At 53.1% G+C, this 57,368-nt stretch carries 57 protein-coding genes and 1 pseudogene (2 of these 58 cut by a window edge); 27 read left to right on the forward strand and 31 right to left on the reverse strand.

Annotation, left to right across the window (positions count from 1 at the left end):
- From LC431_RS06695 to LC431_RS06730, 8 genes are all read right to left on the reverse strand, one after another.
- A protein-coding gene (locus LC431_RS06695; protein WP_013578084.1) for an efflux RND transporter periplasmic adaptor subunit crosses the window boundary here: on the reverse strand, positions 1-910 show its 5' portion. 230 nt of this gene lie to the left of the window's left edge; the window shows 910 of its 1,140 coding nt (coding positions 1-910); the start codon lies at positions 908-910; its stop codon lies off the left edge, out of view.
- Positions 911-1,036: 126 nt separating this feature from the next.
- Positions 1,037-1,528: a PadR family transcriptional regulator gene (locus LC431_RS06700; protein ID WP_013578085.1), complete on the reverse strand. Its 492-nt coding sequence runs from the start codon at positions 1,526-1,528 to the stop codon at positions 1,037-1,039.
- Positions 1,529-1,799: 271 nt separating this feature from the next.
- Positions 1,800-2,381, reverse strand: coding sequence for a membrane integrity-associated transporter subunit PqiC (locus tag LC431_RS06705; protein ID WP_223509526.1), 582 nt, complete (start codon positions 2,379-2,381; stop codon positions 1,800-1,802).
- Complete coding sequence (locus LC431_RS06710; RefSeq protein ID WP_112151446.1) at positions 2,378-3,973, reverse strand: intermembrane transport protein PqiB; 1,596 nt, start codon at positions 3,971-3,973, stop codon at positions 2,378-2,380. Before LC431_RS06710 ends, LC431_RS06705 begins: the two co-directional genes overlap by 4 nt.
- Positions 3,966-4,589 (reverse strand): paraquat-inducible protein A, encoded by a 624-nt coding sequence (locus tag LC431_RS06715; protein WP_013578088.1) that lies wholly within the window; start codon positions 4,587-4,589, stop codon positions 3,966-3,968. Before LC431_RS06715 ends, LC431_RS06710 begins: the two co-directional genes overlap by 8 nt.
- Positions 4,586-5,203, reverse strand: a complete 618-nt coding sequence (locus tag LC431_RS06720) for a paraquat-inducible protein A (RefSeq protein WP_119262336.1) — start codon at positions 5,201-5,203, stop codon at positions 4,586-4,588. Before LC431_RS06720 ends, LC431_RS06715 begins: the two co-directional genes overlap by 4 nt.
- 26 nt (positions 5,204-5,229) lie before the next feature.
- Positions 5,230-5,892 (reverse strand): DUF3313 domain-containing protein, encoded by a 663-nt coding sequence (locus tag LC431_RS06725; RefSeq protein ID WP_013578090.1) that lies wholly within the window; start codon positions 5,890-5,892, stop codon positions 5,230-5,232.
- A 207-nt stretch (positions 5,893-6,099) separates the two neighbouring features.
- Positions 6,100-8,472, reverse strand: coding sequence for a TonB-dependent receptor domain-containing protein (locus tag LC431_RS06730; RefSeq protein WP_370461751.1), 2,373 nt, complete (start codon positions 8,470-8,472; stop codon positions 6,100-6,102).
- 386 nt (positions 8,473-8,858) lie between these two features.
- Between LC431_RS06730 and LC431_RS06735 the strand changes: the two genes are divergently transcribed.
- The 3 genes from LC431_RS06735 (at position 8,859) to LC431_RS06745 (ending at position 10,906) form a co-directional block, all read left to right on the forward strand.
- Positions 8,859-9,470, forward strand: coding sequence for a TetR/AcrR family transcriptional regulator (locus LC431_RS06735; protein WP_013578092.1), 612 nt, complete (start codon positions 8,859-8,861; stop codon positions 9,468-9,470).
- Positions 9,471-9,608: 138 nt separating this feature from the next.
- Entirely contained in the window at positions 9,609-10,421 is an 813-nt protein-coding gene (locus LC431_RS06740) for a siderophore-interacting protein (RefSeq protein ID WP_131637434.1), read from the forward strand.
- 2 nt (positions 10,422-10,423) lie between these two features.
- Complete coding sequence (locus tag LC431_RS06745; protein ID WP_223509528.1) at positions 10,424-10,906, forward strand: PadR family transcriptional regulator; 483 nt, start codon at positions 10,424-10,426, stop codon at positions 10,904-10,906.
- Between the two features lie 55 nt (positions 10,907-10,961).
- Here LC431_RS06745 and map read toward each other — a convergent pair whose 3' ends face one another.
- Together map and LC431_RS06755 are read right to left on the reverse strand one after the other, a co-directional pair.
- Positions 10,962-11,762 carry a type I methionyl aminopeptidase gene (map, locus tag LC431_RS06750; protein ID WP_223509530.1) on the reverse strand — a complete coding sequence of 267 codons (801 nt, stop codon included), beginning with the start codon at positions 11,760-11,762 and terminating at the stop codon, positions 10,962-10,964.
- Entirely contained in the window at positions 11,755-12,009 is a 255-nt protein-coding gene (locus LC431_RS06755) for a ParD-like family protein (protein ID WP_013578096.1), read from the reverse strand. Before LC431_RS06755 ends, map begins: the two co-directional genes overlap by 8 nt.
- Before the next feature lie 159 nt (positions 12,010-12,168).
- Between LC431_RS06755 and LC431_RS06760 the strand changes: the two genes are divergently transcribed.
- A complete protein-coding gene (locus tag LC431_RS06760) occupies positions 12,169-12,558 on the forward strand; it encodes a hypothetical protein (protein WP_013578097.1) in 390 nt (129 codons plus the stop codon).
- A 101-nt stretch (positions 12,559-12,659) separates the two neighbouring features.
- On the opposite strand, the gene LC431_RS06765 is transcribed toward LC431_RS06760, so the two are convergent.
- The 3 genes from LC431_RS06765 to LC431_RS06775 are packed head-to-tail and all read right to left on the reverse strand — an operon-like array spanning position 12,660 to position 14,418.
- Complete coding sequence (locus LC431_RS06765) at positions 12,660-12,926, reverse strand: pentapeptide MXKDX repeat protein (protein WP_013578098.1); 267 nt, start codon at positions 12,924-12,926, stop codon at positions 12,660-12,662.
- A 51-nt stretch (positions 12,927-12,977) separates the two neighbouring features.
- On the reverse strand, positions 12,978-13,781 hold the full coding sequence (locus LC431_RS06770) for a molybdopterin-dependent oxidoreductase (RefSeq protein ID WP_013578099.1): 804 nt from the start codon (positions 13,779-13,781) through the stop codon (positions 12,978-12,980).
- A 10-nt stretch (positions 13,782-13,791) separates the two neighbouring features.
- Positions 13,792-14,418, reverse strand: coding sequence for a cytochrome b/b6 domain-containing protein (locus tag LC431_RS06775; protein ID WP_223509532.1), 627 nt, complete (start codon positions 14,416-14,418; stop codon positions 13,792-13,794).
- Between the two features lie 153 nt (positions 14,419-14,571).
- On the opposite strand from LC431_RS06775, the gene LC431_RS06780 reads away from it, so the two are divergent.
- From LC431_RS06780 to LC431_RS06810, 7 genes are all read left to right on the forward strand, one after another.
- Positions 14,572-15,294: a response regulator transcription factor gene (locus LC431_RS06780; RefSeq protein WP_013578101.1), complete on the forward strand. Its 723-nt coding sequence runs from the start codon at positions 14,572-14,574 to the stop codon at positions 15,292-15,294.
- A gap of 3 nt (positions 15,295-15,297) precedes the next feature.
- The gene (locus tag LC431_RS06785) at positions 15,298-16,764 is read left to right on the forward strand and encodes a HAMP domain-containing sensor histidine kinase (protein ID WP_119262331.1); all 1,467 of its coding nucleotides are present in this window, start codon (positions 15,298-15,300) and stop codon (positions 16,762-16,764) included.
- A 247-nt stretch (positions 16,765-17,011) separates the two neighbouring features.
- Positions 17,012-18,511, forward strand: coding sequence for a UbiD family decarboxylase (locus LC431_RS06790; protein ID WP_112197156.1), 1,500 nt, complete (start codon positions 17,012-17,014; stop codon positions 18,509-18,511).
- Between the two features lie 59 nt (positions 18,512-18,570).
- Positions 18,571-19,140: a UbiX family flavin prenyltransferase gene (locus tag LC431_RS06795; protein WP_121019887.1), complete on the forward strand. Its 570-nt coding sequence runs from the start codon at positions 18,571-18,573 to the stop codon at positions 19,138-19,140.
- Between the two features lie 39 nt (positions 19,141-19,179).
- On the forward strand, positions 19,180-19,893 hold the full coding sequence (locus LC431_RS06800; RefSeq protein ID WP_112151437.1) for a DUF554 domain-containing protein: 714 nt from the start codon (positions 19,180-19,182) through the stop codon (positions 19,891-19,893).
- A gap of 87 nt (positions 19,894-19,980) precedes the next feature.
- The gene (locus LC431_RS06805) at positions 19,981-20,835 is read left to right on the forward strand and encodes a LysR family transcriptional regulator (protein ID WP_013578104.1); all 855 of its coding nucleotides are present in this window, start codon (positions 19,981-19,983) and stop codon (positions 20,833-20,835) included.
- A 115-nt stretch (positions 20,836-20,950) separates the two neighbouring features.
- Positions 20,951-21,271 (forward strand): multidrug efflux SMR transporter, encoded by a 321-nt coding sequence (locus tag LC431_RS06810; RefSeq protein ID WP_013578105.1) that lies wholly within the window; start codon positions 20,951-20,953, stop codon positions 21,269-21,271.
- Between the two features lie 60 nt (positions 21,272-21,331).
- On the opposite strand, the gene LC431_RS06815 is transcribed toward LC431_RS06810, so the two are convergent.
- From LC431_RS06815 to LC431_RS06845, 7 genes are all read right to left on the reverse strand, one after another.
- On the reverse strand, positions 21,332-21,805 hold the full coding sequence (locus LC431_RS06815; RefSeq protein WP_013578106.1) for a helix-turn-helix transcriptional regulator: 474 nt from the start codon (positions 21,803-21,805) through the stop codon (positions 21,332-21,334).
- Positions 21,802-23,151, reverse strand: a complete 1,350-nt coding sequence (locus LC431_RS06820; protein ID WP_013578107.1) for a type II toxin-antitoxin system HipA family toxin — start codon at positions 23,149-23,151, stop codon at positions 21,802-21,804. The genes LC431_RS06815 and LC431_RS06820 overlap by 4 nt, the downstream gene beginning before the upstream one ends.
- A gap of 195 nt (positions 23,152-23,346) precedes the next feature.
- Positions 23,347-23,568 carry a YdgH/BhsA/McbA-like domain containing protein gene (locus tag LC431_RS06825; protein ID WP_014416648.1) on the reverse strand — a complete coding sequence of 74 codons (222 nt, stop codon included), beginning with the start codon at positions 23,566-23,568 and terminating at the stop codon, positions 23,347-23,349.
- A gap of 167 nt (positions 23,569-23,735) precedes the next feature.
- Positions 23,736-24,359 (reverse strand): NAD(P)H-binding protein, encoded by a 624-nt coding sequence (locus LC431_RS06830; protein WP_014416649.1) that lies wholly within the window; start codon positions 24,357-24,359, stop codon positions 23,736-23,738.
- Positions 24,356-24,868 (reverse strand): heme utilization cystosolic carrier protein HutX, encoded by a 513-nt coding sequence (hutX, locus tag LC431_RS06835; RefSeq protein ID WP_370633755.1) that lies wholly within the window; start codon positions 24,866-24,868, stop codon positions 24,356-24,358. Before hutX ends, LC431_RS06830 begins: the two co-directional genes overlap by 4 nt.
- Positions 24,855-26,180, reverse strand: a complete 1,326-nt coding sequence (hutW, locus tag LC431_RS06840) for a heme anaerobic degradation radical SAM methyltransferase ChuW/HutW (protein WP_223509536.1) — start codon at positions 26,178-26,180, stop codon at positions 24,855-24,857. Before hutW ends, hutX begins: the two co-directional genes overlap by 14 nt.
- A 112-nt stretch (positions 26,181-26,292) precedes the next feature.
- Complete coding sequence (locus tag LC431_RS06845) at positions 26,293-26,667, reverse strand: hypothetical protein (RefSeq protein WP_131637445.1); 375 nt, start codon at positions 26,665-26,667, stop codon at positions 26,293-26,295.
- 378 nt (positions 26,668-27,045) lie between these two features.
- Between LC431_RS06845 and LC431_RS06850 the strand changes: the two genes are divergently transcribed.
- Entirely contained in the window at positions 27,046-27,264 is a 219-nt protein-coding gene (locus LC431_RS06850) for a YgdI/YgdR family lipoprotein (RefSeq protein ID WP_013578112.1), read from the forward strand.
- A gap of 159 nt (positions 27,265-27,423) precedes the next feature.
- Positions 27,424-27,723 (forward strand): annotated as a pseudogene (locus LC431_RS06855) (iron dicitrate ABC transporter ATP-binding protein); the annotation flags it as partial.
- Positions 27,724-27,747: 24 nt separating this feature from the next.
- On the opposite strand, the gene LC431_RS06860 reads toward LC431_RS06855, so the two are convergent.
- Entirely contained in the window at positions 27,748-28,233 is a 486-nt protein-coding gene (locus tag LC431_RS06860; protein ID WP_131637449.1) for an Hcp family type VI secretion system effector, read from the reverse strand.
- 189 nt (positions 28,234-28,422) lie between these two features.
- On the opposite strand from LC431_RS06860, the gene LC431_RS06865 reads away from it, so the two are divergent.
- From LC431_RS06865 to lldD, 3 genes are all read left to right on the forward strand, one after another.
- Complete coding sequence (locus LC431_RS06865) at positions 28,423-28,950, forward strand: DUF2778 domain-containing protein (RefSeq protein WP_131637451.1); 528 nt, start codon at positions 28,423-28,425, stop codon at positions 28,948-28,950.
- A complete protein-coding gene (locus LC431_RS06870; RefSeq protein ID WP_121019889.1) occupies positions 28,919-29,185 on the forward strand; it encodes a hypothetical protein in 267 nt (88 codons plus the stop codon). Before LC431_RS06865 ends, LC431_RS06870 begins: the two co-directional genes overlap by 32 nt.
- Positions 29,186-29,387: 202 nt before the next feature.
- Positions 29,388-30,551, forward strand: a complete 1,164-nt coding sequence (gene lldD, locus LC431_RS06875) for an FMN-dependent L-lactate dehydrogenase LldD (protein ID WP_013578113.1) — start codon at positions 29,388-29,390, stop codon at positions 30,549-30,551.
- A gap of 44 nt (positions 30,552-30,595) precedes the next feature.
- On the opposite strand, the gene LC431_RS06880 is transcribed toward lldD, so the two are convergent.
- The 9 genes from LC431_RS06880 to fhuE form a co-directional block, all read right to left on the reverse strand.
- Positions 30,596-31,723, reverse strand: a complete 1,128-nt coding sequence (locus tag LC431_RS06880; RefSeq protein WP_153375230.1) for a GGDEF domain-containing protein — start codon at positions 31,721-31,723, stop codon at positions 30,596-30,598.
- A gap of 112 nt (positions 31,724-31,835) precedes the next feature.
- Entirely contained in the window at positions 31,836-34,028 is a 2,193-nt protein-coding gene (gene pqqF / locus LC431_RS06885) for a pyrroloquinoline quinone biosynthesis protein PqqF (protein WP_223509538.1), read from the reverse strand.
- A gap of 7 nt (positions 34,029-34,035) precedes the next feature.
- A complete protein-coding gene (gene pqqE, locus LC431_RS06890) occupies positions 34,036-35,169 on the reverse strand; it encodes a pyrroloquinoline quinone biosynthesis protein PqqE (protein ID WP_037032803.1) in 1,134 nt (377 codons plus the stop codon).
- Entirely contained in the window at positions 35,156-35,413 is a 258-nt protein-coding gene (gene pqqD / locus LC431_RS06895) for a pyrroloquinoline quinone biosynthesis peptide chaperone PqqD (protein WP_037033221.1), read from the reverse strand. The genes pqqE and pqqD overlap by 14 nt, the downstream gene beginning before the upstream one ends.
- A gap of 26 nt (positions 35,414-35,439) precedes the next feature.
- Positions 35,440-36,207, reverse strand: coding sequence for a pyrroloquinoline-quinone synthase PqqC (pqqC, locus tag LC431_RS06900; RefSeq protein ID WP_037032804.1), 768 nt, complete (start codon positions 36,205-36,207; stop codon positions 35,440-35,442).
- Between the two features lie 11 nt (positions 36,208-36,218).
- Entirely contained in the window at positions 36,219-37,130 is a 912-nt protein-coding gene (gene pqqB / locus LC431_RS06905; protein ID WP_013578119.1) for a pyrroloquinoline quinone biosynthesis protein PqqB, read from the reverse strand.
- A gap of 58 nt (positions 37,131-37,188) precedes the next feature.
- Positions 37,189-37,260 (reverse strand): pyrroloquinoline quinone precursor peptide PqqA, encoded by a 72-nt coding sequence (gene pqqA, locus LC431_RS06910; protein WP_013578120.1) that lies wholly within the window; start codon positions 37,258-37,260, stop codon positions 37,189-37,191.
- Positions 37,261-37,430: 170 nt separating this feature from the next.
- On the reverse strand, positions 37,431-38,468 hold the full coding sequence (locus tag LC431_RS06915) for a dipeptidase (RefSeq protein ID WP_014416661.1): 1,038 nt from the start codon (positions 38,466-38,468) through the stop codon (positions 37,431-37,433).
- A 336-nt stretch (positions 38,469-38,804) separates the two neighbouring features.
- Positions 38,805-41,027 carry a ferric-rhodotorulic acid/ferric-coprogen receptor FhuE gene (fhuE, locus tag LC431_RS06920; RefSeq protein ID WP_223509540.1) on the reverse strand — a complete coding sequence of 741 codons (2,223 nt, stop codon included), beginning with the start codon at positions 41,025-41,027 and terminating at the stop codon, positions 38,805-38,807.
- A gap of 793 nt (positions 41,028-41,820) precedes the next feature.
- On the opposite strand from fhuE, the gene LC431_RS06925 reads away from it, so the two are divergent.
- The 11 genes from LC431_RS06925 (at position 41,821) to LC431_RS06975 (ending at position 56,379) form a co-directional block, all read left to right on the forward strand.
- Positions 41,821-42,723 carry a homocysteine S-methyltransferase family protein gene (locus LC431_RS06925; RefSeq protein ID WP_014416664.1) on the forward strand — a complete coding sequence of 301 codons (903 nt, stop codon included), beginning with the start codon at positions 41,821-41,823 and terminating at the stop codon, positions 42,721-42,723.
- Between the two features lie 69 nt (positions 42,724-42,792).
- Positions 42,793-44,334 (forward strand): ABC transporter substrate-binding protein, encoded by a 1,542-nt coding sequence (locus LC431_RS06930; protein WP_187514645.1) that lies wholly within the window; start codon positions 42,793-42,795, stop codon positions 44,332-44,334.
- Positions 44,335-44,428: 94 nt separating this feature from the next.
- Positions 44,429-45,367, forward strand: coding sequence for an ABC transporter permease (locus LC431_RS06935; protein WP_051930984.1), 939 nt, complete (start codon positions 44,429-44,431; stop codon positions 45,365-45,367).
- 18 nt (positions 45,368-45,385) lie between these two features.
- Positions 45,386-46,201 carry an ABC transporter permease gene (locus LC431_RS06940; RefSeq protein WP_013578126.1) on the forward strand — a complete coding sequence of 272 codons (816 nt, stop codon included), beginning with the start codon at positions 45,386-45,388 and terminating at the stop codon, positions 46,199-46,201.
- Entirely contained in the window at positions 46,198-47,787 is a 1,590-nt protein-coding gene (locus tag LC431_RS06945) for an ABC transporter ATP-binding protein (protein WP_223509541.1), read from the forward strand. The genes LC431_RS06940 and LC431_RS06945 overlap by 4 nt, the downstream gene beginning before the upstream one ends.
- A gap of 236 nt (positions 47,788-48,023) precedes the next feature.
- The gene (locus LC431_RS06950; protein WP_223509543.1) at positions 48,024-49,688 is read left to right on the forward strand and encodes a methyl-accepting chemotaxis protein; all 1,665 of its coding nucleotides are present in this window, start codon (positions 48,024-48,026) and stop codon (positions 49,686-49,688) included.
- 125 nt (positions 49,689-49,813) lie between these two features.
- On the forward strand, positions 49,814-50,701 hold the full coding sequence (gene blaRAHN, locus LC431_RS06955; protein ID WP_223509545.1) for an RAHN family extended-spectrum class A beta-lactamase: 888 nt from the start codon (positions 49,814-49,816) through the stop codon (positions 50,699-50,701).
- A gap of 102 nt (positions 50,702-50,803) precedes the next feature.
- Entirely contained in the window at positions 50,804-51,217 is a 414-nt protein-coding gene (locus LC431_RS06960; RefSeq protein ID WP_041673406.1) for a hypothetical protein, read from the forward strand.
- 554 nt (positions 51,218-51,771) lie between these two features.
- Positions 51,772-53,157 carry a diaminobutyrate--2-oxoglutarate transaminase gene (locus LC431_RS06965; protein ID WP_014416667.1) on the forward strand — a complete coding sequence of 462 codons (1,386 nt, stop codon included), beginning with the start codon at positions 51,772-51,774 and terminating at the stop codon, positions 53,155-53,157.
- Positions 53,158-53,175: 18 nt separating this feature from the next.
- Entirely contained in the window at positions 53,176-54,648 is a 1,473-nt protein-coding gene (locus tag LC431_RS06970; RefSeq protein WP_223509546.1) for an aspartate aminotransferase family protein, read from the forward strand.
- A 654-nt stretch (positions 54,649-55,302) separates the two neighbouring features.
- The gene (locus tag LC431_RS06975; protein ID WP_013578133.1) at positions 55,303-56,379 is read left to right on the forward strand and encodes a mechanosensitive ion channel family protein; all 1,077 of its coding nucleotides are present in this window, start codon (positions 55,303-55,305) and stop codon (positions 56,377-56,379) included.
- Here LC431_RS06975 and treY read toward each other — a convergent pair.
- Positions 56,376-57,368, reverse strand: the 3' end of a protein-coding gene (gene treY / locus LC431_RS06980) for a malto-oligosyltrehalose synthase (protein WP_223509547.1). 1,518 nt of this gene lie beyond the right edge of the window; only the last 993 of its 2,511 coding nucleotides appear in the window; its start codon lies off the right edge, out of view — the gene reads right to left on this strand; it ends in the stop codon at positions 56,376-56,378. The genes LC431_RS06975 and treY overlap by 4 nt on opposite strands.

Consider the following 57,368-nt stretch of genomic DNA (forward strand, 5'->3'; position numbering starts at 1 on the left):
CCCGTGTCACACCTTGTTGCGGCGCGAGCACGGCATTTTCGACGACGCCTTCATCCACGTCAGCGCGGATAAACATCCCCGGCAGTAAAACGTGTTGCGGATTCGGGAACACGGCGCGCAGCGTGACCGAACCGGTGGCTTCATCGACCGCCACTTCGGTCAGTTCCAGACGACCTTTTTCGGGGTAGGTTGAACCGTCTTCAAGGGTGAGCGTGACACTTAAAGCATCGCTGTTCGCTGCCAGCGCGCGTTTACGCAGACTGAGCAAATCGGCGCTGGAACGGGTGAGATCCACGTACATTGAATCGAGATTTCGCACCGTCGCCAGCGCGGTGTCCTGCGCGGCAGAGACCAGTGCGCCCGGCGTAACGGAGGAAATGCCGATACGACCGGCAATCGGCGACGTGACCCGCGTCCAGTCGAGATTGATTTTGGCCGACTCCAGCGATGCGGCTTTTTCATCAACGCTGGCGCGGTCTTCTGCACAGGCCGATTGCGCATCTTCCGCATCCTGCTGCGACACGCCTTGCTCTTTCACCAGTACGGCATAACGGCGGGCTTTCTGGCAATCCGAGAGCACCAGCGCTTTGGCGCTTTTCAGTGCAGCGGCAGCCTGATCGTACGTCGCTTTATACGACGACGGATCAATCTGATACAGCGCCTGACCGGCTTTAACCCAGTCGCCTTCGGTGAATAAACGTTTTTGAATAATACCGCCGACCTGAGGCCGCACATCTGCCGTCAGTGTGGCGGTGGTCCGGCCGGTTAATTCGCTGACCAGATTGAACGATTGTGCTTTTAGCGTGACGACGCCCACTTCAGCGGGCGCGGCAGTGGGCTGAGCCGGTGGTGAATTATCGCAACCACTCAGCGCGATAAGTATCAATAAGCAGGAGAATCTTAAAGGCATTTTGGTGTCCGTAAATAATAAATAATATAATTAAAGGCAAAGGAGTCCCGGCTGTTTTATCGAAATAAAACAGTCAGGATCCCGTTAAAATTATTTAAAGATGTGCCGTTGTTTATAAATCAGGAATCATAAATCATGAATTTTCTTCGTGACCTCATTAATGTATTTAACCATCTGCTGATATATTTCCGGCGTGACCTCACCGTTATAGGCTTTCGTCCGTACGGTGATTTTTAAATTCTCAATGGCGTAAATTATTTCAGGTGCGGGCGGCGGGTTATTTTCAATCACGCGTTTTTTCATTTTTTCTTCTATGGCGCGGATTTCGTTTCTTCTTGCCGCCAGATATTCAGAACCGGCCGGTGTCATGGAAAACTGTTTTTTCCCGCCTTCTATTTCTGCGGCGGTGGCAAAGCCGTTGTCAACAATATGCGCCAGGATCGGGTAAATCACGCCGGGGCTGGGGATGTACACCCCCATAGAATAGCCTTCGATGGTTTTGATAATTTCGTAGCCATGCACCGGGTTTATCTGGATCAGATGCAACACAAACAGCGCCAGTTCCTGACGGGTGAACAGTTTGCTTTTACGCCGTACAGCAGGTTCGGTTTCGCTCATGATTTTTCTCCTTCGCTGATTGCCGACGACCTCAAGATATATCTTACAAGTTTGCAGGGCAAGACAGTGACGGAGCGGGAAACTAACGTAAGGATAGTGTTAATGCGTTGTTTTATAATGACTAAATCATGATGGTGCTCTCAGGTTCGCCCCTGTTGCTGACACTTCTTAACAGTTCAGAACAGGGGTAACTGATTGATCTTGAGATAAACGGCGGAAAGATGCCGTAAACCTATTTTTGCCGTGTAAGCATTGCGAAAAAGTCCGGTTTTCAGCGGCAGTGGCGGCTTTTTATGGCATCTGAAACATCGGCGGCCAGTGCCGCAATCAGTTTCTGTTGCGCGGTGATAAGTTCCGGCACGCCACCCGTCACGGCAATCTGATGCTGTGAGCGACAGGTCAGCATTTTTGCATCTGCGCCAAAACGCAGTTGCCAGCGGGCTGTCAGGCTGGCGTGACGTTGCGGCCAGGCATCCAGTTGCTGCACGGTTACGCGCAGGGTGATAACCGGTTTATCGGGCGGCGGTGTCAATTCGCGGATGTCTGTTGTATTCAGCGAGCGTTCAAGCTGCGCCGACAGCGCACTGCGTATTTCCTCCGGCAGCGGCGCGGCCCACAATGCGCTATCCGATATCACGATTTCGCCGTCACTTTTACGTATCACCAGTTGCGGCTGATTAAGCTGTTCAGGCACGGTCACCGGTTGTACGCGCAGCACAAATGCAGCCGGTGGTATCGCAGATGGCGCATTCTCCGCAGGTGTGATCAGGGTGTAATAATGAGGCGCAGGAGAGGCGCAACCGCTTAACCCCAGCAGGAGGCAAACCCCGGTTATCACGCGAAGGACATTCATGGTTGCTCCTTATTTTCACTGTTTCTTCCGGCGATCAGCGCCTGTGGCTGGCGCGTGAGCAGGCCGGTGAGGGTGCGCAGGGAATATAATGTCCGCTGGAATTCGGCCAGCGTTTGCAACAGCGGAGAGTCCGCTGCCAGCAGGGTTTGTGCGCTGCCCATCGTCTGATCGAACTGGCGCAGGGTTTGCGTGGTTTGTGGCAGAACCTGACGGTTCACCTGAATCAGCGTCTGATTGAGATTGCCCAGTGTGGCATTCAGATTGCTGCCAATCGACTCAATGGGCATTGTCGATAACTTGCCAATCAGTGTCGCGAGCTGTTCCTGCAGGTGATCAAAGCCGCCATTGAGTGTCGGGATCTGCAACGGTCGCACAGTCATATCAAAAGACACCGGCAGCGCCGAAGGCACAAAATCGAGCGAGATATACAACTGTCCGGTGAGCAGATTGCCGGTGCGCGCCTGCGCCCGCAGTCCGTGTTTCACCATGTCGCGCAGGAACGTGGCAGCCTGCTGCTGGCCGTCTTTTTCAGGTTTCGGCAGTTTCTCCTGCACATGTCCTAAGCGGTTCGGATACACCTCAATCGTCACCACCGAGATAAACCGTGAAGCGGCAGGGTCGTAATCGAGCTCAATCGCCGTGACTTTCCCGAGCTTCACGCTGGAAAACTCCACCGGCGCGCCGGTTTTCATGCCGCGCAGCGACTGCTGGAAGCGCAACTGCAACACCTGCGGCGTGCCGTCCGGCGGGGTCATTGCCGAGGCCTGATCGTCTGCCAGCGTATATACGCGGTGGCTGGCTGCCGGTTTTGCCGTGCTGTCGTCAGGTGGATTGGCAAACGCGATGCCACCGGCTATCACCGACGCCATGGTCTGCGTTTTGATCTGCAAACCTTCAGAATCGAGTGATAAATCCACGCCGCTGGCATTCCAGAAACGGGTGGCGGAAGTGACGAACCGGTCATACGGCGCATCGATAAATACGTTCAGGCTGACGCCTTTGCCGTCAGGGCGCAGCGCATAGGAAGAGACCCGCCCGACCGGCACGCGGCGGTAATACACCGCCGAACCGATATCCAGTGAACCCAGATCGTCGGCTACCACTTCAAACTGTTTGCCGGGCATCCCGTTGATCACCGCCGGGGGCGATTCCAGTCCCTGAAAGTCACTGCCGGATTTCTGCGATGTGCCGGTATCAAGGCTGATATACGCGCCGGAAAGCAGGGTATCGATACCCGATACGCCGCCCATGCCGATGCGCGGACGCACGACCCAAAAACGGGTGTCCTCCCTGGGCAGATTTTCGGCGTTTTTCATCAGTGAAACGGTGACCAGCACGCGCCGGCTGTCGGGGCTGAGCGAAATCGATTTCACCCGCCCGACCGTGACGTCTTTGTATTTCACTTCGGTTTTACCGGCTTCTAATCCGCTGGCGGTCTGAAAAGTAATGGAGATTTCCGGGCCGGTATCCGCCCAGACCTGTAACAGCAAAAACAAACCCACTGATGCCGCTATGGCGGGTACCAGCCAGATCAGCGAGGGGCGAAAACGGCGCGGGACAATGTCCGGCGGGGGTGAAGCGTGTTCAGTCATTATTCTGATTTTCCCAGAGCAAACGCGGGTCGAACTTCAGGGCAGCCAGCAGGGTGAAGATCACCACTGCGCCAAAAAAAACAATACCGATGCGCGGTTCGGCAGTGCTGAGGCCGGGGAACTGCACCAGCGCTGCGATCATCGCGACCACCATCACATCGAGCATCGACCAGTAACCGATATGTTCCGTCAGGCGGAACAGGCGCGAGCGACGAAGCTGACCGGAAGCGGGACGTCGTTGTACCGCGATCAGCAGCCCGCCGAGGATCAGGAACTTAGCACACGGCACGACAATGCTGGCGGTAAAAATGATTGCTGCGATGATGTAATCACCGGCATCCCAGAACCCGGCAATACCGCCCAGAATGGTGCTTTCACTGCCGCGACCGGCAAAACTGTTGTACATCACCGGCAGTAAATTGGCGGGCAGATACAGCAACAGCCCGGTGAGCAGCAATGCCCATGACTGGCTGAGGCTGTCCGGCAATCGCGGATGCAGCGGCGCATGGCAGCGCGGACACGGCAACGCCCGCACGCCAGGCACCTGTTCGCAGGCCAGTCCGCAGACATGACAGCGCACGATGCCCTGCGTTAATGCGTGCGGAACCGGCGTCATTCGCGCTGGCCTTTTAGCGTTTTGAGGCTCCACAGCGGGTGGAAATCCTGATGGTTGATCACCGGTAATAACAGGCACAACCCGAGCAGCGCCCATGTGCCGGGGCCGGGGGTGATTTGCACCAGTCCCGAGAGTTTGATGGCGGCGATAAGAATGCTCAGCAACGCCACTTCCGCCATGCTCCAGGGCGCCAGCCCGGCCAGCAAACGCATCGCAGAAGCGAGCCCCGGCGCGGCTTTTTTCCGGCAGGCGTGCCATAACACCCAACCCAATAAGACAATTTGCAGACACGGACAGACGATGATCAGCATGGCCAGCGGAATGGCCAGTGGCGATGCGTAGCTGTACGCCAGCGCCATCGCGGTTTGCCACAACGTTGCCGCCTGCACCTGACCATGAAACTGAATTTCCAGCACCGGAAAGGCATTGGCGATAATGAAAAACAGCGCGGCGGTGACCGTCAGCGCAAACCATTGTTCCAGACTCAGCCAGCTTCCCCGATACAGTACGGCACGGCAACGCTGGCAATGTGCGGCCTCGCCGGACCGCACAGGTTTTCGGGTATACAGACTGTCGCAATGTTTGCAAACGACCTGCTGCGGATAGATTTTCATGGTGATGTCCTGTGTCCTGCCGTCACTTATTTCAGTTGTGCCTGCAACTGTTCCGCGCCTTTATCCAGCCCGGTTTCGGCCGCACTCAGCGCACCCCAGGTCGCGCCAATGTTCAGCGAGTTCGGGTATTGCTTCGCGATATAAGCCTTCAGCAACTGATTGGAGGGGGCGTCATAAATTTCCACCGCATAACTCACGGAGCCGGTGAATGAACCCTGTTTGCCGCGCACTGACTGCACGATGTTGTACGGCCCGCCCATCAGATCAAAGCGGGTGAACGTGCCCAGAAACGCGGTGGTGGTTTGCGCGCCGGTGAGCGTCAGCCGGATACGTAAGGTGCCTGGGGTAATAGCGTTGGTCAGCGGGAAACGCCCGCCGACACTTTTGCCGAACTGCTGCTGCATGTACGCCGCCAGTTGCTGTTTTTGCTCCGCCGTGACGTCATCAAACTGGGCATCCTTGCCCTGATAAATCACCACCGGATCGAGGATCGCGCGGCTGTATTTATTCCAGTCCGTCGGGGTGTTGTAGCTGTATGCGATATGGCCTGAATCGTCCTGGGTATCAGGTTTCATTTGTGGAGAAGAGGTGACCCCGGTGTAGGGCACAGGCTGGGTACTCGCGCACCCGGTGAGAAAACCCAAAGAAATCAAAGCCGCCAGAGAATAGCCGTGAACGGATGCAGACATTTTTCCTACCTTTTTAAGAATCGTCGCGGGACGTCGGTTTCGGTTTATTTCAAAACCGTACGGTACGGTTCATTTATGGGGTAATAAAATTCCCATGTCAAGAAAATGTACAGGTGGGTTTAGTTTTGAGGAGAAGGTCACAAGGCGTAAAAAAGGCGTCATGTTTGCACATGACGCCTATGATGTTGTCCGTTCGGGCGTTATCGGTTAGAAATCGACGTTCACGCCCAACTGGAAGCTGCGACCCGGCATCACAGCCAGCGCTTTGTTGTACTCATCCTGATTGGTGGTTTCGGTCAGGGTGCGGCTGCTCAGATAATCCCAGTATTTGCGGTCGGTGATGTTATAAACGCCACCGCTGAGTTTCACGTTCTTCGCGACTTTCCAGTAGGCCGTTGCATCCACCATACCGTAGCCCGGCACATTCATGTATTCGGTGGTGGAACCCGTGATTGGCGTCCCGGCATTGGTGTAGCTCTGGCGGCTGGTCGCTTCGGCTTTTTTACCTTTCACGAAGGTGGCGGTCAGGGCGGTGCCGTAGATGCCGGATGGCGCATCCCATGCCACGCCAGCCACAAACTTCATTGGCGGCACGCTGTCGAGGTCAACATATTTGTCGCCATCGTAGCTGGATTTCGATTCACCCTTGGCATAACCCAGTGCGAAGGTGGTGCTCAGGCCATCAACGCTGCTGAACCAGGTACCGTAGTTAATTTTGGTACTCAGGTCGCCACCGTAGATAAAGGCTTCATCGCGGTTTTCTGCCTGATAAATCGTATAAATATTGGAGGGCACATTGGTGAACATACCCGGGCTGCCCGCGCGGGTGTAACGGGTGTTAGCAATGAAGTTTTTGTAGGTGTTATAGAAGAGAGAAGTCTTGAAGGTCACGCCTTCCGTGGCTTCGCCTTTCATGCCCCATTCAAAGTTATTGCTGGTTTCGGTTTTCAGATTAGTGTTACCGATCAGCGCGTACTGACCACGTCCTGCATAGTTAGAACCGAGGTTCCAGGAGCCGTAAAGCTGGCTGGCATCCGGGAACTGGGCACCGCGCTGGTACTGCAGGTAAGTCATCAGCTTAGGGGTGATGTCATAGGTGAAGGCCAGTGATGGCAGGGCCTGTGTATCGGAGTTGGCTTTACCGTACAGGGTGGAAACCTGATCTTCAGAAACAATGCTGTTGGACAAGTCTGACAGGTTTTCTGCCTTGGTATTCTGATACGCGACACGCACCGCAGGCACCACAGAGAAGTTATGGCCGTCGAGGTCAAACTTGATGGTGTCTTGCAGGAAGCCGCCGAGGATATACGTCCGGCTGTTAGCTTCCGGCTGCATGATAGTCGTGAAAGCACTTTGATCCGGGCTTTCGCGGAATGGACGTTCAGTGTTGGACACGCGGCCGTTGATACCGGCACTCAGCTCATGGCGACCCAGCGTTTTTAGCCAGCTGGTCTCCGCGCCGTAAGTGTTCACGTCATAGTTTGAGTAGACGTTCATCATCTGCTTACTTTCGTTTGGCAGATAGGTGTTGTCGTGTGCCTGAGTGTACTGGTAATACACTTTCGAGACGATGGCATCCACGTAATCGTTGAATGGCGTCCATTCATCTTTCAGGCTCGCGCCCCAGCGGCGGGTGTTACTTTGCTGTTGTGCGGTACCCAGAATCGCGCTGCCAGCATTGTTCCAGGTATCGTAATGGGTGTGGTTCACTTTCTCGTAGTAATCGAGGGTGCCGGTGATTTTATGCGCATCATTCGGCTGCCAGATGACCGACGTCATAATGGCGTCAGAGTGCCAGTTGGCCGGATACGCATCGAGCGTATCGCTGTTGTTGCTGGTTTCCTGGCCGTCGCGGCGGCTGATGGCGATCAGGCCCCGCAGGGTTTCGTCACCGGCGGCAGCGGTGATGCCGTTGTGCCAGGAACGATCCGAAGAATCATAATCAGACTGGTAACCGAAATAGACTTCCTTGCCCGGACGCAGGTAATCGTCGGCAGATTTTGGCAGGAAGGAAACGGCACCGCCGATGGAGGTGTTGGCGCGATCGGCTGATGTGGCGCCGGATTCAATATCCACCTGACCGTAAATATACGGGTCGATGTAATCGCGGCCAATACCAAAGGTATTCAGGCCCGCACGGCTGACGTAGCTGCGCCCGGTAGCGTTTGGCTGCGGAATACCGTCGACGTCAATACCGACGCGGTTGCTTTCCAGGCCACGGATGTTATAGCCGGTATAACCGCTGCGGTCGAAGCCGCTTTTGCCGTTGCCGGAGCCGCCACTCGCGCCGGTCGCGGTGATCAGCGGCTCATAACGCATGATAGTGCCGAAATCATTACCGCCTTTTCGCTGCATTTCTGCCGCCGTGATGGTGGTTTTCGAGCCTGGTTTTTTATCCGGCATCGTTTCGGTGACAGTCATGACTTCTTCATTGTTCTGCGCCAGATCCTGCGCGGTACGCACCGCCGGTTTTTTTTTGATGGCTTCAGAAGATTGCGTATTGCTTGCTGTGAGATCGGTATTGTCTTTAACGGCTTCCGCTGCATTTACGTTAAAGGTGGTGGTGAGAATCGTCCCCATGAAAATGACGTTTTTCACCAAACCCTGCTGTGTAAAGGATTTGAACATTTGTTATAAGTCCTGGACTAATTTTTTTAAGTTCTGCTCGCATTTACTGCCTTTCGACAAATCAGACGCGCTGGTCATCTGCATGCAATTCTTCCGTGAAAAGGCCATTATCCTTATAAAATATGGGTTTATTTAACATCCGCACCCATTTCGGCTTCGTGAGAATGATAATGATACTGATAATTGTTATCAACAAAATGATAAAAAAAATGTAGTTCTTAACGAAATCTTTGCAATTCGTCTTTCGAAACGGGCCAGGGGGCGCGGCTTTACAAGCCGGAAAGGCATGGTTAGAGTGGGTATAAATAGAAACTGTACCGTACAGTTAAGGAGTGAAAATGAAAGTACGTACCGAGGCCAGAAGGGATGCGATTGTGGATGCCGCGGCGGAATTATTTCAGGAGTGCGGCTACGAGCGTGCTTCGATGAATGAGCTTGCCCGGCGGCTTGGCGGATCAAAAGCCACACTTTACAATTACTTTCCCTCCAAAGAATCGCTGCTGGTGGCGGTGGTTAAAGCCTACGCCACCGGGCATCTTTCCGATGCCGTTGACGGGCTTTCCGCCCCCTTGCCTGATCTGCCGCTGGAAACGGTGCTGACCCGTTTTGGTGAAAGAATGTTGCTGGTGCTGACCAACGACGGTACCGCGCTGGCGGTATACCGGATGGTGATTGCCGAAGCCGGGCGTTCTGACATCGGTATGTTGTTTCACGATGCCGGTCCGGGTGAAGCCATCGAATCACTGGCGGCATTTTTAGCGCTGGCGATGCAAAAAGGGCAACTCGGCAATGCCGATGCCGATTTGCGCGCGCGCCAGTTTCTGGCGCTGGTGACGGCGCAAACCAATATGCGTTTGTACCAGAGCGACCCTGCACCACTGGACGTCATCGAGATCAAGCAACTGGTGAAAAACGCCGTCGAGATGTTCCTGTACGGCGCCGTGCGCTAGCCATTCTTCCTCCTGCCACTGCAATCCGAAGCCATCCACCGCGATGGCTTTTTTGTTTTTCCTTACACTTTCCGGGATTGCGGAAAACATGACTAAGATATATCTTTCAGCAAACCTTATCGCAAAAGAGAGAACGTGATGGCACAACATCGAACTGAAACCCCTGCCGCAAATCTGCCGGTTCGTGTCAAAAATGAACTGGTTTTCCGTCATATCACGGTAAAAAGCAGTGAAACGATTTCCGGCTGTTTTAAACGCATTGTATTAAACGGCGACGAGCTGAGCGGGTTTACGTCACGCGGCTTCGATGACCACATCAAACTGTTTTTCCCGGCGAATCCGGGGGATGTCATTACACCACCCACCGCCACCGAAGAAGGGATTGTGTGGGGCGAAGGGCCGCGTCCGCTGAACCGCGAATACACGCCGCTGCATTACGATGCACAGACCAACGAACTGACGCTGGATTTCTATATTCACGACGGGGGTGTCGCCAGCGAATGGGCGGCTGATGCGAAGCCGGGCGATAAACTGATCATCGGCGGGCCACGTGGTTCACTGATCATCCCGACCACCTATAAATGGCAGTTGTATGTCTGCGATGAAACCGGTCTTCCGGCGGTGAAACGCCGTCTGCGTGAGCTGAAACAGGCGGCGTCTGACGCCAAAATCACCGTGCTGGTGAAAGTGAAAGACGTGAGTTGCATCAGCTATTTAGATGATGAACAAGACTTCAACATCGAATGGATTGTCAGCGATGAGCACAACGGTTATCAGGAAGATGACGCGGCGGTTAAAAAACTGAAAAGCCTGCCGCTGCCGGAAAGCGATTACTACATCTGGGTCACCGGTGAAGGGAAATTCGCCAAAGGGCTGAATGATTATTTCGTGGAAACCCGTGGATTGGATGCGAACCTGGTGCGTTGTGTGGCCTATTGGCATAATAAATAACGATGATGAATCATAAACACCGCCGCGAAAGAATGTTCGAAACGGGGGATATCCGCCTGCTGATGCTGCATTTTTTGCAGCGGCGTCCCGCCCACGGTTATGAACTGATCAAGGCCATCGAAGAATTATCCAAAGGTGAATACACGCCGAGCGCCAGTATCATTTATCCGAACCTGACCTTTTTAGAAGAACAGGGGTTGATTTCGGCCAGCCAGGAAGAGGGCGGTAAGAAGCAATATGCGATTACACCGGAAGGTTCGCAATCGCTGGCTGAACAGGGAGAGCTGCTCGGCTCAGTGACGGAAAAACTGCATTCGCTGGCGATTTTATCCAACAATCGCAGCATTCCTGAAATGCAGCGCGCGATAAACAATATCCGCATGGCGCTTAACCTGCGGCTGGCGAAAGGCCCCATCGGACAGGAGACACTGTATAAAATCACCGATGCGTTAGACCGGGCGACAAAAGAAATCGAGCGCAGTTAGCCGTACCTCAGAAAGCAAAAAGCCTCCGGATGGAGGCTTTACTGTCCCAGTATTGTCACTTATCTTCCGGCCACGGGGTCAGTATTTCATAACCATCTTTCGTCACCGCAATCATATGTTCCCATTGTGCGGACAACGAATGATCTTTAGTCACCACGGTCCAGCCATCGGGCAGGACTTTGTTTTGTTTTTTACCGGTATTGAGCATCGGTTCGATGGTAAATAACATGCCTTCCTGCAATACCAGCCCGTGACCTTGCTCGCCATAATGCAGCACCTGCGGATCTTCGTGATAACCCATGCCGATGCCGTGGCCGCAATACTCTTCCACAATGGAAAACCCTTCGCGTTTCGCGACAGTGGCAATCGCATGGCCGACGTCGCCGAGCGTTGCGCCGGGACGTACCACTGCAATACCGGCCATCATTGCTTCATAGGTGGTATCCACCAGACGCCGCGCCATAATGCCGGGTTCACCGGCGTAATACATACGGCTGGTATCGCCGTACCAGCCGTCTTTGATCAGCGCCACGTCGATGTTAACAATGTCGCCTTTTTTTAGCGCCTTATCGGAAGGAATGCCGTGACAAATCACGTGGTTGACGGAGGTGCAGGTGGTTTTCTGATAGCCGTGATAACCGATATTGGCCGGTATCGCCTGCAATTCGTTGACGATAAAATCGTGGCAGATGCGGTCCAGTTCGTTGGTCGTAACGCCTGGCACTACGTACGGCGTGATCATATGCAACACGCGCGCCGCCAGTTTACCGGCGATACGGGCTTTATCGATGCCTTCCGGCGTTTTGACCATGCGGTTATTGTTGACGAAATACCTGCTGTCTAAACCATTATTCATTGCTTGCCTTCCTGTGTGTGCCACCCACGTTTAACAGCGTGCGGATACTTCCGGTGTTTTCTTCAGATTCCATGCTGCACTGCACCAGCAATTGCGAAATCTGGCTGTGCGTCATATCAGGATGGGTTTCCATCAGCATGCCAATCTTCATCCAGTGCTCGGCCTGTGCGTTCATCGAACGCGTATAAGCCATGCTGGCAATACGCAAATTCTCGTGCATCAGTTCTGAAATCTTAATGATACCCATGGGCTTGCCTCGGTAGTATACGAATCATATATGTTTTATATACTACGCAAAGCGAAAACGAAACTCAACCGGCGTGTTTCATGACACCTTTCGGGAAATGGCGTATATTGTGTTGATTTTTCAAGCTCTTATCCCAAATTTTAAATCCAAAAGGTTCACATGAAATCTACAAGTAAGTTACTTATCGGCCTTGTCTGTGTCATGGCGCTTTCTGGCTGCGCGCGTACCGAGCCGGTAACGACGCCGCATACCACGCTGGCAACCCATAATTCAGAAAGTCAGATCAGAACCGCTATTATCGACGCAGGGCAAAAACGTGGCTGGATAATGACGGATGGCGCACCGGGCGTGATTAACGGTCATCTGAATAACCGTGAACACAAAGCAGATATCCGTATTACCTATGACACCCGCGGCTACACCATTAATTATGTCGGCAGCACCAATCTGCTGGCCGGGAAAGGCGAGATTCACCGCAGTTACAACCATTGGGTGAATAATCTCGACAATGATATTCAGATTCGCCTGGCGTCCAGTGCCACAAAATAGTTAAGTGTTAAGGGGGCGTGGTATTGGCTCTTAACAGAAAGTAAAACGCCTCCGCTGAACAGACGGAGGCGTTTTCGCTATATGGCCGGGTTTAGTGGCGCTTACTGGCCCGAGGACTCTTTTTTCATCGCGTCTTTGGACATGGAATCTTTCGACATGCTGTCTTTCTTCATGTGATCTTTCGACATGCAGTCTTTGCCCATACTGTCTTTCGCCATAGTGTCTTTGCTCATGCTGTCTTTTTTCATGCAGTCTTTTGACATATGGCCCATGGTGTCTTTCTTCGCCATTGCGTCAGCGGCATAGGTGGTGCTCACTGCGCCCATCATCAGGCAAGCAGACATCATCATTATGGTTAACTTTTTCATGGTAAATCCTTCTCTATAGGTTTGATGTACAAAGGGTGTTGTGGAGAGTGTTCAGCTTCCGCCGAACCAGTTGTAGCCCTGATCTTCCCAGTAGCCACCGGTAAATTTATTGGTAATTTCAATCACTTCGATGTGTTTCGGATTCTTGTAGCCGAGTTTGGTCGGCATCCTCAGCTTCATCGGGAAGCCGTATTGTCGCGGCAAAATCTGGCCGTCATAGGTCAGCGCCAGCAGGGTTTGCGGATGCAGTGCCGTCGCCATATCGATACTGGTGTAATACGCGTCGGCGCATTTAAAACTGACATATTCCGCCGTGAGATCTGCCCCGATCAGGCGCAGAAAATCGCCGAACGGCACGCCGCCCCATTTACCAATCGCGCTCCAGCCTTCGACACAAATGTGTCGCGTCACCTGACTGACCTGCGCCATTTTGTACAGCGTCGGCAGTGACCATTCGCGTTTATCCAGTGCCAGACCGGCGATTTTCAGGCGGTAAGCGTTGCCGTCGACTTGTGGCGCGTCGTCTTCGGCGTAAAAAGCGTTAAACGGAAACGGACGGGTGATCATCGATTCGGCATACACCGGCGCGAGGCGTGTTGAACCGAACAGCCAGCCCTGCACGCGGTCATTGAAACCGGAGATTTTGCCCAGCGCATTTTCCACGCTGGCGTTATCGCTGATATCGCAACCGGTCAGCATCGCCACGCCGCCGAGTGTCAGTCCGCGTTGTAAAAACAGGCGGCGGGAGGGCGCATCCAGTTCGCGGATAATCTGTTTTTTCGCTTCCTGTAAAATCGCTTCGCTGTCGGAAGGACTGAAAATCTGGCTGAGGGTTCTTTTAACGATGTTTTTCATCATGTCTTCCTTAACGCCCGCGGATCATGGCAATCAGGGTTTTCGGCACCAGCGCCACCATCACGATATGCAACACCACAAATCCCACCAGTGAAGCCATCGCCAGAAAATGCACATAACGCGCGGTATCAAAGCCGCCCATCAGTTCGCGCAGCAGCGGGAATTGCACCGATTTCCACACCACCAGCCCGGAAAGCACCAGCACGATGCCGTCGAACATCACGAACACATACGCCGCACGTTGCACCATGTTGTAGTGCCGTAAATCGTCGTGTTTCAGCTTGCCACGCAGGGCAGCCCGCAAATCATTGAAGATGCCGCGTGGCGTCAGCGGCCAGAATTTCTGTTTCATCCGGCCGGTAAAAATGTTCATCAGCAGATAAAACAGGCCGTTAAAACCGAACAGCCACATACCGGCGAAATGCCACTGAATACCGCCGCCGAGCCAGCCACCCAGTGTCACCGCTGGCGGGAAATCAAAATCAAACAGGGGTGATGCGTTATAAATCTGCCAGCCGCTGGCCACCATAATCAGCACCGCCAGCGCATTCAGCCAGTGGGTCAGCCGCAGCCACAAAGGGTGCACCGTGGCCGGTTTGGATTTTGTCTGATGAGGTAATTCCGTGTGTATTGTCATAATGAAGTCCGGCTGTCCGCCCTGTGATGTAGCGAGTATTGAGCGGATTTGTTCCCCGAGACCTCACGCAAAGTTAAATAAAATGTGATAACTCGCAGACGGTTGCTTGTGTAGACTCAAACCATTAGGAAACGCCACGTTTTGGGATAACACATGGATAAGACGAAGAAGATCCTGATCGTTGAAGATGACGGGGATATCGCAGAACTGCTCAGCCTGCATCTGCGTGATGAAGGTTATGAGATTACCCACGCCGCCGACGGCAATCTGGGGGTGGCACATCTGGAGAAGGGCGGCTGGGACGCGCTGATCCTCGATCTGATGCTGCCGGGCGTCGATGGTCTGGAAATCTGCCGCCGTGCGCGCAATATGACGCGGTATACGCCGATCATTATTATCAGCGCGCGTTCCAGCGAAGTACATCGCGTGCTCGGGCTGGAACTGGGCGCGGACGATTATCTGGCGAAACCGTTCTCTATGCTGGAACTGGTGGCGCGGGTCAAGGCGCTGTTCCGGCGGCAGGAAGCGATGAGCCGTAATCTGAAAATGGATGCCGGAACGCTGAGCTTTTCCGGGCTGGTGATCGACCCGATTGCGCGTGACGTGATGCTCAATCATCAGTCTGTCGAGCTGACGCCCCGCGAGTTTGACCTGTTGTATTTCTTTGCCAAAAATCCCGGCAAAGTATTCTCGCGACTCAGCCTGTTAAATCAGGTCTGGGGCTATGAACACGAAGGGTATGAACATACGGTGAACACCCATATCAACCGGCTGCGCATCAAGATAGAAACCAATCCGGCCGAGCCGGAACGGATTCTGACCGTGTGGGGAAAAGGCTATAAATTCGTGTCCTCTTCTGAGGCGTCACAAGGGTAAATCATGAAAAATCTCACGCTGGCGCAAAGACTGACTCTGGTGTTTATGGTGCTGCTGATCGCCTGCTGCGCGCTTTCCGGCTATATGCAGGTGCGTTCCAGCAACCAGTACAGCCAGTCGGTGATCCAGCGTCTGTCGGCCAATCTGGCGACGCAGATCGCGGCGAATAATCCGCTGCTCAGTCAGGGCGACTGGGATCCCAAAGCGGTCCATACGCTGTTTGATCAGCTGATGGCGGTGAATCCGAGCGTTGAGGTGTATCTGCTCGACAAAGACGGCAATATCGTCGGCAATGCGGCGCCTCCGGGACGCTTGCAACAGCAGAAAATCGATTTAGCACCGGTGAATGCGCTGCTGCACGGCGCGAAAATGCCGGTATATGGCGACAATCCGCGTGACCCGCAAACCCCTCAGGTATTCAGCGCCGCGCCGTTGCAGGTAGACGGTGTGACCAAAGGCTATGTGTATATCGTGCTTCTCGGCGATGAATACACCGCACTGACCAGCGACGCGCAGTATCAGTCGGCGATTTCTCTGGCGCTGCGGTCTATGGGGCTGGTGGCGCTGTTTGGCCTGCTGGCGGGTGCGCTGGCGTTCCGTTGGGTGACGCGCCCGGTGCGTAAACTCACGGGGCAGATTGCACAACTCGATTCCGGCGGCATGGACGCAATTCAGGCGCTGGCGAAAACGGATACTCCGGCCGGTGCCGCCCGCGATGAAGTCACGCAGTTACAACAGGCGTTTGTCGCGCTGGCAAAACGTATCGACCAGCAATGGCAAAGTCTGATGGTGCAGGATCAGCAGCGGCGGGAATTTATCGCCAATATTTCTCATGACCTGCGCACGCCGCTGACCTCCCTGCATGGCTATCTGGAAACGTTGTCGGTGAAAGCTGAACATCTGACCAACGAAGACCGGCAGCGTTATCTGAATATTGCCCTGACGCAAAGTAAAAAAGTCGGGCGGCTGGCGCAGGAATTATTTGAACTGGCACGGCTGGAATATGGCGTGGTGAAACCGCAGAAAGAACCTTTCTCGCTGAGTGAACTGGTGCAGGATGTTTTCCAGAAATTTGAACTGGCGACTGAAACGCGCGGGCAAAAATTACTGGCGGATATCACGCCGGGTATTCCGCTGGTGAATGCCGATTTAGGCATGATTGAACGGGTGCTGACTAATCTGCTGGATAATGCGATTCGTTTTACACCGGAAGGCGGCGTAATCGAAATAAAACTGTGGAAACAGGAAGGGCAGGTGATGGTACAACTGAAAGACAGCGGACCAGGCATTGCGCCGGAGCTGAAAGACAGCCTGTTTGTGCGTCCGTCAATCCTCAGTACCAATAAACATCGTGCGGGCGGGCTGGGGCTGATGATCGTGCGCCGTATTCTGCAACTCCACGGCAGCGATATCCGGCTGATTGAACAACCGAAACACGGTGCCTGTTTTCAGTTTTCTGTACCTGTTTAAATTCCTGATTTTTAATTTCCGTCAGGGTATGAATGCCGTGGTGGAAATAACGTAATGTTTCGTCATTAAGTTATTGTGATGTATTCATTAGTGTTAAATAATTATTATTTTTTTTGATGTAAACCAAAAAGGTTTAGCGCGTGAATTTAAACGGTACTTTTTGATCTTCGGCAGTAAATATATATTCAATCCGGCGATGAAAATAATTTTCTCATTATGTGGAATATTTATTTACCTGGATAAAAATATGTCTAAGAAAGAAAGCCACCCTCAAAATAATAACGTGCACGACCTCAGGTCTGCGATTGCATTTTTAGAAAGCCTGCCAGGCGAAATGGTCAGTACCGATGTGGAAGTGGATCCGCATGCGGAACTCTCCGGCGTGTACCGCTATGTCGGTGCCGGGGGAACCTGTGAACGTCCGACCCGTAAAGGCCCGGCGATGATGTTTAACACCATCAAAGGTTTTCCGGGGGTGCGTGTGGTCACCGGTCTGATGTCTACCCGCGAACGTGTGGGCTATCTGCTGAACTGTGCGCCGGAAAAACTCGGTTTCCTGCTGAAAGATTCGGTGAAAAACGCCATCGCGCCCGTGGTTGTGGATCGCGGCACGGCACCCTGTCAGGAAGTGACGCACCTGGCGGATGATCCGAATTTTGACCTGCGCACCTTGCTGCCTGCACCGACCAATACCGAAGAAGATGCCGGTCCGTATTTCACCATGGGCATGTGCTATGCCTCTGATCCTGAAACCAAAGAATCCGACATTACCATTCACCGCCTGTGCATTCAGAGCCGCGACGAACTGTCGATGTGGCTGACCCCGGGTCGCCATATTGATGCTTTCCGCGAAAAAGCCGAGCGTGCGGGTAAACCGCTGCCGATTTCCATCAGCATCGGCGTTGATCCGGCGATTGAGATTGCCGCCTGCTTCGAGCCACCAACCACGCCGCTGGGCTTCAACGAACTGAGCATTGCCGGTGCATTGCGCGGGAAAGCGGTGGAACTGACGCACTGTGTTTCCATCGACGAAAAAGCCATTGCCCACGCCGAAATCGTGATTGAAGGCGAACTGCTGCCGGACGTGCGTGTCCGTGAAGATCAGAACACCAACACCGGCAAAGCGATGCCTGAATTCCCGGGCTATACCGGTGAAGCCAAAGCTGCGCTGCCGGTGATTAAGGTGAAAGCGGTGACGCATCGCCGCAATCCTATCCTGCAAACCACGCTTGGCCCGAGCGGTGAACACGTCAGCATGGCCGGTATTCCGACCGAAGCCAGTATTCTGGATATGATCGACCGCGCCATGCCGGGACGTGTGCTGAATGTGCATGCGCACACCTCCGGCGGCGGTAAATTACTGGCGGTGCTGCAATTTAAAAAATCCTCACCGGTGGATGAAGGCCGTCAGAGACAAGCCGCGCTGCTGGCGTTTGCAGCCTTTTCCGAGCTGAAACACGTGATTCTGGTGGATGAAGATGTGGATATTTTCGATACCGATGACATCCTGTGGGCGATGCAAACCCGCTATCAGGGCGACGTGGATACCGTCACTATTCCGGGTGTGCGCTGCCATCCGCTGGATCCTTCGCAACATCCAGCCTACAGCCCAGGTATTTTGCAGGAAGGTATGTCATGCAAAACTATTTTCGACTGCACAGTGCCGTTTCATCTGAAAGCCCATTTCGAACGTTCCAAATTTAAAGACGTCGATGTGAAGAAATTCCTGCCTGATTTTAAATATTAATATTATGTGCCCTTCATACTTCGCATTGCAGTGCGAAGTATGAAGGGCGGAGAGGTGAAATGAAGAGAAGGCGGATAATTGTCGGCATCAGCGGGGCTTCGGGATTTCAGTATGGAATGAAGGCACTGGAAATATTGCGCGATATCGATATCGACGTGCACCTGATTATCAGTAAAGGTGCCGAAGTGACACGTAGTCTCGAAACCGATATCGGGCGGCAGGATGTGATCCGGCTGGCCGATGACGTGCATTCCATTAATAATCTCGGGGCGTCGGTATCCAGTGGTTCTTTTAAAACCATCGGGATGATTATCGCGCCGTGTTCGATGAACACTCTGGGGTCTGTTGCTCACGGACTCACCAGTAACTTACTGACACGCGCCGCAGATGTCGTATTAAAAGAGCGGCGCAGGTTAGTATTAATGGTCAGAGAAACGCCGCTGAATCTGTCGCATCTGAAAAATATGCAGGCGGTGACGGAAATGGGCGGGATTATTTTCCCGCCGGTTCCCGCCCTGTACCATAAACCTGAAAGCGTGGATGATATTATTCACCACAGCGTGGCACGTGCTCTGGATTTATTTGACCTGGATGTTGGCAATATTAAGCGCTGGGGCGAAGACCGATAAACAGCACAGAGCGAAATACCTCAAATTTGTGGAGTTAACATGTTAATTGGACCTATTGTTAACAGCGGTGCCATTATTCTTGGCGGCCTGTTAGGGGGCTTTCTTGGCGTAAAAATGCCAGAGCGCTTGCGAACCTCGCTGCCCCAGACCTTCGGTTTGTGCTCGATGGCGCTTGGCGTCGTACTGCTGGTGAAAATGCACAGCATGCCGGTAGTGATTTTATCGGTGATCCTCGGTGCGGCTATCGGAGAACTGTTTTATCTCGAACGCTATATTGCCCGTCTTGGGAATATGGCACGCGGTATCGCTTCGAAATTTGCGCCGGATACCGGCATGGACCATAACGTTTTTACCGAGAAATTCGTGGCGATTATTGTGCTGTTTTGCGCCAGTGGCACCGGGATTATCGGGGCGATGACCGAAGGCATGACGCATGATCCGAACATCCTGTTCGTAAAAGCCATCATGGATTTATTCACAGCTGCGATTTTTGCTACGGTGCTGGGTTATGCCGTTGCACTGATTTTTATTCCGCAGTGGATTGTGCAGTTTCTTATCGCCTCGGCAGCGGTGTCTATTTTGCCGCTGACCAATGCTGAAATGATGGGTGATTTCACCGCAGCAGGCGGTTTTATTATGCTGGCGGCCGGTTTTCGCATCAGCGGAATTAAATCTATCGCAGTAGGAAATTTATTACCGGCGTTAATTCTGGTCATGCCCATTTCCCACTACTGGAGCCTGTTTATCCACTGACGGATGTCCGCACAAGCCACTTCCCCGTGAAGTGGCTTTTTGTATACTGGGCGTCACGCGGCCAGACTGACAGGAAGGGAAAGAAAGATGGATCTCAAAAGAATGCGCTATTTCTGTACTATCGCTGAGCAGGGCTCGATCAGCAAAGCGGCGAAAGTGCTGAATATCGCACAGCCTCCGCTCGGAAAACGCCTGCATGAGCTGGAAGAAGAAATCGGTTCGCCGCTGTTTATCCGCACCAGCAAACAAATGGTACTCACTGAAGCCGGACGCTTTCTGTATCGCAAAACCAGCGACATACTCAATCAGGTTAACAGCGTCACCAGACAAGCCATCGATATCGCCTCGCAAAAAAAACGCCCGGTGCGTATCGGCGTTTCTTACCTTTATCTGCGCTATTTCAACACCGTTTTTCTCGAGCTGTACCGCAAAAACCCGGACTGGGATCCGAACATTTTAGTGTCCGAATCGACCAGTCTGGAAGAGCTGGTGATGAACAAAACGCTGGATATGGCGATGATCCAGACGCCCGCCGACGTGCGTTCTTTCTACGTGCGTGAATTCGAGCCGATAAAACTGGTCGCGGTGGTGTCCGGCGAACTGGCGAACACGCTGCCGGAACGCACGCTTTCTTTCGCTGATCTCTCCGGTTTCCCGCTGGTGATGCTGCACCGCATGGGCGGCGAGGGGACGTATGAAGTGCTGCTCAACCGACTGTATGAAGAAGTGAAAGACGTGAATGTGATCATGAAAGTGTCCGAACCCCGGATGGTGATCGAGATGTTCCGCGACGGTCTGGTCGGTGCGGCGCTGATGCCGGGATCTGAAGTGGGTGAGAGCCGTCACTTCCGCAGCTTTGAAATCGAACAGAAGGGGAAACTTTTCCGTCCGGCCATTATTACCCTGCACACTGAAAAAGATTCTTTTTTGCCCGAGGCGTAGATTTTGTAAAGTCAGGAAAGAGTGAACTATAATCCCCACTCTTCATGCTGACTGGACGACCAGAGACTCAGCCATACTGATGCAGGGACGACCTTGCGTGTTTTAAGGACATTTTATGGCCTGGGTTTATCTGCTTTTCGCCGGTATTTTCGAAGTGGTCTGGTCGACCGCGATGAAAGAATCTCACGGTTTCACCCGTCTCATTCCCAGTATGCTTACGGTCTTCTTCATGATACTCAGCGTTGTTTTGCTGGCGATTTCCATGAAAACGCTGCCCCTCGGCACGTCTTACACCGTCTGGGTAGGCATCGGCGCCATCGGCGCTTTCATTCTCGGTGTTGTGATGTTTGGCGAAAGCCTTAATCCGCTGCGGGTCATCGCCGTCCTGCTGATTTTTTCAGGCGTAATTTTGCTGAAAGTAGCGACGAAAGGATAGAAGCGGCAACGCGGAACATGACAAAGCCGCTCTGTAAAAGGAGCGGCTTTTTTTTACATCTTACTCACTGCGCTCAAAGAGAGTCCTGAATATCTGCTGAGAAACCGGCACCAGCCCGACTTTCAGGCCAAATGGTCTAAACAGTTTGTTGATGATGTCAGGCGTGTAATTTCCCTTATCATTTTCCACTTCTGATAGCGTCTTACGTGACACTGTCACTAATTTCCCAAAGGCGTCTTGTTTTAACCCCAGCACCGTAATCCTCAGTGCTTTTAGTGCTTGTCCCTGCGTGATTTCACCCAAAAGTAACGCCCGCATGATGTCGAGCCGGGCTTGATTTCGGTCATTGGTGCTGACGGGTTTCGTCAGGTTCGACACTCTTCGCTGGGCTTGTTTTTTTCCCGTGGAAGATGTTTCTTCCTGAGCCAGCATTTGTCCGGCGTCACGCCGCACATGATTCGCCTCATTTTGTTTAGCCCGTATTTTATCAATGGTATTTCTCGCAGAGTTTGCGGCAATCTCTGGTTCTTTCATAACAACCCCCAGCGGCGTAACTTTTCAGGAATAAAACTGAAACTTATCGCGGGCATGTTCAAAATTTGCTGCGGTATGCCACGGGCTTCCAGCCGCTCTTTCAGTCCCGACAGTTGATGTGACGTGTTTTTAAGTGCCGAAAGTAATGTTTCTGCCGGGACAAGATCATCGAGTGATTGTGCAATGCCGGGATAATCGTATTCACCGCCGATTTCCAACGGAGCCTTCCATTTCGTCGTTCTGGCAATACCTTCCGGATCGGCTTTCATCGGCGCAAAATCGTAGATTGGTGCAAGCCGGATGCTGCGTTCATCTTTCAGGAAAGAGGTGTTACGCCCATGATTATCGCTGTTACCAAAAATAATATTGAGCAGATCTCGTCGTACCCATTCAGTCACAAACCCCGGGATATCAAAATCAAAACCTTGTTCTGTCACCATATGACTGTGTGAAATCTTATCGATCAGTGCACGGAGGGTTTCTTCATGATACAGCGTCACACCGGGCGCTTTGCGCAGGAGTGAATAGACTGATTCCATTCCGAAACGTCTGATAAGTCCTTCCTCTTCAAAAGAAATATCAAAACGCGGAAGCCAGAGTGACGGATAAGTCAGCCCTTCTTCCAGCCGCATGTTTTGCGTCGGGATCGTGTCAAACCCCATGGCTTCAAGCTCATGGTAGAAATAGAATTCTGCCCGAAGAATATTGCAGTCTACCTCTGTTCTTGCGCCACGGGGATATTTGACCAAATAGGGAATGTCCCGGTTGGCAGTGTCATTCTGGTAGGTATCAATCCAGATTTGCTGTTCCTGACTACAACGCAGCAACAGCTTTGGTGCTTCGCCCCCGGCGCCTGTCGCGCCACCGGCAGCCGCACCGCGTTGTTGTGCGTAGTCCAGAAAGTCACCCGCCCGGTTTTTAACATCTTCTATAGTGAAGAAAAGTTTTTCAGCCAGCGGATTATATTCCGGTAATGATTCTTTTATGCGCAGATTGCCAACAGGGGACAAGGTGCCATGTTTGAGCAAAATGAAATTTTGCTGATCGGCTGTCAGTCCTTCGAGATCGAGATAGTTTGCCCAATAGCGGCGACTTGAACCGCTGGGAATAATATCATCAAGAAACTTCAGCCAACCCCGCTCATCGTCACCATCAAAAAACAAAGAGACGGGGTGATTCAACGATGCGGCATGGTTATCGTCACGATCAAGGTTATCAATAGCGTAATCCGAATGATAATTCAGTTCGGTCAGACGATAGTTATTCTGCTCACTGCCGGGAAAAGTGATGTTAGCAATATCAACCCAGGTATTATTGAGGAAAGCTTGTAACGTTAAAAATTCCATATGGGCTCCCATTAGTGTATGAGTGGTATATTACTCATTATCCAATGAGAGTCCATTTAATGTTACCTAAATAACTCGTTAAAGGTTTTTTAAAGCAATAATGAGTGATATCCCACTCATTATGTTTTTTACCCCAATGACAAAGCCGCTCTGTAAAAGGAGCGGCTTTTGTTTTTATCTCAGGACTTCAGCAAATCATTTGTACAACACGGCAGTGCCGTGGAGACGGTTCTGACCACCGGCTTCGATGATTTTATAAGAGGTTGCACCGGCGGCAGCGGCTTTGGCTGCGAAGGTGGATTCCAGGCCCTCTAATGTATTGCCAGAAGCAGATACAGTGCCGATTTCAGCGGCGAAGCTACCGAAAGAAACCGTGGCGAGTGCAGCAGCAACAACGAAAGTTTTGATAGATTTCATGATGTCATTCCTTCTCAATGTTTGTTTGGGGAAGGCCATGTGCCTTCGATGAGAAGAAGAATAACGCCGTGGGATTAGAATGAATAGCGAAGTGATTTGCTGATATTGGTTAAAATTTCTGAATAACATGTCAGGGGGCGAAATACCCCGTTTCCGGGGCATTTAATTCAGAACCGTTCTCCCTCCAGCGTCGAATCACACAGCGCAAACACTTTGCCCCAGCCATCGCCTGAGGCCAGCAGTTGCTGGATGTGCAGGGCGACATCACTCCTGCGCACGCGGCCGTGAGCTTCGGTTTGGATCAGGTGCGCTTTGCCGGTCGCCTCACCGTTCATCAGGCCACCGGGACGAAGGATACATCCTTCGAGCGAGCTGGTTTGCAGCCAGCTTTCCGCCAGTGATTTCTCACGAACCGCCTGGCCGAACGCCTGTTTTGCCCGTGCGGATAACGTTGGCCAACTGTCGCCGCAACCGATAGACGTCACCAGCAACATCTGGCGGATGCCGGCTTGTTCTGCGGTATCAATGATCAGCCGGTTGGCAGTGTAATCGGCAAGTTTGCCACCCAGCGTTGACACGATTTGCGCGTCCGGACCGGCCATCTGGCAGGCCTGCAATACATCTGCGGAATTGAGTGCATCGCCTTCAATGACGGTCACGCCCTGTTCACGCAATACTGCGGCTTGTTCAGGGTTGCGGATCAGTGCCACTACCGGGCGATCCTGCGCCGTGAGCTTAACCAGTTCTGCGCCGACACCGCTGCCTGCGCCAAAAATCAGCAAAGTATTCAAGGTTGTTTCTCTCTCTCAGCCAGCATGGCGGGAAGGGCACGAAAAGCATTCAGCTGATCGGCAAGATGCTGGCGATGGCTGTCGCGCCCGACGAAAACCTTGAGCATGGCATAACCGCAAGCGTTTAAAAACCAGACACTTGCTGTGCTCATTCCCATAAATGGCCGTTCAACCAGGGCAATATGCTGGCAGTGTGTGGCACGGATATGGCCGCTCATTCCGTGTTTACCGCGCAAATTAAAGTAGCCGTGACGATGCGTGCCGGTCGGCAATTCGCCGTGGAATTCGAGGATCAGATCCTCGTTATTCACCAGCGTTGTGACCTCGCCCCATGCCGTGATGTTGTCCCAGACCGCATCAAAATGCGTGCCTGCAAACAGATAACTTCCCGGCAGATTGCGGATCACCTCCAGCGGCGTGATGGCATATTCCCGGGCGATATCTTCGACAGTGCCGTCGGGTTGCGTGGCTAAAAAGTCGATCAGGGACTGAAGATTATCCGTGTGCATGTGCGTCATTCCGTAAGGTCAGTTGAGGGATCAGTGTTTGTAAGGCCTGCAACATATTGCTGGCCCAGAACCGCCCGGCAGGCGTGAGATTAAAACGCGGGCCTTCGCTGTGCATCAGGCCGCACTGTTGCCATTGTTGCAACAGGGGTTCAAGCGGGAAGGGGTCTTCAACAATACGGCTGAGATCATAACGGCCCGCTTCGATGCCGCCCTGCAAATCCAGTCGCCAGCGGTGCTCGCGGGTGGTTGACGCTGTCATCATCATGATAGGTTTCAACCCGGCGTCCAGTTGCTGGTAATACGCTTCCAGACTGCGCGCCGTCATATACGACTGACCCTCCAGATTGCCGCCCGCCCCGCTGCCAAAGGCCAGACAATCCGCGCCTTTTTTGATCAGCAAATTGTAGAGATTGCGTTCGCGGGTGTTGCGCGCCCAGTGACTGTTGCTGATCTGATGCCAGCCATCACGCGCCAGAAACGCCTCGCCTTCGAGATAAAAATCGCGGCGCATGCTGGCATCCGGCAGCGTAGTGCGTTTATTCCCGACCGCTTTGCCCAGCGGCGTGGAAGGCAGCAGGTTCAGCGCATAAAGATCAACGCCATCCAGCGGCAGGTCGCGGATAATCTGCAAATCTTCCCGCCAGCTCTCAGGCGTCTGCTCCGGCAATCCGAACATCAGGTCGCAGACCACGGCAGCCCGGTCACGTTCGCCGAGTTTACGCAGGAAACTGATGGCTTCGTCACGGTCCGCGCGGCGCCCCATTCGCTGGCGGATGCGCGTGTCAAAGGTCTGAATACCGATGGAAAAGCGGTTCGCACCGGCATCCAGACAGGCATCAATCCGTTCATCATCAAAGTTAAGAATACGTCCTTCGACGGTGATTTCGCAGTCCGGCGCCAGGGGTAAACTGCGGCGCAGCGTGGTGATAATCCGGTGCAGTTGTTTCGCGCTGAGCGCGGTCGGCGTGCCGCCACCAAAGTACACGGCGTGGACAGGGGCGGACTGATGCAGTGGCGAACCGGCTTCCTGCTCAATTTCGCGGATCAGATAATCGCAGTATTGTTCTGTGGCTTGCGCTTCCAGCTTGTTCTGGTAGAACCCGCAGAATGTACAGTGCGTGGCACAAAAAGGGATATGCAGATAGACCAGGCGCTTATTGGCCGCAAGTGTGCGCATGCAGAGCGCCTGCCACTGTGCAGGGACATCCTGCGGGGCGACGGGCTGCTGAGGCCGCCATGGCATCACTGCCCGCCGGTCGGGAAATGGCAGTCCCTGATCAGCGGCATAAAAACGCGAGAGGTCTAAGCTCATAGGGTTCTTCTTCTCCTGAAGAATCAATCATTCCCGAGCATTAAACGATAATGATTATCATTCGATCAAACCTAACCCGCGTTTTAGATGATCTGTATCAAGTTAAAAAGGATTACTGATCCAGTTCTGACTTACATTGATGCAACACGGCATCCATATCCCGATACGCCCAGTCCTGAACGTTATGTGTACTTACTGAGCGGCCAATAGACCCCACAGTGGCTTTATCAATCCAGTAGATACCCGCTGTTTCTCCATTTTTACTTACGGTCATTTCTTTCATTATATTGGCTGCATCATTTTCGGGTGTTCCGGTTTGATAGCCTTTTTGATTCAGGTTCTGACGTAAACAATAAGCAATGTCCCAGGGATGATTATTAATATAATCCACTGAAAAATTCTTTTCACCCGCACATGCTGATATCAGAAATATCAGCGTGAGTAATATTGGTTTCCTGAGCATAGTTATTCTCATCTCATTTTGCATTAGAGCTATTCCGGTTATTGATTCTCTCTTTTACCGGGCATGATGATATTGCTGTGCATATACCTCTGCGGACGCCCGATAATGAATATTATCGCGTTCCGGTACGAACGCCAACAATTTAAAATTAGAAAATATGTGCATGGATTCAGCGTAATGTACGCATAAAAAATTCTTTATCCGGATGTTAAAATATTAACATCATCCTTATTTTTCAGCATCCCGTTGTCAAAGCGTTGAATTTAAGGACAGTATGAACCCATAACATGAGCCACCAGAATACGTTTATGTGAAAGCGGGTGGTTAGAAAATAATGATATATTTATTAGCCTGATAGCGTGTTTTTCGGATATTTAGCGTTAAAATTCAACAGGAGTTATGATGAAAAAAGTATTAAGCGTAGTGGCTGTTATGGGCATCATGTTTGCTGTCAGTGCCTGTTCCAGTGACTATGTCATTTCAACCAATGACGGGCATATGATTACAACACATGGCAAGCCGGTGAAAGACAAAGATACCGGTCTGATCTCTTATAAAGATACTGATGGCAGTGTTCACCAGGTTCATCAGGGTGACGTAAAAGAGATTGTCGAAAAATAAGCGCGCTGGCACAGGAACCGCCATTAATATCATTAATGGCGTCATCTGCAGGGTGAAAATATATATCTCTTTCTCAGAAAGTTATAGCCGATTGCCACCCCGAAACGTATAAATTTCCTTTTAGGGTCTGGTTTAAGGGGAAATAGAGCACGTTTGCTGACACCGCTGATGCTGCTCGACGAGCCGACCACCTATCTTGATATCAGCCATCAGGTTGAGCTGATGAACCTGCTGCGCAGTCAGAATCAGCAGGGGAAAACGCGGGTGGCGGTGCTGCACGATTTGAATCAGGCCAGCCGCTATTGTGATTATCTGGTGATGATGGCGGCGGGCAAAATTATCGCGCAGGGCACGCCGGAAGAGGTGATGACACCCGAATTGCTGGCGCAGGTTTTTGATATCGATGTGCAAATCTACCCTGAACCGGCGTCGGGCAGGCCGATGTGTATTGTGCGGTGAAATGGGGTGTTAACCCCATTTTTATCATGAACGGTCATTCCATTCATCGGTATATTTAATATTGCCGTCAACATAGTGCCAGGTGATTTTGTTGTACATCATTGACACGGATTCCGTGTGATTAATCTGCGAATTACCTGACATTTTAACGTTCGGCATCCCGGGATTTACGCCAGTAATCTTCACGCCCTCAATCGTCATAATAAAATAAACCTCTTCGCGTCCGGCATCGTTAATACGGTACCAGCGGATCTCAGCGGACTTTAGTGTTTGGCCTTTTGAAACCGCTTTATATAAATAAGGACTCGACGAATCGAATTCCTTTTCAAACATCATCGGTGAATGAGAGCGTGTCCCGGTAATGCTGCCACTGCGACTATCGACGGGAATATTCAGACCGTGGCTGAAACCGATGATCTCAATACTTCCCTCACGCCCTGCAACATCCACTGAACCTTTGATAGCGGAACCGCCATCATCATAAAGCCACATATAAGCGGGTATTGGCATTGCTGTAATTCCCTTTAATAAAATGAGACTTCACGTTATGCCCATACTGCTATCAGCGCAATTAGCGGATGTCGTAATGGACTGAATTTTCAGAATTTTATTATCAATTCAGGCAGTCCTGACGTCTGTTTTTTGCGGTGCGACTCCTGTAGTGTCTTCCCTTAAGCTAAATTTTCAAAAGGCGGTTTCATGGCTTTACAAGGAAAGTTTGTTATTAATGATGCGGATTACTGCCCTCTGATGATGTATGGGGTCGGTACTTACATGGCTTACTCTGGCAAAGATGCGTATCGCAACAGGGCAAGTTGTATTGGAATTCCAAATCTGGGGCCGATTCCCTATGGTCGCTATCATATTGTGAAACGAGTAACGGGTGGGGTGAAAGGTGTTGTCAGGGCCGATATCCGTGATTCCTATTCGTGGTTTACGCCTACCCCGGTGATTAAGGCGGAGTGGTTTGCTCTTTATCGGGACGATGGGTCCATAGATGACAAAACATGGATAGAAGGAGTGGAACGAGGCAATTTTCGCTTGCATCCTCCCGGCCCGCTGGGGATATCCTATGGATGTATCACCCTTCAGCATCGCAGTGATTTTATGGCTATTCGTCAGGCCTTGATGTCTACCCGGCAGACAGAATTACCCAATGGTTTAATGAGTTATGGAATGATAGAGGTGATCCTGAATGGGCAGGCGTCGTGTGACAACGGGATTTAGAATATTAATTGCAGTGGGCATTTACGTTCTGGTTTTTCTTATTCTGCGGCCTTCATCCCCGGTGACTAAAGAACAATATATCTTCTGGAATGACACAGCCGCGTTATTTGGAGAACCAGACGTTGAAGGCTTTATCGGATTGACGCTATTTATTATTTGTCCTGTTATCACAGTTATTTTGTATCAGGTGATCGTCAGGCTTTTACACTGGCATCTGAACAAACCCGATAAATGATGAATCCGCGGACATTATCAACGCGGCGAGATTAAACCTGCCGCGCATTTTCAAGATTTCTCCTTCTTTCTACTCCCATGCTCTGCCGCGTAAAAATATGGTTTTTCGTTGCCATTGTTTTCTCTCAGGTTGTGTTTATCAGCTACACTTTTGACACCCCTACAGCGCCAATCAAAAGAGCGCAAGATAACGAGAAAACATCATGATCATTTCTGCATCAACGGACTACCGCGCCGCGGCAAAAAGTAAACTGCCGCCATTCCTGTTTCATTACATCGACGGCGGCGCTTACAACGAGCATACACTCAGACGTAATACCGCCGATCTGGCCGACATCGCCTTGCGTCAGCGCATCCTCAAAAACATGTCCGATCTCAGTCTTGAGACACAACTGTTTGGCGAAAAACTGGCGATGCCCGTCGTGCTGGCACCGGTCGGTCTGACCGGTATGTACGCGCGACGCGGCGAAGTGCAGGCTGCACGCGCGGCGGCGAAAAAAGGCATTCCTTTCACGCTTTCCACCGTCTCTGTCTGTCCGATTGAAGAGGTTGCACCGGCCATCGACCGGCCGATGTGGTTCCAGCTTTATGTGTTGAAAGACCGGGGTTTCATGCGCAATGCGCTGGAACGCGCGCAGGCGGCGGGGGTTAAAACACTGGTGTTTACCGTGGATATGCCGACGCCCGGCGCACGTTATCGCGATGCGCATTCCGGCATGAGCGGTCCAAACGCCGCTGCACGCCGCATGTTGCAGGCGGTCATGCATCCGCAATGGGCCTGGGATGTGGGGCTGAATGGCAAACCGCATGATCTGGGTAATGTTTCCGCTTATCGCGGCAAACCCACCACGCTGGAGGATTATATCGGCTGGCTGGGCGCAAACTTCGACCCGTCGATTTCATGGAAAGATCTGGAATGGATCCGTGAGTTCTGGAAAGGCCCGATGATTATCAAAGGGATTCTGGATCCGGAAGATGCAAAAGACGCGGTGAAATTTGGTGCTGATGGCATTGTGGTCTCCAACCACGGCGGCCGTCAGCTTGACGGTGTGTTGTCCACCGCCCACGCACTGCCGGCTATTGCAGACGCGGTGAAAGGTGACATCACCATTCTCGCCGATTCCGGCATTCGCACCGGTCTGGACGTGGTCCGCATGATTGCGCTCGGTGCAGACAGCGTGCTGCTGGGCAGGGCGTTTGTGTATGCGCTGGCGGCGGCGGGCGAGGCCGGGGTCATTAATCTGCTGAACCTGATCGAAAAAGAAATGCGGGTAGCGATGACATTGACCGGGGCGAAATCCATTGCTGATATCAGTGGCGATTCGCTGGTTTACGGACGGAATCAGGTGCATCGCGCGACCTTGTAAAATGCAGAGGGCGCAACTTCCGTTTGAAGCCACGCCCTGTTTCATTACCCCACGCAATAGCCGTTTCTGCCCGCATGTTTGGCGTCATACAGCGCACCGTCGGCACGTTTGAGTAATTCCAGCGAAGTCATGCCCGGCGACCATTGCATAATGCCCTGGCTGACCGTCACCGTGTCTGCCACCTGTGATAAGGCGTGCGGGATAGTCGCCTGCGTTACGCTTTGCCTGATGCGTTCCGCGACGACCTCCGCATCGTCGGCGGTGGCGCTGTGCAGCAGGATCACAAACTCCTCACCGCCATAACGGGCCACCAGATCGGCCGGTTGTCTTACGACCTGTTTAAAACACTCCGCGATGCCCACCAGACAAGTATCTCCGGCCTGATGGCCGTAATGGTCGTTGTATTTTTTGAAATAATCCACGTCAATCATGATCAGGGAAAAGGTGCCGCCCTGACGTTCCGTTTGCGCAATCAGTTGTTCAAGCTGATTATCAAGCTGGCGGCGGTTCGCTACGCCCGTCAGCGGATCATAATGCGCCAGATTATCCAGCTTGCTGACCAGCAACTGGTTGTCGCATTCCCGCCTGACAGAAAGGACAAACCAGCGGCTGAGCATAATACGCGCGCTTTCAAACAGGGCGCTGACGACAATCATCGCAGCGATTTCCAGAATCGGAATATCCTCTTTCAGCAGTACCAGATGAAAAAATAATGAAAACCACAGCGGTAATGTGAAGCTGTAAAGGATCGGCATGGTCGGGTACAGCGCAATCAGCGCCGTAAAAATCAGCATACAGAACAGCGGGAAGACCAGTTGTTGCTGCGTGTCACTGGCCAGCATGAAATGAAACACCACGGCCCAGAATAAACCGACCAGAAACGCCAGTATCATCGCGGGCGTACGTGAGCGTATGAAGCGCAGCACGGGCAAAAGAATGATAAAAAATACCAGGAAAATCAGGGCTAAATTATCCAGCACCGGACCGGAAACCGCCACGTCGGCGTTCGGATCCAGTAATACCCTGAACTGATGACGTCCGAATAAAAAAAGCACAAAACCAAGATTGGCGAGCAGCAACCAGATAGCGCTGATGCGCAGTGAGGCTTTTTTATAGTGATCCAGCAGGGCGTTAAACGCTGTGTCTTGCAGCGTGTGGGTGGTTTTTTGCATGGTTTTCCTTAACGTCGTCTTCGTGGATAGTGTAGACGAAGAAGAGTTTTTACTCCTCCCCCTGCGGAGGCCGGGAGGGGTTTTAAGGACGAAACGATGGCCAAAGCAGACATCAACTTCTTGATTTTTTTGTAATACCCCAACCCTCACCTTCGCAGGGGAAGGCGTTGTCCGGTGTTCCCAGACAGGCAGCCAGTTGTTCCCCAGTTACGCCCGCGATGATCATCTCATTCACGGGGGGCGCAAAGGCAAACTCCCTTAACCATTGCTGCCTCGCCGCTTCCAGCCTGTCAGCGGGCCGCGCGCTAAGCGATTCCCGCAACACGCAGCGCTTTTCTTCCAGTGTCTCCGGGGTAATGCCGTCAATGATGGCCGGGATCTGCGCGATAAACGTATGGATAAACCCCAGCAGTGTTTCTGCGCTATACGTAGGCGATTGTAATGCAAACAAAATGCCGGACTGGCGGGCGGTCTGATGGAAACGGCAACTCACTACGTATCCGACATTTTTTTCGACGCGCAATTGCTGGAAGAATTTGGGTTCGAGGAACGACGCTAAAATCTGCGTGGCGGCCAGGCATTCAGCGGTGTTTTCCGCCAGCGGACAGAATAGCAATACCGCAGCATCGTCTCCGGCGGTCGTGAATTCATGCACTCCGCCTGACGAGCTGCTGACCACTTCCGGCAGTTTTGCCAGCAGGGTGCGTATCGCGATATCCGATGCCAGCTGATGCTGTTCCTGCTCAAACAGCCGTTTGCCTTGTGCCAGCGCGGCGGGAGAAGGCGCGCGCAGCAGTTCGAGCGCCGTGGCGAGCGTGCGCGTCGCCCATGCCTGAGAGCCGCTAAGTTGTAATAATCCGTTGCCCTGCGCACAGGTAAACACCAGAGAATGACCTGCATGGGCAGATTGCGCGCAAAGGGCGCGCAGGCTGGCGCGGGCGATACACGCCTGAAGTAAGGTCAGCGGGGCACCGGTGGTCAGGATGCTTTCCCCTGTTTTAAGCTTGATTCCGGCGGACGGGAGGTAAAACCTAAAAGGTGATTTCGTGACGTTGTCACATTGTGATTGCCATTCTTTAAAACTGACCGGCAGGGTGAAGCGTTTTACCGGGGTGTTTTGACCAGACACATCCGGCGCAATCCACAGCCGCGTCATGTTTTCCGGCTTTAACTCGCTGAGCAATATCTGCCAGCCGTTATGCGCGGCGGGCGGGAAATCCAGGGTGCGGGCGCGCAGTTGATCCAACGGCGTCAGGCGGCTGAAATCGCGATGCGCGAGGGCAATGTAATGTTGCAAATGCCCGGTGCGTAAAGCATGAATCTGTTGCAGCCAGTGGCAGAACAGTGTTTCCACACGTGCACATAAAACAGGCGTGGTATCGCAGACGAGAAATTCAATACTGAGAATAGCGTCACTGTCGGATGCGTACGGCAGCGAAACCTGCACGCTGTCTGCCAGCGCCTGGGTTCGAAGTTGATCCAGCAAACTGCCCGGTGCTTCATCCGCCAGGAGCTGACGCAATAACGTCAGCGCGGGCGAGGGCGTGACCGGGAACGAAAAACGCAGTCGTGGTGACCCGTCAAGACTCAATTGCAGATGGCGTTCGTCGCGCAATACCAGAGGCTGAGCAGGCGCTGGCTGAGAACCGTTGCAGGCAACAAAGGCATTGCCGTAACGCTCTGCCAGCGTGGTCAGTTCAACGACAGATTGCGGCCCCTGTAACCACAACGTGAGCTGCCCTGCGGTGAAGAATTGCTGATGATAGTCCGTCAGTGCCTGTTGCAGAGCGGAAATATCCTCACCGAAAGCGGTACGGTTACCGACGTGAAAATCATGCAGTTGTGCCGGAGCGGCAAAGGCCAGACTCAGCGCCGCATCACAAAGGGAATCCGCATGACCGGTCAGCATGCGGTATTCGGCGTCGATCACCGCCACTTCCTGCTGCACTGCCTCCGTTGCCAGCAAAGGTTGCGCCAGCATGTCCGTCAGACGCGCCAGACCGTCTGCAAACTTTGCCGGTGTCATATCGAAAAACCACGCCGTCGAGGTGGCGTGCGTGCTGGCGTTGAGTCGCGCCCCTTCGGACTGCGCCCACATCATCAGCCGGTTATCGCCCTTAAACTGACGGCTTCCGGCAAACACCACATGCTCAAACAGATGCGCCAGCCCGGGAAAGTGCTGCGGTTCGTGATGGCTTCCGGCATTGAGATGAATCAGCGCGGCGGCGCGGGAAGCCTGCGGGTCATGAAGAATATTGACCCGCAATCCGTTAGCCAGTGTCAGGGTGTGTACGGCTGGCAGCATCAGACCCTCAGCCTTTAAAAATCAACTGCGAGTTCGCGCGGTTGCGGAACTGCAACTGATTGATCTGAATGTTGGTGCAGTTGGCCTGTTCGCGAGCTGCCAGAATTTTGCCATGATGTTCGGATTTGGAGCACACCGGATCGGCGTTGTCGGCGTTGCCGGTGAGCATAAACGCCTGACAGCGGCAGCCGCCGAAGTCTTTCTCTTTTTCAGAACAGGAACGGCAGGGTTCCGGCATCCAGTCGAAGCCGCGGTATTTGTTAAAGCCGAACGAGTCGTACCAGATTTCCTGCAAGGTATTTTCCAGTACAGACGGGAATTCGACCGGCAACTGACGCGCGCTGTGGCACGGCAGCGCCATGCCTTCCGGCGTCACACTGAGGAATATCGCTCCCCAGCCGCCCATGCAGCCTTTCGGACGTTCTTCGTAATAATCGGGCGTCACAAACAGCAGGTTGGCCAGATTACCGGTGCCCGCCATTTTCTCGCGATACTGATGCACCACATTTTCGGCGCGGGCGATCTGCTCGCGGGTCGGCAATAGTCCTTCGCGGTTAAGCTGCGCCCAGCCGTAAAACTGACAGGTCGCCAGCTCAACGTCATCGGCTTCCAGCTCGATACTCAGGTCGATAATCTTGTCGATCTGGTCGATGTTATGGCGGTGCAGCACGAAGTTCAGCACCATCGGATAACCGTGGGCTTTCACCGCTTTTGCCATCTCCAGTTTTTGCCGGAAGGCTTTGGCGTTACCCGCCAGTGCGGCGTTCAGCGTTTCATCGCTGGCCTGAAAACTGATCTGGATATGATCCAGTCCGGCTTCGGCAAACGCATCGATTTTCTTCTCGGTCAGCCCGATACCGGACGTGATCAGGTTGGTGTAAAAACCGAGATCGCGGGCAGCACGGATAAGTTCAGGCAAATCTTTACGCACTAATGGCTCGCCGCCGGAGAAACCGATTTGCACTGCGCCCATTTCCCGCGCTTCTTCGAACACTTTGATCCACTGTGCGGTGGTCAGCTCTTTTTCCTGTTTGGCGAAATCAAGCGGGTTCGAGCAATACGGACATTGCAACGGGCAGCGGTAGGTCAGTTCGGCCAGCAGCCACAACGGTGGTTTGACCGCAGGTTTAAGCAGGTTCACGGAAGGTAATCCACTTTTGAGCATGGGCCTGAGCGAAGAAATCTTTGACGTCATCATTCACGCCACCGGCTTCCGGGAAGCGGGCATTCAGCTCATCAATGATATTGGCAATCGTCCGCTCGCCGTCGACCAGTTGCAAAATGAAGGTCGCGCTGTCGTTAAGTTTCGCCATCCCTTCCGGGTATAAAATCACGTGACAGTCCTGCGTTTTCTCAAACTGCATGCGGTAGCCGCGGCGAAACATCGGCGTGTAGTGTTCGGTAATGGTGATCACAGAAGTCGTCCTTTATGCCAGACCGCCTGTTGCGTCACGCTGTGGTATGGCGGGCGGTTCAGTTCGTAAGCCATGCTCATGGCATCGAGCATGCTCCACAGAATGTCGAGTTTGAATTGCAGGATTTCCAGCATGCGCTGCTGTTTTTCGACGGTATCGCAGTATTCCAGCGCCAGTTGCAGGCCGTGTTCCACGTCGCGATTCGCCTGACTCAGGCGGCTGCGGAAGTAACCGTAACCTTCTTCCTCAATCCATTTGTAATGCTGCGGCCAGGTATCGAGACGCGCCTGATGGATTTGCGGGGCGAACAGTTCAGTCAGCGAGCTGCATGCCGCTTCCTGCCAGACGGCGCGGCGGGCAAAGTTAACGTAAGCATCGACCGCAAAACGCACACCCGGTAACACCCTTTCTTCTGAAAGCAGCACATCACGATCCAGACCGACCGCTTCCCCCAGTCGCAGCCAGGCTTCGATACCGCCTTCACTGCCGCCGTATCCGTCGTGATCGAGAATACGCTGCACCCATTTGCGTCGGGTTTGCGCATCCGGGCAATTGGCCATAATGGCCGCGTCTTTCAGCGGAATGCTGGTCTGATAATAGAACCGGTTCGCTACCCAGCCCTGAATTTGCTCGCGCGTCGCCTGACCATTGTGCATCGCAATATGGTACGGATGATGGATGTGATAAAACGCGCCTTTGGCCCGCAGCGCCTGTTCAAAAGCTTCCGGCGTCATCGGTGACGTCCGGTTTGAAGATGTCGTCATAATCGTTTTACCTAAAGTTCGATGCGCATCCCGTCCCAGCTGACTTCGATGTTTTGCTGCGTCAGTGCCTGCCGCTCGGCAGAGGCTTCATTGAGGATCGGGTTGGTATTATTAATATGGATGAGAATTTTGCGTTCTGCCGGAAGGGAAGACAGCAGGGCAATCAGCCCTTGTTCTTCGGCAAGGGCCAGATGGCCCATGTCTTTGCCGGTATTGCGGCCGACGCCGGTGGTCGCCAGCTCGTTGTCCTGCCACAGCGTGCCGTCAATCAGCAGGCAATCGGCTTTATGCAGCCACTTCAGCAGTTCATCATCTGGCTCGCCCAGACCCGGTGCGTACAGCAGCGAGGTGCCGGTTTTCGTGTCTTCAATAAACAGCGCGATATTATGGCCGGGGAGCGGTTTGCCGCGGTATTTCGAATAAGGCGGCGCGTTACTCAGCAGCGGAATGGCCGTGAATTTCAGATTCGGGCACACCGCCACGGAGAAGCGCTTCTCCGGCCCGATAGCGTGGTGTTGCAGGCCGCCATTCCAGTGCGAAAGCATGGTGAAAATCGGGAAGCCGGTGGTGAGATCTTCATGCACTTCCGGCGTGCACCACACCTGATGCGGACAGCCTTCGCGTAAATTCAGCAGGCCGGTGCAGTGATCAATCTGGCTGTCGGTCAGGATGATGGAGCCGATGGCGGTGCCGCGTAAAACGTCGTGTTTTATCAGTTCCGGCGTGGCGGCAATCTGGTGGCAAATGTCCGGCGAGGCGTTACACAGCACCCAGTCGGTGCCATTGTCGCTGACGGCAATTGACGACTGGGTCCGCGGAGAGGTTTTCATGGTGCCGTTGCGAACGCCCTGACAGTTGCTGCAATTGCAGTTCCACTGAGGGAAGCCGCCGCCTGCCGCGGAACCAAGTACGATAATCTGCATGTGAGAACCAGGGGGAAAGGGAAGGAAGATGCCCACAGTTAACCGTGGGCACAAGGGCTTAGCGGTTAGAAATGTACAGCGTCACTTCTAAGCCTAAACGCAGGTCTTCGAAAGAAGGTTTAGTCCACATAATTACGTCCTCTTGGTGATTACAGTTTTAAGTTCACTGCCGCTTTAATTGCGGCAGGTGATCGGCTTATTGTCAAATATCGCTGGTTTGGCTAAGAAAATGTTGCGATGAGCTCAAACCGATATTGCCCTGTAAGCCACAGGGATTAGCGCAAAATGCCGGATGAAAAACTATTCACCCCACGTTTGCTTTAATACTTTCAGCCAGTTACGGCAGGCGATTTTTTCGATCAATACGTCGCCGTAACCCGCATCAGACATGGCCTGAATCAGTAACGGCAATCCGGCGACATCGCCGAGGACATCCGGCACATTGATGCCGTCGAAATCCGAACCAAAACCGACATTTTCTTCGCCCAGTTTACCAAGAAGGTTATCAAGATGTTTAACAATTTCGGTGATTGGGGTGTCACCGTTACGTTTTCCATCCGCCCGCAGAAACGCTGTGCCGAAATTAACGCCAACAAAGCCGTCGCTTTCCGCAATGGCAGCCAGTTGTTTATCGGTCAGGTTGCGCGGTTGCGGGCATAGCGCATGCACATTGGAATGGGTGGCAACCAGCGGTGCATCGCTGAATTTTGCCGTCTGCCAGAAGGCCCTTTCGTTCATGTGCGAGACATCGAACAAGATCCTTTTCCGGTTACACTCACGCAGCAATCCAAGCCCGGCGGGCGTCAGGCCCTCACCGGTATCCGGCGAACCCGGAAAATCGCCTTTCACGCCGGTCCCAAACTGATTGGGTAAATTCCACAGTGGGCCGATGCTGCGCAGCCCTTTTTCATACCAGAGTTCCAGCCGCGAGAAGTCATCTCCCAGCGCTTCCGCGCCTTCAATATGCATCACCATTGCCAGCACGTCGTGAGCGATACACTGCTCAATTTCGGCAACCGTCCGGCAGATTTTTGCCCGCCCGGATGACTGTGTTTCGATACGTTCCAGCAGTGAAATCTGTGCCTGTGTGATGGCTAACGCGTCATGAGGCACAGCCGGAGAATTTGGCTTCAGTTGTGGCATATACGAAGCAGGTGGTACGAAAATGGCAAATAAGCCACCCGCGAAGCCACCGAGGCGACAACGCCTGAGATCGAGATGTCCTTCCAGTGAGCCATCAAGAAACAGGGCAGCAGGATCTGCTGCATCATGCAGCCACAGGCGCAGTAACAGGTCGTTATGACCGTCGAAGACAGGGGGATGTGGAATGGTGTTCATGATGTTAATGGTACTTTATAAAAGCACGAAAATGTATGCGGAATATGTAATGGTTTGTTTGGGTGATGTTAAGTGATTTGACTGACTTGTTTTCATGTGGAGGTGAAAGAAAAATACGGCTTTGACCTTTTGTCTGCTGGTCAGGCAAATCTCAGTCAGCTCCCTCCCCTGCGAAGGGGAGGGTTGGGGTGGGGTATTAAGGTCAAAATCCAATAGTTAAAGTGTGCTTTTACAAAGAATTAGCCATTAAAACCCCCTCCCAACCTCCCCCTTCGCAGGGGGAGGAGCAAACAGAAAAACATTCTGCATTTGAATTATTGCTGCGGCCTCAGCAAATCAGAAACTATAGCTCGCCGTCACCGACACATTCCTTGGTTCGCCGTAGACCACATACTGGTTCACGCTGGTGTCATATTCCTTGTCAAACAGGTTATTGACGTTGGCCTGCACCGCCAGTTGTCTGGTGACCTGATAACGACTGAACAGGTTAACCAGCGCGTAGCTGCCTTGTTCCGCATAACGGGTGCCGTTGCCGCTTGGGCCCGGAACGGTATCCCAGACGTGGGTCTGCCAGTTCACGCCACCGCCGACGGTCAGATCCTGCAACATCGGCAGACGGTAGCTGGAGAACAGTTTTAGCTGGGTGCGCGGCAGTTGCGGATTAACTGCATCGCCATTTTCATCTTCCGCAATGTAACGGGTACCGCCGAACGTCATCTGCCAGTTATCGGTCAGCGCGCCGTTCACTTCAAATTCCACGCCGCGGCTGACGGTGCCGTTTTTGCCTTCATAGGCGGTATCGGTTGTGCCAGGAATAATGCGGCCGGTGCTTTGTGCCACGTTATCCAGCTCCGCGCGGAAGAGAGAAACCGACGCGGTCAGACGGCTGTTAAACCAGTCAGATTTTACGCCCGCTTCGTAGTTTTTGCCGATGACCGGTGAAAGGTAGCCGCCGTTGATATCGCGGTAAGTTTGCGGCTGGAACACTGAGGTATAGCTCGCGTAGGTCGACCAGGTATCGTTGATGTCGAACACCAGACCGGCGTACGGCGTGATGTTGTTCTTCTCGATCTGGTCGGTGAGCGTGTGAGAATTCCAGTTGGTGTAGCGTGCGCCAACGATCAGGTGCAGCGGATCCGCCAGTGAAAGACGCGTAGCCACGTAAGCCGATTTCTGACGGATAACATTTTCTTCCGCCAGCGCGCGCGGACCCCAGTCAGTTTCAGGGAACTGACCGTTGAAATCGTTAAAATTGCCCAGTTCTTCGGTTGAGATATTGGCAAAGGAGCTGTAATAGGTGTTCTGCTGTTTGCTGTAACTCACGCCGGTCATCAGCTCATGCTGACGGCCAAACAGTTCATACGGGCCGCTGGCAAAGGCATCTACACCATCGACTTTACGTTTACCGGTGTTATAACCGGTTCCCGCCACCACCGGATAACCGGCATAAGCGGATTCGCCGACGCCGGTAGTTTTATCGAATGTCCCGTCGATATACATCATCTTACTGTCGATATGGGATTCGGTATGGGTGCCGTTCAGTGTGGCCTGCCAGCCATTATCGAACGATTGCTTCAGGGTGGTGAACAGCTTAGTCGTTTCTTTATCGCTGTACGCCCAGTCCGGTGCGGAGTTAAAGCCGCGACGATAATCGGTTTTGCTGCCGTCCAGATACCAGCGCGGCATACCGCCCCAGGTCGGGCTGTCGGTGTTGGTTTGCTGGAATTCGTAGCCTGCGGAAAGCAGGGTGGAATCGGTGAGGTCGGCATCCACGGTGGCATAGACGAATTTTTTGGTGGCGCCGTAGCGTTCAACGTAGCTGTTTTTGTCCTGATAACCGGTGATCAGGCGGCCACGTACGCTGCCGGATTCGTTCAGCGGTGTGGATAAATCTGCCACGTAACGTTGTTTATTCCAGCTACCGTAAGTAGCAGAAACATTGCCGGTGAATTCTTTGCTGTCGGCGTGTTTACGCACCTGATTGACGGATGCTGACGGGTTGCCGGGGCCGGTCATCAGACCGGTTGCACCGCGCACCACTTCGATACGTTCATAAATCGCCGTGTCAGACTGGGAATCACCCAGATCCCAGCGCGGGTCGAAGGTGGTCGGAATGTTATCGACCATGTAGTTGTCGATCAGAAAGCCACGCGCGTAATAAGTACGGCGGTCGAGATCCGAGACGCTTTCCTGAATACCGGTGGTGTTTCTCAGCACATCACCCAGAGATTGCAGTTGCTGATCCTGCATACGTTGCTTGCTGATGATACTGACGGATTGCGGAATATCGCGCGCCGTCAGGGCCATTTTTGTGCCCGCAGTGGTGACCGGAACACTGTAATCGGTGGCTGAGGTATCTGCCGCGCTGGTGTCGTTCTGACCGGTGACGACAACCGTGTCTTCAGCGGTTTTTTTTGCGCTGGCTTCTGCTGCATAAGCACTATGCAATGAAGATGAAACAAGCAGGGCAATGATGGAAAGTGAAAGTTTCTTTCCTGAATTATTTTGAGGATTTTCCTTAACACTCCTGACGGCGTAATTCCCTGTAAAATTAGACATAAGTATTCTCCACACGGTTATTTTCTTATTTTTTAAGCCACTGCATTTTTTTATGAATACGGCTTTATCAGCATGAGCAAACCCCGCCAGGATCCCCCGTAACAAGGGCTGGAGAAGATAAAATGAGCATGGTTAATAAAGCGAATGAGAATAATACGCATTGGGTTTACTGCTGTAAATAAATATTACAGGCGGGGGGCTACACCGATAGCCGCAATGCTCCCTCCCCTGCGAAGGGGAGGGTTGGGGTGGGGTATTAAAGACAAATTAAGAAGCAGGAGTTTGCTCTGACCAGAACAGTGTTTGCCCTTAAAACCCCCTCCCAACCTCCCCCTTCGCAGGGGGAGGAGCAAAGATGAAAACAGTGTGCCGTTGAATTTAAGATCGTGCGGGCGATTCAGAAATCTTGCTGAACGGAGCGGCCTGAAGACCTCAGGCTTCAGGACCGAGAGAAGGCACCGCGCAGCGGCAAGATTTCCAGCCTGTCATTGCGGTTGCTGAAACATAGCCAGCGAGCGGTAGCGCTGGTTGTAAAAGCGGGGAGAGATCCAAGAGAGGGAAAGCACTTCCCTCTCTTGGGCGGTTTCGGCACGAAAGGCTACGTGATAACCGTTGTTAAGAAACCGAAATATTCTCGATCCAGCCTTCACGGCGAGTGAGACCACTTTGCCATTAAAAACCCACCTTTTAGCCATTAAGAAATCTAGACATCTAAACGTTCGTTTTGTAGAGTGTCACCACCTGCCGGATTAACGTTTGATTCGGCTAAGAAAAATACAACGGCGGTGACACAATGTTCAGTAACGTTAAAATCCTCGACGGCGGCATGGGGCGCGAACTGGCCCGGATGGGCGCTCCTTTTCGTCAGCCTGAATGGTCTGCGCTGGCACTGATGGAGGCTCCGGAATTTGTGCGAGCCGCTCACGATGCTTTTATTGCTGCCGGTTCTCAGGTCATCACCACCAACAGTTACGCCGTGGTGCCGTTCCATATTAGTGAAGATGTTTTTGTGGAGCAGGGCGCGGCGCTGATTGCGCTTTCCGGCAAGCTGGCGCGGGAAGCAGCGGATGCTGCACCGGCTGATGTGCTGGTCGCGGGTTCACTTCCTCCGGTTCTCGGGTCTTATCGTCCGGATCTGTTCGAACCGGTGGCAGCCAAAAAATTACTGCAAGTGCTGGTGAATAATCTGACGGACAGCGTCGATGTCTGGCTGGCCGAAACGCAAAGCTCTGTGGCGGAAGTCGAAGCCGTGCGTGAGGTGCTCGGCGATGACCCGCGTCCGCTGTGGCTGTCTTTTACCTTGCAGGACAATCTTGATGAAAATGGCAATGCGCTGCTGCGCTCCGGCGAATCAGTTGATGATGCCGTAAACGGCGCATTACGGATTTCTGCCGGTGCGGTGCTGTTCAATTGCAGCCGGCCTGAAGTGATGGCCACGGCGGTGAAAACCGCGCGTGCCGCACTGACGGCGCAGGGATCTGCGCTTGATATCGGCGTGTATGCCAATGCCTTCGAACCTTCCGATAATCAGCGCGGTGCCAATGAAGGGCTGAGCAAAATGCGTCAGGACACCGATCCTGCCGGATACCTGGATTTCGCGAAAGACTGGGTGGCGCAGGGTGCCACCATGGTCGGGGGATGTTGCGGGATCGGGCCGGAACACATCGCCGCGCTTAAGCAGGCCTTTGCTAAATAACATCCATAAAAAGAATAAAACGCACATTAATTCTGAAGATGCATTCTTCGCAGACAGGGGAAAAACATGATTGATCGTCGTTCGTTTATCAAAAGTGCGGGGGCACTTTCCGTTGCTGCGGCTACCCACTCTTTGTGGCTGGGCAATGCCTTTGCTGCGGAGGCAGAAAAGCCGAAAAAAGGCGGGCATCTGGTTGTCGGTGTGGATAACGCTTCCAGCACTGACCGTCTGGATCCGGCATTCTGGTTCGAAACTTACATGTATTTCGTCGGTTCTCAGATGTTTAACAATCTGGTGGAAATCGACGAAAACGCCAGACTGGCCCCCTCGCTGGCTGAAGCCTGGGCCTCAACCGACGGCAGCAAAACCTGGGTGCTGAAAATTCGCCAGGGCGTGCAGTTCCACGATGGCCGCTCGCTGGGCGCGAAAGATGTGGTGTACTCCCTGAATCACCATCGTGGTGAGAAATCCACCTCGCCGGTGAAAGGTTATCTCGATACCGTCAGTGCAATTGAAGCCACCGGCGACCATGAAGTCACGATTAAACTGACCGCGCCGGACGTTGAATTCGTCTGGCTGCTGAGCGCCGTGCATTTCGCCATTACCGCTGAAAATGAAAACTTTGACAAAGGCATCGGTACCGGCGCATTTATCCTTGAGAAATTCCAGCCGGGCGTCTCTACGCTGACTAAACGCAATCCGAACTACTGGAACAGCGAACGCGGGCATGTCGATTCTGTCGAAACGCTGGCGATGAATGATTCAACGGCCCGTGTGGCGGCACTGGTCAGTGGTTCGGCACAATTGATTAACCGTGTGAATCCGCGCATCGTCAGCCGCATCGAACGTATGCCGAACCTGAAACTGGTGCGCGCCAAAGACAGTATGATTTATACCTTCCCGGGGCTGTCGAATCTGGCGCCGTTCGATAATGTTGATGGCCGTCTGGCGCTGAAATACGCCATCGATCGTCAGAAAATTATCGATACCGTGCTCGGCGGCTACGCCAGCGTCGCGAACGATAACCCGATTTTCCCGTCGAACCGTTACTTCGCGAAAGACATTCCGCAGCGTCCGTACGACCCTGAAAAAGCCCAGTTCCACTGGAAGAAATCCGGGTTCAGCGGCCCGCTGACCCTGAACGTTGCCGATGCCGGTTTCCCTGGTGCGGTTGATGCCGGTCAGCTTTATCAGCAATCCGCCGCCAAAGCTGGCATTAATCTGAATGTGGTGCGCGTGCCGGACGATGCGTTCTGGAATGATATCTGGCAGAAGAAAGCCTTCGTGTCGTCGAACTGGGCGAACCGTCCGACCGCCGATGCGCTGCTCTCGCTGGTGTTCACCAGCCAGTCTTCATGGAACGAATCCGCGTGGCACGTACCGGCTTTCGATGCGATGGTCAAAGCCGCGCGCGGTGAAGCGGACGAAGCGCGCCGCAAACAGATTTACCATGACATTCAGGTGATGCTGGTTGATCAGGGCAGCGAGATCATTCCGCTGTATGCCGATGCACTCGACGGTTGTTCCGCCAAAATCAAAGGGTTCACGTCCGTTCCGGGGATGCCGCTGAGCGGTAACCGTGCGGCAGAGAAAGTCTGGATCGAAGGCTGAACCGGGTAAAAATATGTCTGACTTATCTGCACAACAGAAAGCGACTCAACGGCCTGCGGGCCGTTTTTCGCAACCTCATTCCAGCTTGCTGAGCATGGTGCTGATACGCCTGTTTTATGGCGTGCTGGTGGTGCTGGCAGTTTCCGTGCTGATTTTTGCCGGTGTGCAACTGCTGCCGGGCAATGCTGCGACGGCGATCCTCGGCCAGAGCGCCACGCCGGATGCCATCCGCGAACTGAACTTGCAACTGGGGCTGGATAAACCGGCAGTCAGCCGTTATCTGAGCTGGTTGGCCGGTGTGTTGCACGGCGATTTTGGCACCAGTTTCTCCACCCGTGAAGCCATCAGCGGCCCGCTGTTTACCCGCCTGGGCAACACGTTGTTTCTGGCCGGATGTACCGCCGCGATTGCGGTTCCGCTGGCGCTGCTGATCGGATTTATTTCCGTTCGTTATCAGGGCAGCGTAATTGATACGCTGCTCAACGCCATCACCCGCGCAACCGTCGCGCTGCCGGAATTTTTCTCCGGCTATCTGCTGATCCTGATTTTTGCCATCACGCTGGCATGGGCGCCGAGCAACAGCAGTATTACGGCGGATATGCCGCTGGCAGCTAAACTCTCCGCCATTTCCCTGCCGTGTGCCACGCTGGTGCTGGCGATCCTTGGCCATATGAGCAACATGACCCGCGCCGCGCTGATTGCCGCGCAAAGTTCGGCGTATGTCGATACTGCGTTGCTCAAAGGGCTGTCGCCGTCGCGCATTTTGTGGCGTCACGTATTGCCCAATGCCGTGGGGCCGATCATCAACGTCGTGGCGATCAATCTGGCGTATCTGATGGTCGGTGTGGTGATTGTTGAGAACGTATTTGTTTATCCGGGACTCGGGCAGTACATGGTCGACAGCATCAGCAAACGTGATATTCCGGTGATGCAGGATTGCGCGTTGCTGCTGGCTGGCATTTATATCCTGCTGAATTTGCTGGCGGATGTGATGGCACTGGTCGCCAATCCGCGTTTACGCCACAACCGCTGAATCTTAGGAATTGCTGTAATGCCTGCATTAAAACCTGCTTCGATACTTGGCCTGCTGGTGCTGAGTCTGTTTATTCTGATCGCCATTTTTGCGCCGTGGCTGGCGCCTCACGCGCCGGATCAAACGCTCGGGATGTCCTGGGATTTACCAGGACCGGATTCCATTCTCGGCACGGATAATCTCGGCCGTGATTTGCTCTCCCGTCTGATCTGGGGCACCCGCGTTTCCCTTGGGGTGACTGCGCTGGCGGCGCTGGTGGCGTTTATCGTCGGTTGTACGTTCGGGTTTATTGCCGGACTGCGTGGCGGCTGGTTAGATCAGGTGATTTCCCGCTGCAACGATATCGTCATGGCTATCCCGACGCTGATCCTGGCGCTGATTGTGCTGGCCGTCTTGCCAAAAACCATTCTGGTGCTGACGCTGGTGCTCGGCTTGCTGGAATCGACCCGTGTGCTGCGCGTGGCACGATCCCTCGCGGTGGATATCGGCGTGATGGAATTTGTTGATGTGGCGCGGCTGCGCGGCGAAAGCCTCGGCTGGATCCTCTGGCATGTGATCTTACCCAATGCGCTTCAGACGCTGATTGCCGAATTCGGCCTGCGTTTTATTTTTATTCTGCTGTTTCTTTCTGCGCTGTCATTCCTCGGGCTGGGTATTCAGCCACCCACCGCCGACTGGGGCGGACTGGCGCGCGATAACAAAGACGGTATTTTGTTTGGCGTCTGGGCGGCGCTGGTGCCGGGCGGCGCCATCGCGGTACTGGCACTGGCGGTCAACGCCGTGGCGGACTGGCTGATGAGCGGTGAGCGTCGTGTGTGGGGGAAAAAAGCATGAATGAGCACTTACTGCATGTCGAAAACCTGCACGTGGTGTCGCAGGGTAAAAATCCGCGCACGCTGGTGGATGACGTCTCTTTCACGGTGAAGCAAGGCGAAGTGCTGGGGCTGATCGGCGAATCAGGCGCAGGTAAATCCACCATCGGACTGGCCATTCTCGGGCACTGTCGTCAGGGGATGTGCATTCAGTCCGGCAGAATGACATTCAGCGGGCAGGAACTGACACAACTTTCTGACCGCCAGTTGCGGCAGGTGCGCGGCAGGCAGATTGCTTATGTCGCGCAGTCTGCCGGAGCAGCGTTTAACCCGGCGATCACGCTCGGTGAGCAGGTCATTGAGGCGGCGCTGAAACATAAAATTTATCCCCGCCAGCAAGCGCAGGCCAAAGCCATTGCGCTGTTTGAACAACTCGGCCTGCCGGATCCACAGGCATTTTATCAGCGTTATCCGCATCAGGTTTCCGGCGGTCAGTTACAGCGCGCGATGATTGCGATGGCACTGTGCGCCGGTCCTGAGTTGTTGATTTTCGATGAGCCGACCACCGCGCTGGATGTCACCACACAGCTCGGTGTGCTGAAAGCTATCAGTGATGTGATCCGCTTTTCCGGCGTCGCGGCGATTTACATCAGCCATGATCTGGCGGTCGTTGCGCAGATAAGCGATCACATCATGGTATTGCAGCACGGTAAAACGGTTGAACAGGCGGAAACGGCGCAACTGCTGAGCCAGCCGCAACAGGATTACACCCGCCGTTTGCTGCATGCGCAGGGCGGGAGCAAAACGCCGCAAACCGGCGATGCGCCGGTGGCGCTGGATCTCCGCAACATCAGTGCGCGCTATCATGCGCAGCCGGTGCTGCAAAACATTTCACTGAGCTTGCCGCGCGGGCGCACGCTGGCGGTGATCGGCGAATCCGGCTCGGGGAAATCTACGCTCGGCAAAGTGATTTGCGGACTGCTCACGCCGCAAACCGGTGAAGTCAGTCTGAATCAGCAAGTATTACCTGCCAGTTTGCGCCAGCGCAGCCGCGTTCAGTTGCGCGATGTGCAACTCATTCATCAGATCCCCGACACGGCGCTGAATCCTAAAGAGCGTATTGGCAGCCAGATTTCCCGTGTGCTGGCCTGCTTTACGTCGCTGAACCGCAGCCAGCGTGAGGCGCGGGTCAGTGAATTGCTGGCGCAGGTCGGATTACACGCTGAACTTGCGATGCGTTTCCCTGCCGCACTTTCCGGCGGGCAGAAACAGCGTGTGTGTATTGCGCGGGCGCTGGCGGCTGAGCCAAAAATTATCGTTTGTGACGAGCCAACGTCGGCACTCGATCCGTTAGTCGCCCGCGATGTCCTGGCGTTACTGCGCCAGATCCAGCAGGAAACCGGCATTGCTTACCTGTTTATCACCCACGATTTACAGGTGGTACGTGAAGTGGCGGACGAAGTCGCGGTGCTCAGACAAGGCGTGATTGTGCGCCACGGCCCGGTGGCATCTGCACTCGCCGAACCTCTGGACGATTACACCCGCGAGTTACTGCGTTCGGTGCCTGAAATGCGGGTGGGCTGGCTGGAGGAAATGTTTGCTAATTAATACTTGTCCTCCTGCCCGGCGCTTTTGTTGTGCTCCTCCCCTTCGCAGGGGAGGAAGCAAAATGGTCATCCTTATTTACACTTTCGCAATATTAACGTCACTAAAGATTCCCTTATTTATACCGATAACCCTTTTGAATTAAATAAATCATTAGAAAGTCGTTCCGCTATGTAACCAATATTTTGAATTTTTTTTCATGGTATTTGTTTTATTGGCCAGGAAATAAGGGAAATAAAATGTTTAAACTGATCAACAATATGCGTGTCGGCGCCCGTTTAGGGGCCGCATTCAGCCTTGTCATTTTGCTTTTAGTCATTGTCAGCGGGATTGCAATCACCAAAATAAGCAGCATTAACACCAGTATTGAACAAATAATCAGCGACCGGTACGTGAAAGTCCGGCTGGCATTTGATGTTCGCGACGGCGTAAACGACCAGATTAAATATCTGCGGGGTATCGTTATCGATACTAAAAATCCTGAACAGAATAAAAAGCGTTATTTACAACTGGATGACACGGTCAAAAAAACCAATTTAGCGATGGATAAAATCGCCGCGATCCAATCCACCGTGACGGGCAAGCAGAAAATTAAAACGTTGCAGGAAGCGGGTGAAACCTTCGAAACGGCGAAAGAGCAACTGATTGCCTTAGCCCGTGCCGGTGACATGGACGGCGCGACCGAATTTGTTCTGCGCAAACTCACCACCTCGCAAAATGCGTATCTGGATCTGGCAACCGCATTTGCCAACTCTCAGGATCAGCAGTTGCAGGCTGAAGGTAAAACAGCGATAGCAGATGGCGCCACCGCCATTCAGCTGACGCTGATTTTCTCCGCGCTGGCGATTTTAATGGCGGCGGCGCTGGGCTATTTCCTGACGCGTTCGATCACCCGTCCATTGCATACCGCAGTAAAAGTGGCAGAAAACGTGGCGGCAGGGGATCTGACCACACAAATCCAGGTGATGTCGCAGGATGAAACCGGGCAGCTCATGCAGGGGCTGAAAAACATGAATGAAAACCTGCTGAAAATTGTGACCGAAGTGCGTGCCGGCACCAATGCCATCACCAGCGCGTCCAGCGAAATTGCTGCCGGAAACCTCGATTTGTCTTCCCGCACTGAACAGCAGGCCAGTTCGCTGGAAGAAACTGCGTCGGCGATGGAGCAGATGACCGCCACCGTGAAGCAGAACGCTGATAACGCGCGTCAGGCTAATCTGCTTGCCGCGCAGGCTTCCCGCGTGGCGGTGCAGGGTGGCGAAGTGGTGGGCGAAGTGGTGAATACAATGGAAGGTATCAACACTTCCTCGCGTAAAATCGTCGATATCATTGCAGTGATTGACGGCATTGCTTTCCAGACCAACATTCTGGCGCTGAACGCTGCCGTTGAAGCAGCGCGTGCCGGTGAGCAGGGCCGTGGATTTGCTGTCGTGGCTTCCGAAGTGCGCAATCTGGCGCAACGTTCTGCCAGTGCCGCGAAAGAGATCAAAGTGCTGATCGACGATTCGGTGGCGAAAGTGGATAACGGCACGCAACTGGTTGCCAAAGCCGGGGCTACCATGGCGGAAGTGGTGTCCAGCGTAAAAAATGTGACTGACATCGTGGGCGAAATTGCGATTGCCAGTAACGAACAAAGCAGCGGCATTGAAGAGATCAACAAAGCCATCACTCAGATGGATGAAGTCACCCAGCAGAACGCCGCATTAGTGCAGGAAGCTTCGTCGGCGGCATATTCGCTCAATGAGCAGGCTGAGCGTTTATCTCAGGCGATCAGTATCTTTAAAGTCAGCGCCGGTTCGGCAACGGCGGCGGTGCGTAAAGCCGGGCAGACAAAATCTCCCGCCTTGCTGTCAAACCGTCAGCCGGTTCCGGCCGCTGATCAGGGCAACTGGGAAACGTTCTAAATCTCCTGTTAGTTTCTCAAAGTTTTCCGTTTCATGTTTAAAACCTGACAATTTCTGTCGGGTTTTTTACTTTCTGCCTCAGCTTTTGCCATAATCCCTTCGCCAATATAAAGGAGAAGGCTTTGATGATGAAAAATACCCTGCGTAAAACTGTGCTGATGGCGGCGGCTGTAGTGCCAATGCTCGCATTCAGTGCGGTGTCATGGGCGCAAACGGCGACAAAAATGACGTCTGTGCAGCAGCAGCTTGCGGCGCTGGAAAAAGACAGCGGCGGTCGTCTTGGTGTGATGCTGATTAATACTGAAGACAATTCCCAGATTGCTTACCGCGCCGATGAACGTTTTGCCATGTGCAGCACCAGCAAGTTCATGGCCGCGTCAGCCATTCTTAAACAGAGCGAAACGCAAACGGAGTTGCTGAACCGCCGCGTCAGCCTCACCAGATCTGATCTGGTAAATTATAACCCGATCACCGAAAAGCATCTCGATACCGGCATGACGGTAGGCGAACTGGCCGCCGCCGCCTTGCAGTACAGCGATAATACCGCCATGAATAAACTGATTGAGCAGCTTGGTGGCCCGCAGAAAGTCACGGAATACGCCCGTACGCTCGGCGATAAAACGTTCCGTCTGGACCGCACTGAACCAACGCTGAACACCGCCATTCCGGGGGATGACCGCGACACCACTTCACCGCGTGCGATGGCTCTGAGTCTGCAACACGTCACGCTGGGCAGCGCGCTGGCTGAACCGCAACGCGCGCAACTGGTGGAATGGATGAAAGGCAACACGACCGGCGCGATGAGTATCCGTGCGGGGCTGCCTGCGACCTGGGTGGTCGGCGATAAAACCGGCAGCGGCGATTACGGCACAACCAATGATATTGCGGTGATCTGGCCGGATAATAAGGCACCGCTGATCCTGATTACCTATTTCACCCAGCCGCAGAAAGACGCGAAATCCCGCCGCGATGTGCTGGCTTCTGCCGCGAAGATTGTGACGCAGGGTTATTGATTTACGTTGAAAAGGACAAAGAAAAGGGCCCGCAAGAGCCCTTTTTGATTGCCGCGTAACGGGCAGATATGGGTTATTTTAGAAACAAGAGAAGGGAATAGAATGTCCAGGCCGTTTTCAGGATCTGCGCAGGCGCTCATGATGTCATTGCTGACGGGACAGGCTACGCACTGGCAGCGCGCGTGGGTTCCGCTACCGTTGACCTCTTCGGTCTGGCAATCAGTCAGCGGCGTTTTATTTTCCAAAATACTGCAACCGGTCTGGTGGTGCTGCCGTTGCCCTGAGCCTGTGGTGACGGTGAAGAAAAACACGGTGTACTGGCTGGCTCATCTGGTTCAGGAACCGGGTCCGGCGGCTGATAAACTGTGGATTGATGCGGTGCGAACGCGCTATCAGATGCAGACCAACAGCATCCTTCCGCCGGAAACCGATGCGATTTTGTCGCAGGTGTTCCAGGATTACGTCACCTTATATGAGTTCTACCGCAAAGGTCGGGTTAATGAGCTGAATAATTAGGGAAATATCCGAAGGGATTGTTTATATACGCGGCGGACATTATTCTCTGTATTATTTCTGTAATAACCGCACCGATGTCGCGGTGTAATATATTTCAAAATTTATATCTGACGGCTATTCAGCCAGTTACTGCACCGTACTTTAATATCATCGCCCATATAACGGCCGCAGGCTATAATTAAACAACTTTCCTGAAAGACTGTTCACCGGGCATCAACCTCCGGTGCGACGTCGTAGCCGCAGGGGTATTGATGCCTGACAACGGTGTGATTTTAAGCCTGATATGTCGCGTGTTGACCCGTCGTTCTGCAAGACGGATGTGCTTTTTAGTGCTTTATTAATGACCGTGTAACGGAGTTAAGTCAGCACGATCGTTCATTAAATCATCAACATATTGATTCCTATAGGAAAGAATAAACAAATCTATACAAAATAAATTATTGAGGTGGGGGCAAAAAAGCCATATATTGGCCGCGTTTTTCATACGCTTGTAATTTTCTTAATCAAATTTATTCAATTGTGGCGTTCTAATAACACACGGTTGTAGGAGAGATATGATGACGGATAAAGTCCGTATTGACAGTTTTGGTGCGAATTCATTAAACGGAAACAATGAAACCTATTTGGCAAGACAAGCTGAATTTGAATCGAATGTTCGGAGCTATCCACGTAAGTTGCCTCTGGCAATTGCGAAGGCCAATGGCGTTTGGATCACGGATGTTGAGAATAATCAATATCTTGATTGCCTGGCCGGTGCGGGTACGCTTGCTCTTGGACATAATCATCCTGACGTGCTGCAAAGCATCCAAAATGTCATTACCAGCGGCTTGCCGTTACATACACTGGATCTGACTACACCGTTGAAAGATCAGTTCTCTGAATATCTGCTTTCTTTATTGCCACAACAGGGCAAAGAGTATTGCCTGCAGTTCACCGGTCCGTCGGGTGCTGACGCTGTTGAAGCTGCCATGAAACTGGCTAAAAAAGTCACCGGCCGTAGCGGTATCATCAGCTTCTCGGGTGGGTACCACGGTATGACGCACGCCACACTGGCGGTGACCGGTAACCTGTCTCCGAAAGAAGCTGTTAATGGCATGATGCCGGAAGTGCAGTTTATGCCTTACCCACACCAGTACCGCTGCCCGCTGGGCATTGGCGGTGACGCTGGCGTTAAAGCATTAACCTATTACTTCGAAAACCTGATCAACGACGTTGAGAGCGGCGTTCGCAAACCTGCGGCTGTCATTCTGGAAGCGGTTCAGGGCGAAGGCGGCGTGAACCCGGCTCCGGCTGAGTGGTTGCAGCGCATCCGTAAAGTGACTCAGGAACACGGCATTCTGTTGATCCTCGACGAAGTGCAGGCGGGTTTCTGCCGTACCGGCAAACAGTTTGCCTTCGAACACGCGGGCATTGAGCCGGATATTATCGTGATGTCCAAAGCGGTCGGCGGCGGTCTGCCACTGGCGGTTCTGGGTATTAAGAAAGAGTTCGATGCCTGGGCTCCGGGTCACCATACCGGTACCTTCCGCGGTAACCAACTGGCGATGGCCACCGGCCTGACCACGCTGAAAATCCTGAAAGAAGAAAAAATCGCCGAGAAAGTGGCAGCGCAGGGTGAATGGCTGAAAGCCAAACTGGCTGACATGCAGAAACGCTATCCGGTTATCGGTCACGTGCGTGGTCTGGGCCTGATGATCGGTATTGAGATCGTCAAACCCGACGAAGCGCAGGATCACATGGGTTGCTATCCGGCTGACGGTGAATTGTCTGCATTGCTGCAGAAAAAATGCTTCCAGGCTGGCCTGATCCTCGAACGCGGTGGCCGTAATGGTTGTGTGCTGCGCCTGTTGCCTTCCCTGCTGATCACCAACGATGAGCTGGGTATTTTCCTCGATAAGTTTGAGCAGGCGCTGTTAGCGGCTGGCATCAAACCTGTCTGAGCGGAGTAAGAGATTCTGATGTCCGAGTTAAATCCGATTCTGGCAGGCTCAGCGCAAAGCACTGAAGCCTACCAGCAGGCCATTGCGCAGAGCAGTGAAGCTGTTGTGCAGTGGCTGAAACAACCTGAGATGTATCAGGGCAAAACCGTTGCTGAGCTGCGTGAACGTATCAGGCTGGACTTCAATCCAAACGGTCTGGGTAACCAGGCCGCGATTGAACGTGCGATTGAGTACTTTTTAAAAGACAGCCTGTCTGTGCATCACCCGCAATGTGTGGCGCATTTGCATTGCCCGAGTCTGGTGGTCAGCCAGGCGGCGGAAGTGCTGATCAACGCCACGAACCAGAGTATGGACTCCTGGGATCAAAGCCCGTCAGCAACCATCATTGAGATGAAGCTGATCGAATGGCTGCGTACTCAGGTGGGCTACCAGGCTGGCGACGCAGGCGTGTTCACCAGCGGCGGCACCCAGAGCAATCTGATGGGGCTGATGCTGGCACGCGATGCCTTCTTCGCGCGTCAGGGGCATTCCATTCAGCAGGATGGGCTGGTCGGCAATTTGCGCAAAATTAAAGTGTTATGTTCTGAAAACGCGCATTTCTCTGTGCAGAAGAACATGGCGCTGCTCGGTCTGGGCTATCAGTGTGTCACGCTGGTGAAAACCGATGAGTTTGCCCGTATGGATCTCAACGATTTGCGCGAGAAAGTGGCACAGGCGCAAGCCAGTGGCGATCAGATCCTGGCCATTGTGGCGACAGCCGGTACCACCGATGCGGGGGCTATCGACCCGCTGCGTGCTATTGCTGAACTGGCGGCAGAGCATCAGATTTGGGTGCATGTGGATGCGGCATGGGGCGGTGCATTATTGCTGTCCGAAAAATACCGCAATTATCTGGACGGCATCGAGTTAGTGGATTCCATCACGCTGGACTTCCACAAACAGTTCTTCCAGACCATCAGCTGCGGCGCATTCCTGCTCAAAGAAGAGCGTCATTACGAGCTGATGCGTTATCAGGCGGCTTACCTGAACTCTGAGTTCGACGAAGCGGCTGGCGTACCGAATCTGGTGTCCAAATCCCTGCAAACCACCCGTCGTTTCGATGCACTGAAACTGTGGATGGGGCTTGAAGCATTAGGGCAGAAACAATACGCCGCGATCATCGATCACGGTGTGACGCTGGCTCAGGAAGTCGCGCAATATGTGACTTCTGAAGCCGCGCTGGAACTGGTGATGAAGCCGCAACTGGCGAGTGTTCTGTTCCGTTATCGTCCTGAGCAACTGGCGGGCAGCAGCGATGCGGCTATTGCACTGCTGAACCAGAAAATCGGTGATGCGCTGCTGGAGTCTGGCCGTGCTAACGTCGGTGTGACCGAGCATAATGGCGTCACCTGTCTGAAGCTGACCTTGCTGAACCCGACAGTAACGCTGGAAGACGTGAAAGTCCTGCTGGCGCTGGTTGAGAAAACCGCACAGCAATTGCTGAACGAATAAGTCATTACTGAAGCATAAGTTTCGTTCTGCGTTAACCCGCAGCAAAAAGCCGGTGATACAAAAGTATCACCGGCTTTTTTACGTCTGAATGACTTTCTGACCAGGATAATTCTTAATGCTGAGCGACAGGCAAAAAAGAACCCACCTCATGGGTGGGCTATTTAAGGGTATGGTGCTTACGATCCGCTGCTCTTGCGTCAGCTGATCTAAGAGTAATCCCAGACCCCTGTCCTGTTCAAGTCATTGACAAAAAAGTGCCACAAAGAGCGCATATTTTTGGGTGGCAGAACGCTTTTCGCATCATGCCCCGCACTCACCCAGACGTTATCACTCACCTTACCGGGCCTTTGTTATCCGTTTCGGGCACCGATTATCAGCGCGGCGACCAATGCAATTGAAACGAACGACATATAACCAATCACTAAAGCTCTTTTCATATCAAGCACCTCAGTTGAACGTTTTTCAGAACATCGGGCTCACGCCAGAAATCATAGTAAACCGGACAGAACGTAATATAAATACCGATGACGTTAAGACGTCTGCAAAGTTTTACCTCTGCGGCAATGCCGGTTGTCTACCGACCTTTCCTATTCCTGACCCCTGCGCTGACCTGTTTCCTATACTGGAGGTTTGTGATTAATTCCGGGAGGGAAGATGAATTTTCTATCACGCTTTGATTTTATCGCGCTGGTGATGGCGCCGGTGTTCTGGATAGGTGTCGCGACGATGTGTGTCGTCACGCTTGTCACATACTGGCTGCTGAGCTGGCTGGTCTCGTTTTTGCGCAAGGGCGTAAAACGCTGGGGGGAGGTTAATGAGGCCAGCCACCGGATTCGTTTTATTCTGGGCGAGATCCTCAACCGGACGAGTAATTTGCTCATTTTCATTGCGGCTTTTTTGTTCAGCCTGCGGTTCGTTAATCTGCCCGATAATCTCTACAACACCATCAGTCACGCGTGGTTTCTGGTGCTGGCGTTCCAGATGGCATTGTGGCTGGATCAGGCGGTGGTCTCGTGGTTACGTCATATTATGCGTCAGCCCGGTATGAACAAAAATCCGGTAACGCTGGTGATCACCGGGCTGATTTTCCGGGCGGTAGTGTGGTCGGTGATGCTGCTGTCGATACTGGCGAATGTGGGCGTAAACATTACCGCGCTGGTCGCCAGTCTGGGCGTGGGCGGTATCGCTATCGCGCTGGCGATCCAGACCATTCTCAGCGATGTGTTCGCGTCATTATCTATCGGTTTTGATAAGCCTTTCGAAATTGGCGATTTCGTCGTTTTCAATGATGTTGCCGGTACTGTCGAACATATTGGCCTGAAGACGACCCGGATACGCAGCCTGAGCGGGGAACAAATTGTTTGCGGTAATGCCATCCTGCTCCAGCAAACGCTGCATAACTACAAACGCATGCAAACCCGCCGCATTGTTTTCAATTTTGGTGTCGCGATTAATACGCCGCCGGAAAAGCTGCGCAATATCGGTGACATGGTAAAGGAAATTATTATTGATGTCGGCGAAACGAAATTCGACCGCGCACATTTGCTGGGTTTTGGTACCGATCGCCTGAATATCGAAGTGGTCCACATCGTCAATACTGCCGATTACAATAAATACATGGATATTCAGCAGGAAATTAATATTCGTATTATTGAAAAGCTGATCGAGCAGGGGATCGAAATGGCATTGCCGAATATGATTGTTAAAACCCAGGCAGAACGCGACCGTTAAGATGGCGAGGACGCTATCAGGATGACCGGGGAGAAGCCCGGCCAGACAGCCATGTCTAGCTGGTCGCTCAGCGTAATTTCTTTATCGCTGAACAGATCCCGGTAGTGCCGGTAAGCAAGGTGGGGCGGCAGTACAATTTCCGCCTGCGGGAACCCCCGGGCTGGCAAACCCAGCACCAGACGCGGTGCCGCAACAATCACCGCATCGTCATTGTGCACCCGTGCAAACGCGATGATGTTTTCGGCGTGCTGGCCGGTCACACTGAGCGGAACATAGTCCCCCTGCTGAAACAGCGCAGGTTTTTGCTGGCGAAGCCCGGCGAGCGTCGCCACGAGGTATTGTTTCAGCTGGCCGTTCAGCTTTCTTTCTGCCTGGCCCCGGCCCGTTTTATCATCCTGTCGTAACAACCGCGCCAGCCCGGTGAAATCCGGCAGACGACGGTTATCCGGATCAACAAGGCTGAAATTCAGCGCCTCGCTGCCCTGATAGATATCCGGTACGCCCGGCGCCATCAGTTTGATTACCGTCTGGGTCAGGCTGTTCACCAGTCCGGCATGGATAAATGGCTGGATCGACGCGTGGAAATCTTGCAGGAATAGCCGGTTTTCCGCTGAAAGCAGATGATGCGCGTAATCCAGCACGGCCTTTTCATAGTCTTCGTTGTTGTTATCCCAGTTGGTGCGCAGCTTGGCTTCCCGCAGCGCTTTTTCGACGAAACTCTGAAATCTTTCGTCGAGTTCCTGCAAACCCTGTTCATCTTCAGGCGTCAGCGTGACCGGCCACGCGCCCGCCAGCGCCTGATACAGCATCCATGTCAGCGCAGGGCGCGGTGCCGGGCCATCGGGAAGCATAATCACCTTTGACTCGTTCATCCGGTGCCAGCGTTTTACACAGGCGGCCCAGTCTTGTGGCGCTTCGGTCAGCGTAAACAGTCTGGCGCGGGCATCTTCCCCCCGTTTGGTGTCATGCGTGGATGTCGCGGAAAGCGC

It is taken from the genome of Rahnella sp. GSA61A, from assembly GCF_019969905.1.
Taxonomy (GTDB): Bacteria; Pseudomonadota; Gammaproteobacteria; order Enterobacterales; family Enterobacteriaceae; genus Rahnella; species Rahnella aceris.

Bases quoted from the DNA above. Each gene is read 5' to 3' on its own strand.
- LC431_RS06935 (WP_051930984.1), top strand. From the start codon at position 44,429: ATGGTGCTGATACGCCTGTTTTATGGCGTGCTGGTGGTGCTGGCAGTT.
- LC431_RS06700 (WP_013578085.1), bottom strand. From the start codon at position 1,528: ATGAGCGAAACCGAACCTGCTGTACGGCGTAAAAGCAAACTGTTCACC.
- LC431_RS06800 (WP_112151437.1), top strand. From the start codon at position 19,180: ATGTTAATTGGACCTATTGTTAACAGCGGTGCCATTATTCTTGGCGGC.
- LC431_RS06740 (WP_131637434.1), top strand. From the start codon at position 9,609: ATGGCACAACATCGAACTGAAACCCCTGCCGCAAATCTGCCGGTTCGT.
- LC431_RS06795 (WP_121019887.1), top strand. From the start codon at position 18,571: ATGAAGAGAAGGCGGATAATTGTCGGCATCAGCGGGGCTTCGGGATTT.
- LC431_RS06725 (WP_013578090.1), bottom strand. From the start codon at position 5,892: ATGTCTGCATCCGTTCACGGCTATTCTCTGGCGGCTTTGATTTCTTTG.
- map (WP_223509530.1), bottom strand. From the start codon at position 11,762: ATGAATAATGGTTTAGACAGCAGGTATTTCGTCAACAATAACCGCATG.
- LC431_RS06815 (WP_013578106.1), bottom strand. From the start codon at position 21,805: ATGAAAGAACCAGAGATTGCCGCAAACTCTGCGAGAAATACCATTGAT.
- hutW (WP_223509536.1), bottom strand. From the start codon at position 26,180: ATGAGCTTAGACCTCTCGCGTTTTTATGCCGCTGATCAGGGACTGCCA.
- lldD (WP_013578113.1), top strand. From the start codon at position 29,388: ATGATCATTTCTGCATCAACGGACTACCGCGCCGCGGCAAAAAGTAAA.
- LC431_RS06775 (WP_223509532.1), bottom strand. From the start codon at position 14,418: ATGACAATACACACGGAATTACCTCATCAGACAAAATCCAAACCGGCC.
- LC431_RS06950 (WP_223509543.1), top strand. From the start codon at position 48,024: ATGTTTAAACTGATCAACAATATGCGTGTCGGCGCCCGTTTAGGGGCC.
- LC431_RS06880 (WP_153375230.1), bottom strand. From the start codon at position 31,723: ATGCAAAAAACCACCCACACGCTGCAAGACACAGCGTTTAACGCCCTG.
- LC431_RS06755 (WP_013578096.1), bottom strand. From the start codon at position 12,009: ATGGGTATCATTAAGATTTCAGAACTGATGCACGAGAATTTGCGTATT.
- LC431_RS06770 (WP_013578099.1), bottom strand. From the start codon at position 13,781: ATGAAAAACATCGTTAAAAGAACCCTCAGCCAGATTTTCAGTCCTTCC.
- hutX (WP_370633755.1), bottom strand. From the start codon at position 24,868: ATGCACACGGATAATCTTCAGTCCCTGATCGACTTTTTAGCCACGCAA.
- LC431_RS06975 (WP_013578133.1), top strand. From the start codon at position 55,303: ATGAATTTTCTATCACGCTTTGATTTTATCGCGCTGGTGATGGCGCCG.
- pqqB (WP_013578119.1), bottom strand. From the start codon at position 37,130: ATGCAGATTATCGTACTTGGTTCCGCGGCAGGCGGCGGCTTCCCTCAG.
- LC431_RS06860 (WP_131637449.1), bottom strand. From the start codon at position 28,233: ATGCCAATACCCGCTTATATGTGGCTTTATGATGATGGCGGTTCCGCT.
- LC431_RS06965 (WP_014416667.1), top strand. From the start codon at position 51,772: ATGATGACGGATAAAGTCCGTATTGACAGTTTTGGTGCGAATTCATTA.
- LC431_RS06915 (WP_014416661.1), bottom strand. From the start codon at position 38,468: ATGAACACCATTCCACATCCCCCTGTCTTCGACGGTCATAACGACCTG.
- LC431_RS06790 (WP_112197156.1), top strand. From the start codon at position 17,012: ATGTCTAAGAAAGAAAGCCACCCTCAAAATAATAACGTGCACGACCTC.
- LC431_RS06720 (WP_119262336.1), bottom strand. From the start codon at position 5,203: ATGAAAATCTATCCGCAGCAGGTCGTTTGCAAACATTGCGACAGTCTG.
- LC431_RS06845 (WP_131637445.1), bottom strand. From the start codon at position 26,667: ATGCAAAATGAGATGAGAATAACTATGCTCAGGAAACCAATATTACTC.
- LC431_RS06945 (WP_223509541.1), top strand. From the start codon at position 46,198: ATGAATGAGCACTTACTGCATGTCGAAAACCTGCACGTGGTGTCGCAG.
- LC431_RS06705 (WP_223509526.1), bottom strand. From the start codon at position 2,381: ATGAATGTCCTTCGCGTGATAACCGGGGTTTGCCTCCTGCTGGGGTTA.
- LC431_RS06970 (WP_223509546.1), top strand. From the start codon at position 53,176: ATGTCCGAGTTAAATCCGATTCTGGCAGGCTCAGCGCAAAGCACTGAA.
- LC431_RS06780 (WP_013578101.1), top strand. From the start codon at position 14,572: ATGGATAAGACGAAGAAGATCCTGATCGTTGAAGATGACGGGGATATC.
- LC431_RS06730 (WP_370461751.1), bottom strand. From the start codon at position 8,472: ATGGGGACGATTCTCACCACCACCTTTAACGTAAATGCAGCGGAAGCC.
- LC431_RS06870 (WP_121019889.1), top strand. From the start codon at position 28,919: ATGGGCAGGCGTCGTGTGACAACGGGATTTAGAATATTAATTGCAGTG.
- LC431_RS06735 (WP_013578092.1), top strand. From the start codon at position 8,859: ATGAAAGTACGTACCGAGGCCAGAAGGGATGCGATTGTGGATGCCGCG.
- LC431_RS06940 (WP_013578126.1), top strand. From the start codon at position 45,386: ATGCCTGCATTAAAACCTGCTTCGATACTTGGCCTGCTGGTGCTGAGT.
- LC431_RS06960 (WP_041673406.1), top strand. From the start codon at position 50,804: ATGTCCAGGCCGTTTTCAGGATCTGCGCAGGCGCTCATGATGTCATTG.
- fhuE (WP_223509540.1), bottom strand. From the start codon at position 41,027: ATGTCTAATTTTACAGGGAATTACGCCGTCAGGAGTGTTAAGGAAAAT.
- LC431_RS06865 (WP_131637451.1), top strand. From the start codon at position 28,423: ATGGCTTTACAAGGAAAGTTTGTTATTAATGATGCGGATTACTGCCCT.
- LC431_RS06765 (WP_013578098.1), bottom strand. From the start codon at position 12,926: ATGAAAAAGTTAACCATAATGATGATGTCTGCTTGCCTGATGATGGGC.
- LC431_RS06785 (WP_119262331.1), top strand. From the start codon at position 15,298: ATGAAAAATCTCACGCTGGCGCAAAGACTGACTCTGGTGTTTATGGTG.
- blaRAHN (WP_223509545.1), top strand. From the start codon at position 49,814: ATGATGAAAAATACCCTGCGTAAAACTGTGCTGATGGCGGCGGCTGTA.
- pqqC (WP_037032804.1), bottom strand. From the start codon at position 36,207: ATGACGACATCTTCAAACCGGACGTCACCGATGACGCCGGAAGCTTTT.
- LC431_RS06825 (WP_014416648.1), bottom strand. From the start codon at position 23,568: ATGAAATCTATCAAAACTTTCGTTGTTGCTGCTGCACTCGCCACGGTT.
- LC431_RS06710 (WP_112151446.1), bottom strand. From the start codon at position 3,973: ATGACTGAACACGCTTCACCCCCGCCGGACATTGTCCCGCGCCGTTTT.
- LC431_RS06820 (WP_013578107.1), bottom strand. From the start codon at position 23,151: ATGGAATTTTTAACGTTACAAGCTTTCCTCAATAATACCTGGGTTGAT.
- LC431_RS06745 (WP_223509528.1), top strand. From the start codon at position 10,424: ATGATGAATCATAAACACCGCCGCGAAAGAATGTTCGAAACGGGGGAT.
- pqqD (WP_037033221.1), bottom strand. From the start codon at position 35,413: ATGTTTCGCCGCGGCTACCGCATGCAGTTTGAGAAAACGCAGGACTGT.
- LC431_RS06810 (WP_013578105.1), top strand. From the start codon at position 20,951: ATGGCCTGGGTTTATCTGCTTTTCGCCGGTATTTTCGAAGTGGTCTGG.
- LC431_RS06850 (WP_013578112.1), top strand. From the start codon at position 27,046: ATGAAAAAAGTATTAAGCGTAGTGGCTGTTATGGGCATCATGTTTGCT.
- LC431_RS06805 (WP_013578104.1), top strand. From the start codon at position 19,981: ATGGATCTCAAAAGAATGCGCTATTTCTGTACTATCGCTGAGCAGGGC.
- LC431_RS06925 (WP_014416664.1), top strand. From the start codon at position 41,821: ATGTTCAGTAACGTTAAAATCCTCGACGGCGGCATGGGGCGCGAACTG.
- pqqF (WP_223509538.1), bottom strand. From the start codon at position 34,028: ATGCTGCCAGCCGTACACACCCTGACACTGGCTAACGGATTGCGGGTC.
- LC431_RS06715 (WP_013578088.1), bottom strand. From the start codon at position 4,589: ATGACGCCGGTTCCGCACGCATTAACGCAGGGCATCGTGCGCTGTCAT.
- LC431_RS06760 (WP_013578097.1), top strand. From the start codon at position 12,169: ATGAAATCTACAAGTAAGTTACTTATCGGCCTTGTCTGTGTCATGGCG.